We start from the raw sequence: 54484 nt of genomic DNA, 5'->3' as shown, positions 1-54484 counted from the left end.
AAAAATTTGGCGTTTATTTGAAAGTGTTGAATATTCTGGGACAAAACTATGAGGTTTGGCAAGGTTATGAAGAGCGACCTTTTCAAATTTTCGGAGGTATTAAAGTAACTTTATAAGCTATGACGAACGATTTTTTAAAAGTATTTGGGTTAACGATTCGTGATCAGATCATCATGAAGAATTCTGTCGAAATAAAAGGTCTAGGTACTTTTAAAGCAGAACACACAAGCCAGCAACAGGAAAGAAAGGGAGATGGAAAGCTCGTTATGCTTCCTCCAAAAGACAGTATTGAATTCAAAGCTGATATGGGGGAATAACAATGCTGATAGATAATGAAAAATTTATTGCCCTGCTTGCTGATAATTCGGGAATAGAAAAAGAGAAAGTTGAGAAGTACCTGGAAGAGCTTATAAATGAGATGAAAGCTTCTTTTGATGAAGGGGAAGGATATGAAGTGGAAGGGTTTGGGATTTTCAGCAAATTAGGATCAAATATACTGTTTATCCCTTCTGATGAGCTGGAAACGGAGGTCAATTATAAGTATGTAGGTATGGAGCCTATTGAACTTCCCGGAGGAGCACAACAGCAAGAAACTGAGGCGCCTGAAGAGGAAGAAGAAAATCCTATTCAGGGAATTCTTGACGGTGGAGAAACTGAAGAGTACGAAGATCCGTTTGCTGAGTTGTTCAATGAAGCAGAAGAGCATGAAAAAGCAGGTCAGGAGCAGACGGAAAAAGGAGACCTCAGTGAAGAGGAGATTGAAGCTGTTGTTGAAGAAGAGATAGAAAGTGAAGACACTGAAGAAATAACTTCGGAAGAAACAGATAAAGAAGAAGAACCGGAAGAGGCTTTAGAAGATACGCTTAAAGACATATTTGGTTCAGACGAAACTGAAGAAGAAACAGAAACAGAAGAAGAGCCTGAACCGGAAGAGGAGTCTGCACCGGGGCCTGAAAAATGGGGCATAGATGCACATAAAGAGGAAGAACAGGAGGGTGCTTTTTCAGGTTTGTTGGGTGATACTGCAGATGAACCCGAATTAATTGATGAAGACGACATTTTTGCAACAGAAGAAGAAATCACTGCTGAAGAGGAATTGTCTGAAACAGATGAAGGACTTCAGCAAGAAGAAGATGAGACTAAAGAAGAAAAAGATGAGGAAATAGATTTCTCTGCGTTGGAAGATGATAGTTCTGACGAAGACTTCGACGATCCATTTGATGAGCTTATAGAAGAAGATGATGATGAAGATTTTGTACCTGTAGTAACGAATGTGTCTTCAGGAAAAGCTTCTAAAATGGAAGTTGATGAGGATCAAAAGGAAGAACAAGAAGAGAAGACCGAGAAAAAAAGCAGGACACCGAAGAGTCCCAGAGACAGAAAAAAAAGTTCACCGGTGTTTTTATATATGATTCTTGCTCTGGTTTTGTTGGGAGGAACCGGATATCTATTAGCGTATTTTGGTGTTGTTAATATTGAAGGAATTACGCCATCGTCAGCTTCAACACAAGTAGCGCAGAACACTCTGCCGGTAACACAGCCGGAAAGCACGCCACCGCAAACTTCACAGTCAGAAGAGGAGGAGCCGATAAGAGATGTGCCTGAGATTGAAGCGAACAGCGAAAATACTCCTGATGAAGCCGAAGAAAATACCGGAAATATTTCTGAATCCGAATCTGAAGCTACTGACGATGTAACAACTCAAGACCAGGAAAATGATATAGCTCCACTGGTTGCTGATGAAAAAGCTCCTGGCGATGGAGGTATTATTTCTCCGGTAAATATTCAGGAACAAGCCGAAGTATATGGCTTAAAAGGAACTGCAACCGAAGCCGGGAACAATGGCTATACGATTGTACTATATACTTTAAGCCGGAAGTCCGGAGCAGACGCTCAGTTTGAAAAATTATCTAAAGATGGCTTTCGGGTTATTATTAAAGAAAATCCGTCACAGGAATTCGGTGTATTATACAGAGTAAGCATCGGACAATTTGAGTCACTGGCAGATGCAGCTATTGCTGCTGAAAAGGTTGATTCTGAAATACTTGGAAATTATATCATCACAAAAATTTAAACATTTCATTTACATGAACACCCTTCTTTTACTATTTCAAGATTCAACGGCAGTTGCTGATTCGTTAGCAATGGCACTCGAAGGCGAAACAATTACATTATTCGATCTTTTAATTGAGGGAGGGGTTTTAATGATCCCGATCTTCGTGCTTTTTATGCTTTCTATGTACGTAATTGTAGAACGTTGGCGAGCTTTAAACCGATCACATACGGATACAGAGAGATTTTTAAGTTCAGTTGAAGGTTTGTTGAAGTCCGGGAAACAATCGGATGCTATGGCTTACTGTGATGATCATGACAAACCGTTGGCAAGAATTATTAAAGCCGGAATCAAACGTTTAGGTCGCCCGATTCGAGATATCGAAGATGCCATTGACAATGCCGGAAAAAAAGAAATATTCTTTCTTGAAAAAAGAATGAATTGGTTAGCAACCATTGCGGGTGTTGCACCATTACTAGGTTTTACGGGAACGGTAACTGGTATGATCGAGGCTTTCATGGATATTCAATCCCTTCAGGGAAATGTTAACCCAAGCGAATTAGCCGGAGGTATCTGGGAAGCTCTTATTACCACCGCAGCAGGATTGATTGTTGGTCTGATAGCATTCGGGTTCTATAACTTTTTACTAGGTAAGATCAACAGGTCTATTTTTGAGCTTGAAAATGCATCTGCAGATTTTATGGACTTACTTCAATCACCGGCACCTAAAAAGCAGGCATAATTATGGCACGCGATTTTAGACGAGGAGATAAAAGGTTAACCCCGTTATCGCTATTCTCTCAATCTTCATTGACAGATATAGTATTGCTGTTGTTGATCTTCTTTTTGCTGACCTCTTCATTCGTTACAAATTTTGGGATTAAGGTAAACATTCCAAAAGCAGAGTCCGGATCAACTACTCAGAATGAGTTTATCTCAGTAGCAATTACTAAGGAAGGCGAGTTTTATGTGGATGGAGACTTAACGGCACGAGGTTCACTAGCTCTTCAGATCAGGGCAGCACGCAATAATAAGCAGAGTCAAACGATTATATTACGTGCCGATAAGGACGCAAAAGTAGATGATGCGGTGAGAGTTATGAATATTGGTAAGGCCTTGAATTTAAAATTGGTCATGGCTACGGAACAAAGTTCATTATAAATTAATCAGGATGAAGAAAACTAAATTCACACAAGATGATAGTGTTGCACTTACGGTAACGTTGAGTGTGAGCATTATTATGGTTTTGTTTTCTCTGTGGTATACACTGGATATGAACCAAAACTTCCGACCTTCTTTTATTGAAGTAGAGTTCGGTGAGTTTAGATCAGGAACATTAGCAGAGTTTTCTGAAGTTAAGGAAGATGAAGTAGCTACTCGACCAAATCCTTCCGAAGTTAAAACCGAGGAACCCGTTGAAGAAACCCCGATTCCGGAAGAACAGCCCACCAATCCGACAGAAGAAATTACCAAACCTGTAGATCTTCCAGATGAGGTTGAAGAAGTAAAAGACGAAAAGGTCGAAACACCTAAGACGGATGTTGTAGACCCCACCAAAGAGACGGCGGAAGAAGTAAAAGAAGAAATTGAGATTCCTCCGCAGGCAAAAGAAGATCTGGAAGTTAGTGACGGCGCAAAAGAAAGTGGAGATATTAAAGGTAATACCGGAGAAACAAATGCTGATGCCGGCACAGGAGTTGATGATGAGAAGTCTGCTCCTTACGAACTAAAATGGGATGGGAATATCGAAAGAGACCCGATGGTTCAACCTTTACCCGAAAATACTGCAAACACAGAAGGGGTTATTTCCGTAAAATTTCAGGTAAAACCTGATGGTTCGGTAGGGTTGATTATTCCATTGAAGAAAATGAATCCCGAGTTAGAAAAGGAAGTGCAGCGGACATTAAGAAGTTGGAAATTTTCAAAACTTCCAAGTGGAGTACCTCAACAAGCACAATGGGGAACAATAACTTTCCGATTTGTATTCGGATAGTCCGTCCAAAAAAGGAACCATCCTTGGTTGTCTCTTTTTTGTAACTTTCAACAGTTCGTAAAGCTATTAATAAATGTAATCTCATAAGAGTGAGATCAACTAAAAAATGAGTTAGCTTCACAACTTTTTACCCATTCCTTGCTTCTGTACCAATACATTCAGTTATTCAATTCTGTATAACTAACTAAACTAACTTCGGTACTACTATGAAGGCAAGAAAGCTATTCTATTCCGTATTCACTTGTTTAATTGTTTCGTTTTTTGTGGCTGATATCTCTTCAGCTCAGGTTTTCGGGCATGGTGAGGAAACGGAATCTCCTACTTATAAAAAAGAACTCTTTAAAGATTTAAATTATAGAAATATTGGACCATACAGGGGTGGGCGCTCAGTAGCCGTATCAGGTCATGCTTCACAACCATATACTTTTTACACCGGGTTTGCTGGCGGAGGTGTTTTCAAAACAACAGATGGGGGAAGCAGTTGGATAAATGTATCTGATGATTTTTTTAAAACAGGTTCTGTAGGTGCGATTTCTGTGGCACCTTCAGATCCGAATGTAATCTATGCCGGAATGGGCGAAACCGATATTCGCGGAAATATGAGCGCCGGTGACGGAATGTATAAATCTACCGATGCCGGAAAAACCTGGAAACATATCGGTTTAGGCGAAAGCCAATTTATTGGTGATATAGAAGTGCACCCTTCAAACGATGAAATCGTTTGGGTAGCAGCTATGGGACAGATTTTTGGTATGGATGGAAATGAAGAAAGAGGGGTTTTCAAATCTACAGACGGAGGAGCTACCTGGAAAAAAGTTTTATTTAGAAATAATAAAACCGGAGCTGTGGACATCGCTGTTGATCCGAATAACCCCAGAATAATATTCGCAGCACTTTGGGAAGCATACAGAAATCCTTGGGAAATGAGCAGTGGTGGAGAAGGAAGTGGATTATTCAGAAGTAAAGATGGCGGAGAAACCTGGGAAGAAATTTCAAAATTCCCGGGAATGCCAAAAGGGTTACTTGGAAAGATCGGTGTCGCTGTTTCGCCTGCAAATTCGAACAGAGTTTGGGCAATCATAGAGAATCAAAATGGTGGAGGTTTGTTTCGCTCCGAAAATGGTGGAGATACTTGGAGAAGAATAAGTGCTGATAGAAATCTTCGCCAAAGAGCCTGGTATTACTCTAAAGTTATTGCAGATCCGAAAAATGAAAACGGAGTATATGTTCTTAATGTAGGTTTCTGGAAATCAACAGATGGAGGAAGTAAGTTCAGCAGGATCGGAACTCCACATGGCGATCATCATGATCTGTGGATCGATCCAAATGATCCCCAACGAATGATAATAGGTGATGATGGTGGAGGTCAGGTAACGTACAATGGCGGAGAAGGTTGGTCTTCGTATTATACTTCAGCTACAGCACAAATTTATCAGGTTACTACGGATAACCAATTTCCATATATGGTGTACGGAGCTCAGCAGGATAACAGCACGTTCGGCATCAAGAACAGAACGAATGGCTTTGGAATTGATGAAAGCGATTGGTGGCCGGTAGCCGGTGGTGAAAGTGGATATATTGCTCCTGATCCGGAAGATCCGAATGTTACTTTCGGGGGTAGTTATGGTGGATATCTCAATAAATATGACAAAGAACTAGGATTAAGTGATCGCGTTGATGTTTGGCCTGATAATCCTATGGGAGCAGGCGCTGAAAAGCTTAAGTACAGATTTCAGTGGACTTTCCCGATCATAATCTCTCCTCATAATCCTGATGTTCTTTATACCACATCGCAACATGTGCATCGTTCTACAGATGAAGGAATGAGTTGGGAAACGATCAGTGACGATCTCACCAGAAATGACAAGGAAAAGCAGAAAGAATCAGGTGGGCCGATTACAAAAGATGATACCTCTGTAGAGTATTACAATACTATCTTTACTTTTGTTGAGTCGCCAATTCAGGAAGGTACTTTTTGGGCGGGATCAGATGACGGATTAATTCATATCAGCAGAGATAACGGAGAAACTTGGGAGAATGTAACACCGAAGGGATTACCGGAAACAATGATCAGTATCATTGACGCTTCTCATCACGATGCGGGAACAGCTTATTTTGCAGCTACACGATATAAGTTCAATGACTTTGCTCCGATGATCTACAAAACCACAAATTATGGTAAAAGCTGGACGAAGATCACAAAAGGAATTCCTGCAATGGATTTCACTCGTGTGGTTAGAGAAGACCCAAACAAAAAAGGCCTGCTGTATGCAGGAACAGAAACCGGAGTATATATTTCTTTTGATGCGGGCGAAAACTGGCAAGATCTGCAATTAAATCTTCCGGCTGTTCCGGTTACAGATATGGCTGTTCATAAACGTGATAAAGATCTCGTAGTGGCAACTCAGGGGCGTTCGTTCTGGATACTGGATGATCTGCCTGTGCTTCACCAAATGAGTGATCAGATCGCTAAAGCAGAAAACCATCTTTTCCAGCCGGAGAGAACATACTTGTTCGGAGGCCCCAGCTTCAGCAGACCGGGTTCTACAGTAGGGCAGAATCCTGAACGAGGAGCTGTTTTCTTTTACACGTTGAAAGACGAAATCGAAGAAGAGATCAAGCTGGAAATTATCGATCCTGCTGGTAATACCATAAGAACATATTCCAGCATCAAAGATGATAATGACCGTCCTGTAAGAGAATCTTCAACTTTTTATGAAGAAGAAGATCGAACCAGACCAAGTGTGGTAGCAAATCAACCCGGACTAAATAAGTTTGTTTGGGGATTGGATTATCCTGACGTAACCAGAATTGATGGCACACAAATTCTTTGGGCAGGAAATACTTCAGGTCCTTCCGCAATTCCGGGTACGTACACTGTGAAAATGCATATCGGCGATGAGGTTGTTGCAGAACGTAATTTTGAAGTGGTTAAAGATCCAAGATTGGAAAATGTATCTCAAGAAGATTTCGTGGCGCAGTTCGAGTTGGTTAAAACCATCAAAGCAAAACTGGACACAACGCATAAAACCATCAACAGAATTCGTGAGGTTCGCAAAGAGATTAACGAAATGATGGCTGAAGCAAAAGACAACAAAGAGCTTCAGGAAAAAGCGAAAACGATGCTGGAAGCAATGTCAGAAGTTGAAAATGAACTAATGCAAACCAAAGCCGAAGCAACTCAGGATGTATTGAACTTTGAGATCAAGCTGAATAACAAGCTTGCTGCACTGGCCAGCACTGTAGCAACCGGTTACGGCAGACCAACTAAACAGCAATATGCAGTGTATGAAGATCTGGCTGGAAAAGTGGATGCACAATTCAAGCGTTTGCAAGCAGTTTGGGATGGAGAATACGAAAACATCATTCAGGAATTTGAAAGCAAAGGCGGGAAGATTGAGAATTAACCAGAGCTCTAACAAATTCTAAATCATTATACAAAAGGCGCTTTCTGGGCGCCTTTTTTTATTTAACCAAAGAAACGGGAGCTGTAGTAGAGAATTCCTAAAATTAGGATTATCGCCATAGCTAACCCTCCTCTTGTTCTCCTCCCAAGAGGAGAAACTCGTTGGTTTGATTCAGTATCTGAGCAACGAGCTTCCCCTCCACCGGAGGGGGTTGAGAGAAGGGTAGATACTCTCAGCAATATTATATTCTTAACCCACTTTATTATTAGAAATTAAAGTCCCCTCTTGAGAGGGGATTTAGGGGTGTGTTTAATTCCTTTATCATCTGACAGATAACCAGCCTGATGGGGTTTTCTAGGGCAATGAATGATTATTTAAATGATTAAGGCGCTTAGAAGCGCCTTTTGCCTGGTTCCGACGCTCTGCGTCGGAACCAATCTCTAAGTTTTTTTCTTAAAGCAAACTCAGAATTAATTAAAATTCTCTTTCTTATACTCAGAATCATAATCTGACTTTTTACTGATAAGCTTGTTAAGGTAGCCGAAAAGATAATTTACGATGACAAGAATAAAGGTAGTTCCAACCCCTAGCCAATATTGCTTAAGCGCTATACTAATTCCGATTCCGGCAGCCATTAAAATAGTTGCTGCGGTGGTTAGATATCGCACAACCTGACTTGAGGAGCTCTTTAAAATAGTTCCTGCGCCAATAAAGCTGACACCTACTACAACGGCATGAACCATACGAATCGGATCAACACCAAGTCCTTCCGTTTGGATGAGCTGATTGAAATCTATGATCACTATTCGCCCCAAAGAAACCAATAATGCAGCCGAACCGGAAATGATCATATTGGTTCGGAATCCGGCCGGTTTCTGTTTCCATTCTCGTTCTAGCCCCAGAATCCCTCCCAGAATAAGAGCGATGGTTACATCTAATAAAATTTGCGCTTGTTCATACATGAAAACCCGAAATAAGTAAAAGAGTCTCTTATTCTAATGGGTTAGAGAAGATTTTGTTCCGTGTTGGATCTCCGGACATCGAAATATTAGAACTGTTTTTGCGGTCAGAAGGGCTACATCCGTCTGAACTTCAAGGTATATTTAATTCCATCTGAAGGAAAAATCTAAGGCGATAAAATTCAGGATTGATCAGAATATTCGGTTAGAATTATTTCTTTATCCGAGCTGTCTAATCCTATCCATTCTGTGTTGTCAGATAATGCCAACTGGATTCCTGTTTTATTTACTACTTCTACTATATGAGAAAACCATTTTGAATAAGAGCAGTCTTTTGGTTCGGTAGAAATAAAGCCGTTTAAAGATGGGTTCCAGTAAACCCCTGCAGCTTCACGATAAACAAACTGGTAATAACTTTGACCTTTGTTTTCTAATATCAAAATTAACTTACCAGATTCTAAAACCTCTATTTTTTTAAGAATCTCTTTCTTCATTATTTTAACCGATTATTCTCACTCATCACTCATCACTCATCACTCATTAAAAAGCTTCTCCGATGGTGAGGTAATAGCCACTGGTTCCCTTCCCAAACCCGGCGTCGATCCGGATGTTGATCTTCTTTTCCTGATCCAGCACAAAGCGTAGACCGGCCCCTCCGGCCAGCTTAAAATTATCCAGCGAAAAGGCCTGAATCTGCGGAGCCACTCCACCGTAACCCACAAAAGCGACGGCGCCAATGCGCCAGAATAAAGGAGCCCGGTAGGCCGCCTGCAACAACATCAGGTTCTTATCCCGGAAGCGTCCTTCAAAATAGCCGCGTAGCTTTTTGCTGCCTCCCAGCATGGCCAGCAAATGAAAAGGCGGCTCGCCCTGTTGCATCACGGCATAGCCATTGAGCGCGACCACGTGCTTCCAGGGAGTAGTGAAGTAGGTGCTGGCATCTACGGAAACAGTAGTGTAGCGAAAGTCGCTGCCGGTCCAGCGGTTATCATGTTGCACGAGTGTCTCTATGTACCAACCGCTACCGGGAAAGAATATGTTGTTGCGGGAATCATAAATGAGTACCAGACCAGGACTGGAGGTAAGGCCGCCCCGGTTGCCGGTAATAGCCTCATTGGCCAGCCGACCATCGGGGTCAGTTTTCACAATCTTGTAACTTTCAAACCAGTAACGAAGTCCGGCATACAGATTGGGGCGTACCCGCCGGAGCAGGTTTAGCCGGATGCGGGGGAAATTCACTTCATAAAACTCTAAAGCTTCCAAAGGGGCCGGATTGCCAATGCCGTAGAACTGGTACACGTAGCGGTAGTATCCCACTTCGCCGTAGCTATAATACTGATTCTGATGCCAGCGAAGCTGAAACGGAGCGTATAAGAGCAACTGCTTGTTAAGTGTATAAATGGCCAGTGCCTGCACTTGCGAATCAGCCGTATCGTTGGCAATGCGGAAGGCATACACCCCCGCAACCCCAAAGGCCAGTTTGGTTTCCGGGGTATAAAATGCCACGGGTAATCCGTAAATCCGGTTGCGGGTAGAATCCTGTATGGATGTGGTGTCAGCAGTTTGTGCATAGAGGGAATGCCAACCCATCAGCCACACTATCCAGAAACCTACGGTGCGTAATGGCATTACTTTCGCATCTTCGTGAAAAAAGACTGGATTAGCTGACGGCTCTCTAGTGCTAATATTCCCGACGTGACGAATGTTTTCTTATGCGGGATGCTTTCGTGGTACTGAGTATAGCCTTTATTTTCATCGGAAGCTCCGTAGACCAGACCGCCCAACTGTGCCCAGTGAATAGCCCCGGCACACATCACGCAGGGTTCCAGTGTAACGTAAAGCGTACAATCCGGCAAATACTTGGCGCCTAAGAAGTCAAAGGCCGCGGTGAGTGCCAGCATTTCGGCATGGGCCGTAGGGTCGTTCAGCCGCTCGGTTTGGTTATACGCTCTGGCAATGATGCGCTGATTGGCTACCACAATGGCTCCGACCGGTATTTCGCCTTCTTCAAAGGCCTGTTCCGCCAGCATGAGCGCCTGTTGCATATAATCCTCGTGGTTTCGTATTCCTATCAAGATTGTTCGTGGTTACGTTCAAGAAGTGCTTTTTCAAACGCCTTTATGTCATCCATCGGTAACGCAAGGCTAGTGGTTGTTTTTTCTATCCCGTACAATCCCTGAATCACGACGGGCTCTTTGAAGGTGATGAGTAAGTTTGGGGAGGCCAGCAGGGCCAGATTGAGCGTGGATTTACTTTTATAATTATCTGGAATGGGCTTGATGGCTTCAATAAGGGGCAAAGGAATGGTCGCGCGCCATCGCAGTCCTATCCGAATAAGCAGGCGATCTTTTTCCAGCACAATCGGGCGTTTCAATACCGCGACCAGATCAGCCCACAGGAAAAGAAAAGAATAGGCACTCAGTAGAGTAAACCCCAGGGCAACGCCTTCGCTCCAGCGGCTCAACAGCAGATGAATACCCACCGTTTCGGCCACCGTTACCAGCAACAAAGCGCCTGTCAGGGCAGGATAAGCAGACTCCCGGTGGTAGGTAAATGCCGTTTGATGATCCATGACCTCTTTCCGGGCACGCCAGAAGAACAGTCCGTAATAGAACATGGCGACCTCATTTACGATAAATACGATCCCTTTATGCTGGCCTAAAACCTGTTCTAAACCGTACTGCAAATTCTGAAGCACATCCGGGTTTTGACGGGCTGAAAATCGGTACGCAGCGATGATCTTACGAATGCGGCCTAGCCCGTACAGTAACACCACCGACTCGGTGACAATAACTGCTTTCTCGGCGAAGCCTAAAAAATACTGATGCGTATCGGGCAAGATCCAGTGAGCAACCCCAACCGCCAGTAGAAATACCAATAGCGTGGTAATCCAGTTGACCGATCGCTTGCGGACAATCAGGAAATAGTAGAGGAGAGGAATGCCCAGCACCAGGTCAGCCGTAATGCCCAAGGATAGCCAATGGGGCGAAGTTGTGAATGTGGAGCTTTGTACAATAAATGCCTCGCAAAGAAGGATACTCAGAGCAATTCCGAAAAACCAGACAAATGGGCGGGGTAACGTAAAGGTCATAAGCTACAAAGGTAAAACAGATTGGTGATTAAGGGAGTCATACAAACCGACCAATATCAGAATGGTTCAGCGAAAGCCTCCCTTCAGTATGTAACGATATTCCTAAGTCCAGGATATTGACCGTGAGAATTTGCCGAATTGGAATTAATCCATGCATTCAGGCGAGCCAGAAACAGACAGGTTCGTTCTATGCAAATGCTTCTAATAACATGCCTTCTTGCCCACATACCCAGCAAAGGCTCTTTACTATAAATCAAATAAATCATTGAATTTTTATATTATTCTCTTGTAAGGTTTATCGCTGAATGATTGGCAGAAGCACCACCTATCGCCTTTTCTGGGCCCCTTTTATTTTGCGAAGCTCATGATGACTGATTTTTTTTTCAGGTTTTATAACCTGCTGAAAAATAGTCATATATCTTGATTACAAGACAAGCGCACTGATCGAGTTATTGCATAATTTTTAATCTGGGCATGATTTTGGTCACTATATTAATAAAATGTAAGTTTTTACCCTTTTTGGTTAAACACTTCTCTATGTGTCATCTAAAATTCCCTCATTATGAAAACGCTTCATAAACATACTATAGCTGGGATTCTGTTAATAGCATTTACTTTATTCCTTCCCCTTTCAGATACTAAAGCGCAAGGCCCGATCTCTTTTGATGTTTTTTACCACGAACTGGCCCCTTACGGGAGTTGGGTTCAAAATCCAGGTTTCGGCCAGGTGTGGGTTCCCAATGCGCAGTCGGGCTTTCATCCATACGTTACTCGGGGCCACTGGATTATGACGGATTACGGTAATACCTGGGTATCCGATTATTCGTGGGGATGGGCCCCTTTTCACTACGGACGTTGGTATTTGGATGACTACTACGGATGGGCCTGGGTACCTGGCTACGAGTGGGGACCGGCCTGGGTCGCCTGGCGTTCGGGTGGTGGCCATTACGGATGGGCACCCCTGTCTCCCGGATTGAATGTCAATGTATCGATAAATATCGGACGCCGTATTCCTCGAGGTTACTGGACATTTGTTCCGCAACGCTACATTACGAGCCACCGAATTTACGACTATTGTTTGCCATCTCGCCGAGTAACCCGCGTGTATAATCATACTACGGTGATTAACAATACCTATGTATACAATAATCAGCATCACTACTACAGCGGACCCCAAGTTCGAGAAATTGAGCGCGTTACCCGCCAACGAGTAACCGTACGTCAGGTAAGACCTGCTCGACGACCCGGATCACCCGCCTTACGTAATGGTTCAGTCACCATGTACCAACCCACATCTCGGGGTACTCGAGGGGCATCAACCCGCGTTACTACGGCTCCAAGATCCTCAACGCCGGAAAGTTATCGTGGAAGTGCGGATCAACGATCCACCTACGGAAGAACATCGCGATCTTCATCAGCAGTACAATCAACGACTCCCCGCACGCGGTCGCCTCGCACCGATTACCAAGCAACACCTCCTACGAGTACTTCCCGCAGTCGTAGTGCTCAGGATGCAGGCATTGGTAACAAACAGAATACAAGCTCGAACCAGCGATCCGCAGCTTCGCGGGGTAATTACGGAACTACTACCCGCCCGGAGCGATCATCGGTAAATAAAAGCAGTAACAGCCGCACCTCACGTCAATATGATAGTGGAGCGAACCAACGATCGTCAGTTTCACGCTCTGGTAACAAACAGCCTTCAGCGGTACCATCAACGCGATCAAGCGGGTCACGATCAAGTAAATCACCGAGTAGCACTTCTCGCTCCAGTGTGAGTCGATCTGGTAATTCGCGAAGTCAGTCAGCCGTTTCTAGCAGTGGTAGTTCACAAACTAAAAGCTCACAATCATCCACAACCCGGTCAAGAAGAAATCCCCCGAACTAACTTTTGTAGGGTATCGAGAGGCTTTTTATTCAAACGTTCTTTCAATACTTTGATAAGCAGTTAGATTTAACCAATAGGTCAGGGTCAGGTAAGTAAGCACTGTGACAAAATGAGCTTATATTTTTAGCGTCATAGCCAGGAAGAATGACGAAGCTATCTCCCCGCGCCACGCCGGCTCATTAGCAGCAGATTGCTTCCTCGTGCCTCGTCGCAATGACGTTATCATTATTTTCGGCATAGTGCTTACCCGACCAGAAATAAGCATAATCAATACGTCATCGCGAACGAATGTGAGGCGATCTTACGCCACGGCAGACCGCTTCGCAGAGCCTCGCGGTGACGTCTGGAGAAATGATACTTTAATTTGGTCGGATACTTAAGAGCGCGATGGTAACATCATATTTCTTACCTGACTAATTCATTTTCTTTGGTTGTGCTTCGTCAGTATCCATCGTATAAGGCAGCCGCCAGTAGTTACCTTCGCTATCTCCGAAATACATATCGGATCGGCTGAGCGAATCCGGGTTGCCATCGGCCCAGAAGTAGAAAAACGGGTCTTTGCCGTTTACCACGCGTCGCATGTAATTATGGTTGCGCTCACTTTGCTGAGTCACCTGCGTGGCCTGGCTCCAGCTTTGTCCCTGATCCGAGCTTTTCCAGATGACGACCTCGCCTCCGCCGCCGTAGCGTTGCGGACTGTTCTCGGTCGGGCCAATAACCGTCCACCCATCCTCCTCAATGAAAAGACTGCCCATATCGTAGTTATGATCCGAGGTCGTCACGACATGATCTTCCCACTGGTCTCCGGTCCAATGGATCACTCGCCACTCCCGGGGATCGTTAGACGGGCCAGGTTCGTGTCCGCCACTGGTAATGTACAAGCCTATCGGATTTCCGTCAGCATCAAAATTAACATCCTTCAGGTACACATTCTTTCCCTGGCTGTAGTAATCCCGGATGCGGGCGGCATCGTCTACCTGAGTGAGAGGAAGAGATGTCTGGGTTCCATCAATGGTGGTCCAGGTTTCTCCCAGATCGGTGGTTTGCAGATAGTAAAGATTGGTGCGTTGGTCTACATCTCCGTTGGGGTGCCAGTTGAAAAAGGTGACCACCTTATCGCCCAGCCGGTTGCTCATCTGGTAATGACCTCCTTTTTCGTCATCCCCTTCACGGATACCGGAAAGCTTACGATCTTCTGTCCAGCTAAGGCCATCCGGACTACTTTCGTAATACAGCTCCCGTACGCCGCTGTATTTGGTGAACAAATGCAGAAATCCTTTACCAGGAATGTATGATGGCTGAGGGTAGGTCATCTCTTCCTCAGAAATCTGCTCAAATGCATCAATGCTGTATGGTTCGCGGCTCTTGTATTTAAATCCGGGTCTCTTGGTGCCCCGGCCACTCACAAATACCCAAAGGTATCCCTCTGTATCGATGGAAAGACTGGGGTTGTCGTGGGGATCGTCCACTCCTTCTTTGTCGTGTACCACGGTTGGTTTGGTTAGCGTGTTGGTTGCATGGTCATAACTTCCAATCATGCAGAGCAGGTATCGATCCTGTTCATCGGTGGTGCCACCGTACACGAAGAATGTTTTGTTCACCTCAGGGGCGTAGATGGAAAGCGGAATATGTTTGGCCGTATAGGTGCCTAGCCCGCCGGAATATTTATCTCCATATTCGTACATCTGACCGAGGGTAAACCAGATGCCTTTATACCCGTCGGCTTTGCGGCTCGTTTCTGCATCGGTTGTTTGTTCAGAGGCTGGTGCTTGTTCCTGCTGGTTGGGAGAGCATCCGGCTAGAAGATAAATCGTGAGCGAAAAGATGAGCAGTAAACGTTGGTTCAGATAAGTAGTGTCTCGGAGGTTTGGCATAAGTATTGGTTCAGTCAGCGTATATTTTGGAGGCCTGCATCATTCAAAGCAGGGTTTCCGATAAAGTCATTCCCGGTAAGCACGCTTATGTTAGTAGTACTTTTTCTTGTAGTGACCTATCGATTCGATTTTATGAAGCTCAATGTCCAGATATGGCATGTATCTCTGGACTTGTTAAATTTCTACTAAGGTATCGGTTTTACTTTTCGTCATCAAATAACGCAGAAGAGGCATGGTACTATATCGTTTGTTATTTGCTATCTATGACTCTTCCACTCTAGGCCACTTCCAGGCATAAAAGACAATTAGAATAGTAATTATGCTTTCAGTAATAGCTAGAAAAACATAAAAACTATACCAGGGAGTGATTGAATTTATTGCTATCAATAGCATCATTAGTGTGAATAAAGTGCCAAAAATGATGTTGAGTGCTCTGTTGAAAGGAGCTTTAAGTAAAATGGACATGCAAATCATTAATGCAGGAATGGCCAGCACAATAGATGCAACAAGTAATTTCATGGGGTTATCTAATATGTTTTCACCGTTAAGAAGCCCATCTACTTTGTCAGGTACATATAGTTCAAAATAATCACCATACACATAGCAGAACATTACGGATGTCCATAAAGCTGACAGTTTATATTTGATATTTATTATGGGTTCCTGAAGTGTTTTTTTAGTCATTTTCCTTGGTATGATTATTCGCAAGATGCTTCGAAGTATGAAGAGGTTGCATTTCTGCTGCATTGGCAGATTACAAGAAAGATATTATTTGTTGCACAACCTTCTTATTTGGATGAATACCCTGGAGAAAGAAATACTGAGCGTTAATTTTTGATGAGCGCCACCCAGTTCCCTTGTTGGGGCGGAGCGAGGGGGATGATGTCTTCAGTGCCAACTTGCTTACTTTCTGTCCATTCCGACGTGAGTACATTCAGCCAACGGACCGTTCGCTCGCTCGCTAATCCACTCAGATCAAGCGTGACTTCACCGCCATCAGGGAAGTACACAACATACGCTTCTCCGGCAATGGCGCGGGCATAGGCTTCGTTCTCTTCTCGTTCGCTCAGCAGGTGCATGCAGGGTTCAGCCGAAAAGTGATCGTAGGCATCGGTGAGCATCCGCATACTTTGGATGACGGTCTGGGCAGTATCGCTCAACCCCAAACCGGAGGGAGGACGGTGAAAGCGGGTAGAAGCTGCACCCAGCAACACATTGCGGACAAAGCGCTCCAAAGCGTCCTGATGGTCGTGACCGAATTTGTTTCCGTTGGCCCCGTACACTTTAATGTTATTGGCTGGGCGGGGGTGTTCCGACTGATGTATCCGTTGGATTTGCTTGATCCCGGTGTCCCAGTGTAGTTGACCTTTGTTGTGATTATTCTGAGAGATGTCTACAAAGTCGTAAATCTCGGGATGATCGATGGTGGAACGGTGGGCCACGTGATTCAAATCCCAGGGATCCCACATTTCGGTGGTATAAACCGTTTTATTTTCCTGTTCCTGGGCAGTACGCTTGATGTACTCCGACCAAAACGCTCCCCACTCTGAGGTGACGGAGGTTTCGTTATCCATGCAATATAGTACGTGATCGTACTTCAGCGTGTGTTCCAGTAATTTATCCACAAAAGCCTGCTGATATTCCAGCACTCTGAACAGGCTCATTTGCGAAGGCACCGATCGGAAGAAGTTATTTTCGGTATAAATCGGATGGGTAGCAACCACGGTGTCCAGCTTGGAACGGTGTGCGTCGTAGTTCTTATTATTCTTCGGATTAAATGGGTTGACATCCCAGATCTCCCGGTAAAAGTCGAAGGTGGCCCATACTTCCAGTTGCACCACAATATCGCGTTTGGCAGTTTCCTGCAAAAAAGTCTCAAAGCGCTGCCAGTATGCTTCGTTCCAGGTTTCCAGATCGTAAATACCTTCCGCCGTTTTACCAAACGCCCACACATTCCCCACATCCCGACTCGACATGGTGCAGCGGACATAGTTACCACCCGCCGATTGTAATTGGTCCAAATGCTCAGGCAGCCCATCAATCTGAAACAGGTTATCTTCTACCGAACCGCCGAGCAGTAAGGTTGGCTTGCTATCGTAGGCCCAAAATTGAGGGTGAGACTGGCTCATAGAGATGCCCGCAGTGTTTGATTGAGCCAGGGTAGAGGTCAGCAGCCCCAGGCAGGCCAGGAGCAATAGTACAGATTGTTGCATGTAGTGATAAGAGTTGTATTGCTGTAAAATAATAAAAATTTAGCAACAGGGTAAGCTTTCATCCGCTCAGGCACCTGGGTAAAGTTGTTTGATACGGCTGTGGTGTTTTTGCAAGGTGCTGGTAAAAAAGCCATGGAAATCCAACGACTTCGAGAATCCGGTAAGCTGCCCTTCCCTGGTTTTTCCCTTATTCCTGTACGTATGAAAAAAAAACAGCTATCCGATAGTAGGATAGCTGTTGATCATGAGATTGCTTAGTATACGCTGGGCTACCTCGATCAGGTAATCAGGTTGCCATCATCGTCCCACTCGGCCAGCACGTCTCGTTTGCTTTGGTCAACGCACTTGGCCAGCCATTCTTCTTCGTACTCCATGCCATATTGCTGTAAAACATCATCGGGTACTCCATCCCATACGTTGGGGCGGTTGCCCACATACCCCAGTTCCTCGATACCCATTTTAGAGGTATAATAGCCGGTAAGAGTAAGATCTCGCATCCTGGAGAAGAAGTCAACCCCTTGCGCTACTTCCGGCGAGGCTTTCTCCGGGTACGCTATTTCGTCCAGCAGTTCTTTTTGCTGGGTTTCGGAACAGTCATTAAATCCCTTGGCGAATTTCTTGTTGGCCCGGTGATTAAGCCACATAAGCCCACCCCGAAGTGGAGTTTGATAAGCGGTGATATCTTTTACAATAAAGGCAATAAACTCCGGTACTCCAGCTTCGGTAGCCGAGCCAAAGTCCTGAGTGGCTGGTAAGATCAGGTCGCATAAGGTGGCGATGGTGCCGATCTCCGGCTCCGTGAAAAACTCGCCCTCCATAAGCTTTTGGTCACGGGCTTTTTCTTCGTCGGTTCGTCCGTATACGCCAGCTTCTGCCGGAGCGACGGGTGCCTCAGGAGTTTTATCGGGAGCGCAGCCATTGATGACCAGGCCACCGGCTAAGGAGCCCAACAGCATTGATTTCATCGATTCTCTTCGATCCATAACTTGCGGGGATTAAATATTTTGCTTTTTGAATTGGTCTATAATGTAGTCTGAGGTTTTCCAGGATAGGGCCAGAATCGTCCAGGTAGGGTTTTTATCCGCCTGTGATACAAACGGTCCACCATCCACCACAAACACGTTCTTCGCCTCATGCAGTTGCTGGTGCTTGTTGACGACTGATCTTTTTGGATCGTCGCCCATCCGAGTCGTACCCACTTCGTGAATAATCCGGCCCGGTGCTTCCAGACCATAATCCTGATCCTTGCCAGGTGCTTCGCCCATCACCTGAGCTCCCATGGAGTGGAAGATTTCTTCGAAGGTTTCGTGCATGTGCTTAGCCTGTAGGCGCTCATGGTCCGACCAGGTGTAGTTAAACCGCAGTACCGGAATACCCCATTCGTCCACCACATTCGGATCAATCTCGCAGTAGTTGTCTTCCCGGGCAATACACTCGCCTCGTCCGGCCACGCCGATAAACGCTCCGTAAAACTTCTTCACATCTTCCCGCAGCTTATCGCCATAGCCACCGGCCTGCTGACCGATAAACTTGTTCATCTCCGTCACGCCGAAGCCAAAGCCGTAGTTAGGCATACTCATGCCGCCGCCCACTTCTATATGGTAGCCGCGGGGGAAATCCAACTTTTTGTTGTCCAGCCACCACGGACTGTACACGTGCATACCGGCTACACCGTCTTCGTTGTATCGCTTACGGTCCATCAGTTCGGGAATAAACGCACTACGGCTGCTGCCGGTAGAGTCGTGCAGGTATTTGCCTACCACATTAGAGCCATTACCCAGTCCGTTAGGGTGCTGCTGGCTTTTGGAGTTAAGCAGAATACGCGCAGAACTACAGGCGGAAGCTGCCAGCACTACGGTTTTCCCTTTGAGTTGGTATTCCTGTCGGTCTTCCTTGTTTACATAAGAAACACCAGTCGCCAGTCCTTCGCTGTTGGTGGTCACTTCCCGCACTACTGAGTTCACGAACAGATCAACCTTGCCGGTTTTCTGAGCTGGAAATACCAGTGCGGTGCCGGACGAAAAGTCAGCCTTGGCCGAGCAGGATCGTCCGCATTGTCGGCAGTAAAAACAGATACCCCGGTAGTCGTTAAGACGCTTGGTAAGCACCGACTTCCGGGCAGGAATTACAGTGACTCCTGCCTTGCGGGCACCTTTGATGTAGTACAACTCGTGCAGACGAGGTTTGGGAGCGGGTAGAAAGAAACCGTCCGGTTCATCGGGCAGGTTTTCCTTACTGCCGAACACGCCAATCAGCTTATCTACTTTGTCGTAGTAAGGGCTGATATCTTCGTAACTAATCGGCCAGTTGTCGCTTAGGCCGTCAAGGTCTTTTCGTTTAAAATCTTTAGGGCCGAAGCGCAGCGAGATACGTCCCCAGTGGTTGGTACGCCCGCCCAGCATGTGTGCCCGGAACCAGTCGAACTCGGTTCCCTCGGCGCGGGTATAGGGTTCACCATCGATCTCCCATCCGCCGTAAGCGGCATCAAAATCACCAAATGGGCGAGTGGTGCTCGCTCCCCGACGGGGCGATTCCCACGGCCACTTTAGTTGGGTCATCTGGGCAGGATCAGTAGGATCAAAGAAAGGTCCGGCTTCAACAATAGCGACGTTCAGTCCGGATTCGGCCATCACTTTGGCGGCCATACCACCACCGGCACCAGAGCCGACAATGATGGCATCATACACTTTAGAAGATTCAATAATATGCATAGAACAATAGTAGTGAGGCGATAAATATAGGTCAATTCGCTTAGGGGAGAAAATTTCGTTAAAAGTTAGATGTAGGTTTTTTCTTGTTTTAAGGCCTTAAGGGAGGTGAAATACTATATGGATTAGCGAAAAAATAACTTCTTTATTGTCTAACCAATAGCCTGATTTCCTTTTGCACCAAGCGGAAATACTCAATAGGTATTTGCCTCCTACCAACTTTGACGACTAACGAAGTACCATTATATTTATCTATATCAACTCAAAATAGAGTACTCTCAACTTATCACAACAACCTACTATTACTATGCCTTCTTTAGTAATCCGACTGCTTCCCAGTCTGCTCCTCACGATCAGCTTTTCTACTTGGGCGCAGGAAGTCCAGACTCCCCGGCAAGCATACGAATATCTGCAAAACGAACGGCACCGGGCCCAAGCATTGGGAATAGAAACCGAGCATCCTCCTGCCGATAGCCTGCAGAAAGCCATCCGCATCTTGCAGGAGGCATTGCAGTATTATCATCGTCCGGAAGTTGAAGCGCTGGCCCAGGCTTATGATCCTCTTTTTTATCGGGAAAGCGACATACTATTTGATCTTGCCAAAGTTCAGCTGAATGCCGGTCAGCCCACAAGTGCCGTGGAGTCGCTGGATAAAATTCTGACAAAACCCTATGGTCACATATATGCTGATCTCATTCAGAAGGATACAATTTTCTCGCCTATCCGCCATGATTCCGCCTTTGTATCTGCTTTAGCGAAGAGCCAGGCCGTGCGCCGAGTATTTCATTCTGATGCTCTCAAAACCCCTTATGCACCCAATATTAGCGAGGCAGAGAAGATCGCCGGACTATCAAAATTCTGGGCGGAGGCCAAGTACAATTTTGTTTACTTCGATCAAGTGCCTGAACTGGAATGGGATCAGTTATACCTAGAATACTTGCCAAAAGTGCAAGCCACAAGCAGCACTCTGGAGTATTTCCGAGTTATGCAGGAATTTTGTGCCCAACTGCAAGATGGCCATACGTCTGTTTGGCCTACTGCCGAGCCACTGGCCAATTTGGTGTATGGCCGTCCGGCTTTTCTCACCAGGCTGGTAGAAGATAAGGTGCTGGTGGATGAAGTATTTAGTGATAGTCTGGAGCAGTTGGGTATTCGGTTCGGTGTAGAAGTGGTTCACATCGATGGCGTTCCGGTTCAGGAATACGCCATTCAGCACATACAACCTTATCAAAACGGGTCAACGCCGCAGAATGTAGTAGTGGGCACCTACACCTATGAGTTGCTTCGTGGTCCAAAAGATCAACCCGTTGAAGTAACGTTTAAAGGAGCCAATGGCTTGTTCCGCCACTCGCTGCCTCGCTCGGGGTATTCAGATTACCACGCTACTCCTGCTTTTCGGCTTCGGGTGCTTCCGGGCAATATCGCCTATGTTGAACTAAATAATTTTGATAATGATGAAGCATGGAAGAGATTTGAAGTCGCTTTTGATTCAGTGGCAGCCACCGACGCGTTAATTCTGGATGTGCGCCGTAATGGCGGGGGTGATAGTAGTTATGGGTGGAATATATTAGGCTGCTTGACAGATTCTGCGTTTCGCATTGGGGCATATTCCTGGAGACTTTACAGCCCAATGCGTCGCAATAATATTTTAGGGCAACAGTACAAAATCAGCTCTCAAGGCACATGGTTGTCGCAAAAAGGGAAAAGCTACACCAAGCCGGTAGTGGTTTTAACGAGCGGACGAACTTTCTCCGCCGCTGAGGATTTTGTCGTTGCTTTTGATGCGATGAAACGGGGAAAATTAATTGGAGAAACTACGGGTGGCAGCACCGGCTATCCGCTGGAGTTTGATTTGCCAGGAGGACTAAAGGCCAGAGTATGCATGAAACGAGATACTTACCCGGATGGACAGGAATGGGTGGGAGTCGGTCTGAAACCTGATATCGTCGTACGCCCGAAAGCCGCTGACCTTCAGGCTGGACGTGATACCGTGTTAGAGGCAGCACTGGAATATCTTGAAAAGCTATAAGCGGACTGATTTCTATAATTTTCAGGTTGGAAAAATTTTGTTAAAAGCAAGGGCAGGATTTTCCTATTCTAGGCCACTACAGAGCGATGAATAATAAACATTTTGTGAGAAACCGAAGACGAGGGGTGATAAAGTACTATCACTTTTAAGTTATTAACCTTTTCGTGAAAGCTTAAAAATTATTCCAAAAGTTGATTACTGAGTTGTTGCAAACCCGCTTATGTTAAGTCATCTGCTTCCTTCTTTCCAACCGTCGAAAAGCTGAGTTCCATTAACTACTTATTTACCATCATTCTGAACAGCAGTGAGAATTTTTTACTTCTGCTTGCACGCTACGTAAATCGTCTATAATTTGACACAGAAACAACCTTTCTACTTATGCAGATCAAAGAAAACGGTACGGAATACGATGTGTGTGTGGTAGGTTCGGGAGCGGGTGGCGGAATGGCCGCCAAAGTGCTGACCGAGGCCGGAGCCAAAGTGGCCCTTTTAGAAGCGGGGCCGATGTTCGACTCAGCGAAGGCGGATATGTTCAAGTGGCCGTATGAATCGCCTCGGCGGGGGGCGCCCACCCACAAGCCTTTTGGTGAGTTTGATGCCGCCTACGGAGGCTGGGAAATTGACGGTGAACCGTATACAAAAGTAGGCAATACTGAATTTGAATGGTTCCGTTCGCGGATGCTAGGCGGGCGTACCAACCACTGGGGGCGTATCTCGCTGCGCTTTGGTCCTAAAGATTTTCAGCATTACAGCGTGGACGGAGTAGGGCACGACTGGCCGATTACCTACGACGATATTAAGCCTTACTACGACAAAGTGGATAAACTGGTCGGAGTATTCGGGGCCAACTTTCCCAAAGAACTGGGGCTGACCAACGAGCCGGACGGGCTCTTTATGCCGCCCCCCAAGCCACGAGCATATGAGCTGATGGTGAAGAAAGCTTGCGATCCGCTGGGCATCCCGGTATTACCTTCCCGGCTTTCTATTCTTACCCAGCCCCTTAATGGCCGAGCGGCCTGTCACTACTGCTCGCAGTGCGGGCGAAGCTGCTCTACGCACTCTAATTTCTCTTCTCCCTCGGTGCTTATTCCCCCGGCCATGAACACGGGCAACCTGACGCTCATTACCAATGCGATGGCGCGGGAAGTGCTCACCAATGACGAAGGATTAGCCACGGGCGTATCTTATGTCAATAAAGATGATGGGCTGGATTATGTGGTAAAAGCCAAGGTTGTGGTGCTGGCGGCCAGTGCCTGCGAAACCGCCCGCTTGATGCTCAACTCTAAATCATCCCGCCATCCGAACGGAGTGGGTAACTCCAGTGGCATGGTAGGTAAGTATCTGATGGACTCTACCGGAGCTTCCATGATGGGGATTTTTCCCCAACTGATGGATCGTGTTCGCTATAACGAAGATGGCACCGGTGGTATGCACATGTATGTGCCGTGGTGGCTGGACAACAAAAAACTGGATTTCCCCCGAGGGTATCATATAGAAATCTGGGGAGGCATGGGAATGCCGAGCTACGGCTTTGGCTTTGGCCTGCAGCGGTATAATGGCTGGTATGCCAATGCCGGTAAGGTTTATCCGAAAGGCGGTGGTGGCTACGGGGCAGGTCTGAAAGAGGATTATCGCCGCTATTATGGTTCTACGATTGGATTTTCTGGTCGAGGCGAGCCGGTAGCCCGGGAGGATAACTACTGTGAAATTGATCCTAATCGGGTAGATAAATGGGGTATCCCGGTGCTGCGTTTTCGTTATGTGTGGAGCGATTACGAAATTCAACAGGCGAAGCACATGCAGGATACTTTTGAGGAGATCATTACCACCATGGGCGGGCGCGTCGTAGGAGAGAAGGCCGGGGCTGATCGGAACTACGGAATTACTGCCCCGGGGCAGATTATTCACGAAGTAGGAGTTGCCCGGATGGGAAAAGACCCAAAGAAAGCCCCGGTAAACGAATACTGCCAGTCGTATGACTGTAAGAACCTGTTTGTGGCCGATGGAGCTTCCTTTGTATCCAATGCCGATAAAAATCCTACCTGGACGATTCTGGCGCTTTCCATGCGCACTTCTGAGTACATTGTTGAACAACGCAAAAAAATGAACATATAATGGAGTCTAACAATAAACTAAATATCAGCCGCCGCGATTCTTTGAAGATGCTCGGAGCTGGTTCCCTGGCCGGGCTGACCTGGGCCTGTGGCTCTGAAGAAACGGTTGAAGAGCATGCCCATGAGCATGTGGCACCTGACTCGTCTCAATTGAGTGAAGCCGACCAGCAGCTGATGGATCAGCAGTTTTTCAACGAGCACGAAATGAAAACGATCCACGTGCTTTCGGACCTGATCATCCCGGCCGATGACCGTTCAGGCAGTGCTACTGAGGCGGGAGTACCAGATTTTATTGAGTTTATGATGAAAGACCAGCCCTGGCACCAGACCGGCATGCGCGGTGGTTTGCGCTGGCTCGATTATACCTGTCAGCATCAGTTCGGCAAGCCGTTTGCAGAATGCAGCGAAGGAGAGCAAACCCAACTGCTGGATCAGATCGCCTATCCTGAAAGTGCCGCTCCGGAGATGAGCCAGGGAGTGAATTTCTTCAACAACTTCCGCGATTTTGTGGCAACAGGGTTCTTTACCAGTAAAATGGGCATCGAGGATCTGGGATATATGGGTAATAAGCCAAACGCCTGGCAGGGGAGCCCGCCCGAAGTGATGGAAGCCCTGGGAGTAAGTTACGATATGGTGAAGGAATATACTTTTGTGTCATAGCTCAGACATTTTTCTGCTATTGAGTTTGAACAGAAAAGAGAGCATAGGTATTCAGGAGCATAAGATGCATTAATGCTTGGAGAGTGTCTGCTGGCTTTCCCGTATTTTTTTCTAGTTTTGCGCACATTTTATTTACTTTAAGAACATTAACGCTATGAAAACCGCAGAGATCATCACCGAAAAGGGAACCATGAAAGTGGAATTTTTTGAAGACGATGCCCCTAATACCGTTGCCAACTTCTCCAAGCTATCCGAAGAAGGTTTTTACGACGGACTGACGTTCCACCGCGTCATTCCCAATTTCGTCATTCAGGGCGGTTGCCCCAAAGGCACCGGAGCGGGTGGCCCCGGCTATACCATTGACTGCGAACTGGATGGTGAAAACCAGTACCACGACCGAGGAGTACTTTCCATGGCGCATGCCGGGCGCAACACCGGGGGTAGCCAGTTTTTTATCTGCCACAGCCGTGATAATACCGCGCATCTGGATCGTAACCATACCGTATTCGGCAAGGTCACCGAAGGCTTAGAAGTGATTGATGGCATCCGGGAGGGCGATAAGATCGAGAAAATCACTATAAGCGAGGAGTAGAAGCGCTTTTTATTGTATCAATTGCTGCTGGGTTGCCTGGTATATAGGCTATCATCAAGGTGATAGCCTTTTTGATTTTTGTAGTAATCAGGAAAATCTTACCCCTCTAAGATTTCACGAGAATCCCTCGTTTTTTGAGGCAGTACTGCCGTCATATTTGCTCTGTACTTTATCATTATTTACCCCTACAGCGCATTGAATATGACCTGCTACAAAAATCAATATGTGACTATTGAGATTGACCCTGAACTGCAAGCTCTGGTACAAACCTGGCACGGCTTTGCCAAAGGCGAAGGATACCGACAGGCCTGGGATGAGTCTCTCAAGATTGCCAAAGAACATCAGCTGACCCGCTGGCTTATTAATCAGTCTGATTTAAAGGGCGTGAATTACGAGGACTGGCAGTGGGTAAACGAAGACTGGAAACCTCGCTTCGAGCAGGAAATCAGCGAAAATTTTACTGCCATTGTGCTGGCCAATAATATTTTTGATGAGATGGCCGGTCGCATTACTTCCCGGAAGGTAAACGGAAAAGCCCGTAAATCAACTACCGGATATTTTGCAGATAAAAAACGTGCCGAAGCCTGGTTAGAATCACTGGTACAGCCAGTAGCGAAGTAGTTAATAAACAGGCTGTAGCCAGGGCGTGTTGACATTCAGACTGAAAACGGTCCAAAATCGCCGTCCTAGTTATTTACTTCTTTTCTTCTCTGAGCAGGGCTCCGTTTTTATCATAATATTTCCAGGTGCCTGAAGGCTCACTACCCTTGTATTCCCCTTCTTCTTTTACCTGCCCGTTTTCGTAGTACAGTCGGTAATCTCCCTGACGGGTTCCGGCGTAGTAATTGGTCTCGCTTTCCAGATCACCCGAAGCATAAAATGTTTTGCTGGTTTGGGTCCGTCGGCCATTTTTGTACACTTCTATCTTCTGTATTTCTCCGTTTTCGTAATATTGCGTAGTGGTACCGTTAAGCTTGCCTTGCTGGTAATGCCTTATTTCCTGTAGTTGGGCGTTCGGGTAATAAGTTTTCCAGGTACCTGCTGGTTTACCGTCTACCCGCAACTGTCGGGCGTGCAGCGTGTTGTCCTGGTAATATTCTTCCAAAAAGGTAGTATCTGCCCCGTATTTGGTGAGCAATTGCAGCGGGCCATCGGCATAATACTCCCGGTGTTCTCCCACTGGTCTACCATGCTGGAACGACCGTTCGGCCTTCAGGGTACCATCGGGATAATAATAGCGGGCTTTACCTTCCAGAAAACCCTCTTTGTACCGTTCTTCACTGAGGGGTTGTCCGGTGGGAGTGTACGAGCGAGACTCTCCGTGGCGCTGACCTTTCTGAAAATACGTCTGGTCGGCTATTTCTCCGCCAGGGTAATATTCAGTATACAAGCCTTCCAGGCTGGCTTTTACGTAGTTGCCTTCGTTGCGAAGGGTGCCATCTTCGTAAAACTGGCGTACGGGGCCTTCCTGCTCACCTTTCTGGTAGGTCAGTTGCTCTCGAAGGTTTCCGTTGGGAAAGTATGACTCAATCAGACCATCGGGCTTATCATCTACAAATTGCGTCTTATTTTTGAGTGAGCCATCCTCGTGGTACACCCTCAATTCCCCCTGCATCTGATCGTTCTGGAAAAAGGCTGTCTGTAAAGTGTCACCGAAAGGGGTTAAAACCACCACAGCACCATCTTTTTTTCCTTTTTTGTAGGGAATGACCCGCTGCACGGCTCCATTGGGGTAAAACTCCCGAAAGGTGCCAATCATTTTCCCATCGTCAAAAACACCTTTGGCCGAGATGCTGCCGTCGGGAAAGTAGCGGACGTAGTCGCCGTGGGCCCGGGTGCTGTCGTTATCCAGGATATAATATTTGACTTTCGGCAGGGTCTGGGCCGAATCGTAGTAGGTAATCACCTGGGTGGTATCAAGGGACGATTGGGCAGCAACGTCCATTCCCCCTACGACCAGGCTAAGGATGAATACAATAGTTCGCATAAATACACCTGCTTTTTCAATGCTCTAACGACGAAGCATCCTATTTAATTCGAACCAGGGTAGCTCCATAACCAAAGGTATCACGCATGGTATCTTTGAAATATTGAATATTTTTTATTTTTGATAGCTTTTTGTGAATAGCGGCCCGCAGCACGCCGCTTCCTACTCCGTGGATAAAAGTAATCTCATCCATGCCGGTGGCGATGGCCTGGTCCAGTTTATCCTCGAAGGTGCGCAGTTGCAGTTCCAGCATTTCCGGATTGCTCATGGTATCGTATTGCTGGGTGAGCTTTTCAATGTGCAGGTCTACTTCGCGGGGAGGTCGCTCGAGGCGCAGGGTGGAAGTTTCCGGCCCGGTATTTTGTTTGGCGTACATACCCTCCTTTAGTTTGTCCGGGTCGAGGGGCTTGCCCATTTGTTCGTCTAGGCGAAAGACAAAGGCCGGTTTCTGTAGCACCGGAGCGGTGCCCTTGCTCTTAAAAAATGCATTGGCCTTAAAATTCATCCGGCGTTGCAGCGGTTCTCGTAAGGTAAAATAGCCGGTACGGTGAAAAAGCAACTGAATAACCAGTGTAGACCATTGGTCAAATTCAGCTACCCGTACATCTTTCAGTTTAGCGGTGGTCTGCGGAGCCAGTACTCCGGCACTGATGCCCTGATAATTTCCTTTACTATCTTCACCGGCTGAGTAGGGAAGTTCAAAGTCCGTGGCATTGACCAGGTGTAGCGAAAGCTGCTGGTCATTGATAGACACATAGGCCAGGTAAATGCCCTGCTGGGTGGGTTTTGCCGTGCTTTCGTCGGCCATAGAGCGGGGCTTCGAGGGGCGCTCGGGACGATCAAAGTAGTCCTCTTCTTCGCTGGCCACAACGACCAGCTCATTTTTGAGTACCGGAATGCCAAAGCCATCTTCTATTTCAATCTCGATCAGGTTTTTATCCAGGAAGCGAACAATGGTGCCTTCTTCGTTTCCGTGCAGTGTGCGAACTTTGTCTCCTACTTTCATGAGCTTATAACAGTTGGTGTGTACATAAAACGTCTGAAGGGCTGGTTTGTGAGATTTTAACGAGCCACTTCAGCAGTGTTGCTACCTATCCATTTTTTACTCATAACGAAGTTTAGCTCGAAAGGATGAAATTATCTAGCGGAAGAGGCCGGAGGAATGCACCCCATCACCCAGATTGGTAGCTTCAGCAGAAAATGAAAGAAGGATTATTTATCCGAGTCCAGGGTTACATCGTCCAGAAGTATGACAAAAAAATCTTCTCCGGCGATCAGTATATTCGGGTAATATTTTTCCTTGAGGGGCTGGCCTTCCCCCGAGAATACAATGCTTTTCTCCTCGCCTTCCAAGTCTTTCGTAACGTTGCAGATAACGTAAGTGCGAAAAGCATCAATTGTGCCTTCTACATGGTGCCGGACCACATAAGCATCAAAGCGATCGTCAAAAAATATCCAGCCCTCCTGGTTTTCCACGTAAAACCGCTGGCCCGTGCCTTCATCACAGCTCACTTCTCGCTCATGGCAGGAGTTAAAAAGCATGATCAGCAAGAGGGCATGCATTAGTTTGTTCATGGCTTCTCATAGTATTTATTTTAGGGACACGCCTCTTTGGTCAGGGGTTGTAAGGTAAAGGGGATAAATTGAAAAAAAACGGCTTACGGAAGTAGCACATTTGGCCCAGGCAATCTGGCTGAGAATTATACAGGCTTTTTCAGATTCTCCTCTCCGGGCCGGTGCCGATTTAGAGGCTCATCTATTGCATGCCGTCTGAAAAGGTTTCAGACTCACAATTTCGGTGAAATCAGCGTTGGCAGAGCAGTGTACTAAGCAATTATATGATGCGTTCGTATCAAAAACAGGTTCAGGCCGGGGTTGCGTGGTGAACAAAAAAACACGTATCATTGGCACATGATGAAAATAATTTCCATTCTCTTATACCTGCTCATGGCGGCATCTGTGGTCATGGCACAAAACCAACCCCGGCCCAATGTATTGCTGATCTTCACCGATGATCAGGGCTCGCTGGATATGAACTGTTATGGCTCGGAAGATTTGCAGACGCCCCATATGGATGCGCTGGCTGCTTCCGGCGTTCGCTTTACGCAATTTTATGCAGCGGCGCCGGTATGTTCTCCTTCCCGGGCCGGCTTACTGACCGGGCGTACTCCCCTGCGAGCCGGCTTACCCGGCAATGTGCCCCTTCCCATTCATCAGGAGGGAGCCGGGTTGCCTACTGAAGAAGTAACGATGGCTGAGATGCTGAAAGAAGGCGGTTATAAAACCGGGCACGTAGGCAAATGGCATCTGGGGCATAGCCCCGAAAAGCAGCCCAATGGGCAGGGATTTGATTACAGCTTCGGCCACCTGGTCGGTTGCATTGACAATTACAGCCACTATTTCTACTGGAGTGGGCCAAACCGACATGATCTCTGGCGTAATGGCGAGGAAGTTTTTTATCCCGGCCAGTTTTTCCCTGATCTGATGGTGAATGAAGTCAATCAGTTTCTGGAAGAAAGCCAGGATACCACGTTTTTCCTGTACTGGGCCGTTAATGTACCGCATTATCCTTATCAGGGAACTCCGGAGTGGTTAAAAACCTACGCTGATCTGCCCTCGCCCCGTAAGGAATACGCGGCTTTTGTGTCTACCATGGATGATAAGATCGGGGAAGTGATGGCCAAACTGGATGAACTGGGCCTGCGAGAGAATACGCTGGTCATTTTCCAGTCTGATCACGGGCATTCCTGTGAGGAACGGGCTTTTTTTGGCGGAGGTAATGCGGGTCCGTACCGGGGAGCTAAGTTTAGTTTGTTTGAAGGAGGGATTCGGGTACCAGCCATTGCCAGTTGGCCCGGCACATTGCCCGAAGGCGAAGTACGCGATCAGATGGCGATGGGAGTAGACTGGTTGCCCACCGTAGCCGAATTATGTAAGGTAAGTGAACCCCAAACCGTACTGGATGGAAAAAGCCTGGTGCCGATGATTAAAGATGCTTCTGTTGCCTCACCGCACGAAGTGGCTCACTGGCAGATTGGGCGGGGAGAAAACAGTCAATGGGCCGTTCGGCAGGGCGACTGGAAACTCATTGGCCACCCTCGTGATCCGGCGCAGCCCGAAAGCCTGCTCGCCTCGGATAGCCTGTTTCTTAGTAATCTGAAGCAGGATGTTTCCGAATCCACCAATCTGGCAAGTGAAAATCCGGAAAAATTACTGGAGCTACAGCAACTCTACGAAACCTGGCTGGATGAAATTCAGCAAGAGAACCAACTCAGGAATTACGGCCAATAATAGATTACTGATTCAACGCCTTTTTGTACGTATTGATCGCCCGTTCCCGGGCTTCTTTATGATCGACCATCGGTTCGGGATAATCGTCAGTGCCATATTCCGGGACCCATTTTTTGATATATTCTTCTTCTTTATCAAACTTATCCGCCTGACTGTAAGGATTAAAAACCCGGAAATAAGGCTGGGCATCTACGCCGCTACCTGCGGCCCACTGCCAGCCACCGTTATTGTTGGCCAGTTCGTAATCCAGCAGTTTTTTGGCAAAGTAGGCTTCGCCCCATCGCCAGTCAATCAGGAGGTGCTTGGTCAGGAAGCTGGCGGTGATCATGCGCACGCGGTTGTGCATATAGCCAATTTTATTCAGCTCCCGCATACCAGCATCCACGATGGGGTAACCCGTAGTGCCCGTACACCAGCGTTCAAATTCATCCTCATCATTGCGCCAGGGAATGCGGTCGTATTTTGGCTTAAACGAAGTGTCTACCACCTGAGGCGCATGAAACAGAATCTGCATGTAAAATTCACGCCAGATCAATTCGTTTAAATAAGTTTGGTTCATTTCTTTCGCTTTCCGGGTAAGCTTGCGAATGCTCAGGGTCCCGTGTCGTAAGTGGATGCCCAGGCGGCTGGTGCCATCCAGTGCCGGATAATCTCGCGTTTTGTCATAATGGTCAATGGTTTCTTCGTCAATCCGGTTCGGAGGAATCTCAATATCCGCCCGTTCAAATCCTAAATCCGGCAAAGAGGGCAAACCCAGAGCTTTGGTCTGATACCAGTTGTCAAAAGACAGGGCGGAAGTATAGGGCTCCAGCAGGCTATCGCTAAGTTGGCTAAGCCAGGCATTTTTATAAGGCGTAAACACTTTGTAATAACCACCCGAATTGGTCAGCACCTCATCTTTCTCAAAGATGACCTGATCTTTATAAGTACGAAATGGAATATCGTGTTTGGTGAGGAGCTGGTTGATTGTCTCATCGCGCTCCCTGGCGTAAGGCTCGTAATCGTGGTTGGTGTATACGGCTTTGACGGGATAGTCTTTTAAAATATCTTTCCATACCTGTTGGGGAGTGCCGTGCCTGATCAGTAAGGAGGAGCCTTTTTCGCCCAGGCGATCATGCATGGCGCTGAGCGTATCGTGCAGAAACATAACCCGAGCATCGTTTTTATCTTCCAGGTCATCTAAAATGTGCTTATCAAAAATAAAAAGTGGTAGCACGGGTAAATCAGCTTTCATGGCATGGTATAGTCCTGCATTATCCTCAAAGCGCAGGTCACGACGAAACCAGAAAATAGCGATAGCTTGGTCAGGCATAGGGTAATTTGTAGATTTTTTGTCAACAAAACCGCAAAAACCCCTTAGTGTTTACACTCTCGCCGGGAGTGGGTTCGATAAGAATGCAAAAATGTGTAATTTGCCATCCAAATTTCTTTGACAACCAATCTTTCATTAGAAATGAGCGAACAAAAAATTACAATTCAAGACGGCAACCTACAGGTTCCGGATCAGCCGGTTATCCCATTTATTGAAGGGGATGGAACCGGGGTGGATATCTGGCCTGCCTCAAAAAAGGTGTTGGATGCTGCGGTAGAGAAAGCCTACAGCGGAACCAAAAAAATTAACTGGAAAGAAGTTTACGCCGGCGAAAAAGCATACAATCAATCCGGCGAATGGCTTCCCAAAGCAACCCTGGATACTTTTCGGGAATATCTGGTGGGCATTAAAGGCCCTCTGACCACTCCGGTAGGAGGGGGAATCCGGTCGCTGAACGTCGCCTTACGGCAGGAGCTGGATCTTTATGCCTGTGTACGTCCGGTACGTTGGTATCAAGGAACTCCTTCTCCGGTAAAAGATCCGGGTACTACCGATATGGTGATCTTCCGGGAGAATACCGAAGATATTTACGCTGGTATAGAGTTTCAGCAGGGAACTGAGGATGAGAAAAAGTTTTCCTCTATGCTGAAAGAAAATTTTCCGGATCGTTTTAAAAAAGTGCGTTTTCCTGATACTGCCGGATATGGCATAAAGCCGGTTTCCAAGGAAGGTACCGAGCGCCTGGTTCGTTCGGCCATTGACTATGCTTTTCAGTACAAGCGTGGTTCTGTAACGCTGGTACACAAAGGCAATATCATGAAATTTACCGAAGGCGCATTCCGCGACTGGGGGTATGAACTGGTGAAGAAAGAGTTTGGAGCTATTGATTACGAAGGCGGCCCCTGGCAGGTTATTGAAAAAGACGGACATCAGATCATCATCAAAGATGTGATTGCCGATGCTTTTTTACAGCAGATTCTGCTACGCCCCGCAGAATACGAAGTGATTGCTACCCTGAACCTGAATGGTGATTATGTGTCGGATGCGCTGGCCGCAATCGTCGGTGGTATTGGTATTGCTCCCGGAGCAAACATCAACTACATCACTGGTCACGCTATTTTTGAAGCCACACATGGTACTGCTCCCAAGTATGCTGGTCAGGATAAAGTAAATCCTGGTTCAGTCATGCTGTCTGGTGCAATGATGTTCGATTACTTAGGCTGGACTGAGGCTGCAGCCTTGGTAAGAAAAGGTATTGAAGGATCTATTGCCGCCAAGCAGGTAACTTACGATTTTGAACGTCTGATGGACGGTGCTACATTATTGAAATGCTCGGAATTTGGCGATAGCGTCATTAAGTGCATGTAAAATAAGAAAGGTGGCTTTTAGGGCCACCTTTCTTATTTTTTCTAGTAAAGCTATAAAGCTACTATTAAAGTATCTTTTAGTTTTTTGCCCAAATGAGTTTAATCTCATTGATGGTTTCTTCTACTTCTGTCTTCTCGAAACCCAACCGACTTGCCATACTTACGCATAGTTGGTACTCTTGGTCAGCAATCTCTCCGTCAACAATAGACATAAAGATGGCATCCATAATCTGATCTTCCGGTTGAAACTGATTAAGCGGCACGACATTTTGCAGTTTGTCAGCATCTTTCATGATACTGTCGTACTCATCGGCCTTTACTCCTGTTTCTTCTGCTCTCTCTGCTAGAAACTCCCGCTCACGTGCATTGAGGTATCCATCTGCTGCGGCTATTGCCACCAAGTTCACAAAATGCTCTAACTTAATTTTTCGATTTGTCATAATTACTACGGTTCTTCTGTCAATCCGTAGGCAAGATAAGGGGGATTCTTATCCTAGCCAACTAACTGATTTTCAGCGCATGTAATGTGGAAGAAGCGGGAAAGTTTTTTTGTTTTTTTCTGAGGAAGCCATTCGCAACATTACTTTCTTTTTTTAAACGAAGTGATCGAAATTAGTACCTCATGAAGTAACAAAAGGCTTGCTACAGCGTATAATAGGCGTTTTAGCCGTTTCAGGACATTTCCGCAGCCTCAAAAAATGACATTCGCTGCGTTCGGCAAATAAAAGGTGCATTTCGCTTTATCATCAAAACGAATAAACCCCTTAGAATAGGATAAGCCGTGGTGAAGGAAAATTTGCAACGGCGTGCATAAGGAGCGTAAACAGCAGAATATTTTATATTTTTATGCCGGTCAGAAGTAAAGAATTAAACGCTATGGCGCAATATTGATGGCGATCCGGGGGCAAGACATTCGGCAGGCGAAAGCTTTGCTTAGGGAAGGGGAGTTGGTGGCTATTCCTACGGAGACAGTTTACGGGCTGGCTGGCAATGCATTTAATCCCCACGCCGTAGCCAGCATCTATGAAGTAAAAAATCGCCCCACATTCAACCCGCTTATTACCCATACCGACCGACTGGAGAAAGCTGCTGGTTATGTGCAGTCGGTGCCGCCACTGGCAAAGAAACTGGCGGAGACATTCTGGCCCGGCCCGTTGACCTTGCTATTGCCCAAAGCAACATCTCTGCCCGATCTGGTCACGGCTGGTTCTGATCTGGTGGCGGTGCGCATTCCCCAACATCCGCTTACGCTGTCGCTTTTACAACAACTGGATTTTCCGCTGGCTGCTCCCAGTGCCAACCCCTTTGGCTATATCAGTCCTACTACTGCTGAACATGTAAGCGAGCAGTTAGGCTCCAAAATAGCCTATATCCTGGATGGTGGGGCTTGTTCAGTAGGCATAGAATCTACCATTGTCGGAGTAGAAGATGATACCATCGTTGTATACCGCTTGGGGGGTATCAGTACTGAGGACTTACAACAGGTAAGCCAACGGGTACGCATGCATGAAGGTCAGCGCCATGAGATGCCAACAGCACCGGGTATGTTAAAAAGCCACTACGCTCCTGCCCGGAAAGTAATTATCGGGAATTTATCGGAACTGATCCTCCGTTACGATCCTGAGCGGACAGCGCTGATATCCTTTCGCAATCTCCATCCGCAAATTCCTGAAGCGCATCAGCGGGTTTTATCAGCATCGGGTGATCTCAACGAAGCAGCTCAGCAACTATTTTCGGCACTGCGCCAGTTGGATAAACTTCCAGTAGAAGTCATTCTGGCAGAATTTGTACCGAATTACGGGCTGGGGCGGGCTATCAATGATCGACTTACCCGCGCCTCAGCATAGCACCATTGAGATCAGGTACTTTATTCGCCCTGCTTCAAGCCATTACCGGCTCTTCGGGAGCCAGGTTGGCTGATTGGGTGTAAGTATCCTGGGCTGCGCGGCGAATGTGATCCCACGTCTCCTCATAAGAAGAAGCAAAACTTACGGTGTGATGCACTCCCAGGGGCGCTGCAGATTCACCCACTACCGGGGTGCTAGATTTCCAGAAAAACAATAACTTTTTCATAATGAATTAAATTATTACCTAAACATTACATTACAAACATACAAATAAAAATTGAAATAATACAAAAATAGTACAAGAAATTTTTAAACCTGTTGTCTTTGTGCCCCATTGCAGTACAGAGGCGTATTCAGAGGAGGAAGAAAAACCTCAAAAAAGTACGTGAGTACTGATTGCATCCCACTCCTTGTTTTTTATTTTTGCTTCAGGCCTGAAAAGCAGGAAAAGGGGCCAACTTTTTTAGAATGCGGTGCGTTACCTCCCTGAATCCCATCCAAAAAGAAAGAAAAGCTGGGTTTCTGCGCGATTTTGTACCGATTAATTAGATATATTTGCAGCGCATTCCATAGTGTAATTCAAACAAGATAGTCTAATGACGCAGGTTGTTATCACAGCGATTGTAGCTTTTACTTTAATCATTTTGCTTTTGGTGGCGCTATTATTATTTGCGCAGTCCAAACTAGTACAGCAGGGTGATGTGAAAATTATTATTAACGGGGACGATAAGAACCCCATCGTGACCAAAGCAGGAAGCACCTTACTTTCTACCTTGTCCAGCGAGAAAATATTTTTGCCTTCGGCTTGCGGTGGTGGGGGAACCTGCGCTATGTGCAAGTGCGCCATTGACGATGGCGGCGGAGATGTGCTGCCGACGGAGGTGGGCCATCTGAGCCGAAAAGAGCAGCAGGAGCATGTGCGACTGGCCTGCCAGGTAAAAGTAAAGCAGGATATGGAGATCCGCATACCGGAAGAGATATTCGGTATTAAGAAATGGGAGTGCGAAGTGGTATCGAACTACAACGTATCTACCTTTATCAAAGAATTTGTCGTAAGACTGCCCGAGGGCGAAACCTTAGAGTTTCAATCCGGGGGGTATATTCAGATTGATGTACCGGCTATAACGGTGGACTTTAAGGGCATGGACATTACTCCGCATCCGGAGCTGGGCCACAAGCCGGATGTGTACCAAAGCGATTGGGATAAATTTAATTTGTGGGACCTGACCATGAAGAATGATGAACCTATCTTCCGGGCTTATTCTATGGCCAACCACCCGGCAGAAGGTAACATCGTCATGCTCAATATCCGTATTGCTACTCCCCCCTGGGATAGAGCCGCTGGCAAGTGGATGGATGTAAATCCGGGAATATGTTCTTCGTACGTATTTTCCCGAAAACTTGGCGACAAAGTAACCATTTCCGGTCCTTATGGTGAATTCTTCATCAATCCGACCGGTCGTGAAATGATTTACATTGGTGGAGGAGCCGGTATGGCGCCGCTTCGTTCGCATATCTTCCACCTGTTCCATACCGAGAAAACTGACCGGAAAGTATCTTACTGGTACGGAGGACGATCCAAACGTGAGCTATTCTACCTGAATCATTTCAACAAGATTGAGGAAGAGTTTCCCAACTTCCGGTTTTACATTGGCCTGTCGGAACCTTTAGAAGAAGATAACTGGAAAGTAAAAGAAAGCCTGGAAGATTCTGGTGACGGCTACGTGGGATTTATTCACCAGGTATTATACGATAATTACCTGAAGGATCACCCTGATCCGGAAGAAGTAGAGTTTTACTTATGTGGCCCGCCCCTGATGAATGCCGCTGTGCTGAAAATGCTGGATGATATGGGAGTGCCGCCTGAAAATATTCGTTTTGACGATTTTGGTGGATAGTATCCGCACATAAAAAATAGGGGAAGGGAGCGAATTTTCGTTCCCTTTTTTTATTTTGGCAGGAAGTTAATTCGCATCAACCCAACCTGTTCCTATGAGCCTGAGTCTTTTCTTTCGTCCGGTGGACGCTTCTGTGTACGAGTGGGTCTCGAACCGCAATACCGCCTTCAAGGCAATGGAGGTTTATACTGATGAATTCCCGAACTACGCAGAAGCAGATATTGCTCTTATTGGCATCGGCGAACATCGGGGTAGTGAGTTTAACGAAGGCATTGCCCGGGCAGCGGATACCATACGACAGGCATTTTACCGGCTAAAAAAAGGAAGTGGCGCTTATCGTATTGTGGATTTGGGAAACCTGGTAGACGGGCATAGCCTGGAAGAAACCTACGGGCGGGTACGTGAAGTCTGCGAAACGTTGATCAGTTACCAAACCTTTCCCATACTCATTGGCGGTTCGCACGATGTGGATTATGGACAGTATCAGGCATACGAAACCCTGGAAAAGCTCATCACCATCCTCAGCGTAGATGCCTACATTGATATAGAGAAGCTGACCGATTCGCCGGATACACAGAAACCCTCCCAGCATCATCTCCATAAGATACTGATGCACGACCCTAATTATTTGCTGAACTACAGCCACTTGGGGTACCAGAGCTATCTGGTAGATGCTGAGGTCCCTGGCTTACTGGATAAATTTTACTTTGATGCTTACCGGCTAGGATTGGTCAACCAAAGCATTACCTCCATGGAGCCGGTGATCCGCAGTGCTGATATGCTGAGCTTTGATATTTCAGCCATCAAGTCGGCAGACGCCCCGGGACATGCGCGGGCACAACCGTTTGGGTTAACCGGACAGGAAGCCTGCCAGTTGTGCTGGTACGCGGGGCACAGTGAGCGGCTTACTTCCGCTGGTTTCTATGAATATAACCCGGATTTTGATGACGAGAAGCAAACTACTGCCTCGGTGCTGGCCATCATGATCTGGTATCTGATTGAAGGCTATTACCACCGCACCTACGAAGAAGATTTTGAAAGTAATGATTTTATTAAGTATTTAGTCCCACTGCCGGTGCGGCCTGAGCAAATTACGTTTTACAAAGCAAAGAAGAGTGAGAAATGGTGGATGGAAGTACCAACACCACAGGCAGATCGCTTAAAAGAGCGTAAAAGTATTGTCCCCTGCGATCCTTCCGATTATGAAATGGCCACCAAAGGAGAGTTGCCTGATCGATGGATTCAAACCCAAGCCAAGTATTTATAAATAAGTTAACATATCATGATCAAGAGATTACACTATCATTTCCTTCCCATTGTATCGCTACTGTTGCTTAATCTGGCCGTTTTTGCTCAGGACAAAGGATTTAAACCTATTTTTAACGGTGAAGATCTGGATGGCTGGAAAATCTACGGCACAGAGAAGTGGTACGTAGAAGATGGCTTGCTGATCTGCGAAAGCGGACCCGATGCAGCCTACGGGTACTTAGGTACTGAAAAATCTTATAAGAACTTCATACTGACCCTGGAATTCCAGCAGGAGGCCAACGGCAATAGCGGGGTGTTTTTCCGATCATCTATTGAGGGAACTAAAATTTCTGGCTGGCAGGTAGAAGTTGCGCCCCCCAACCACGATACCGGAGGTATTTACGAATCTTATGGAAGAGAATGGCTCGTGCAAATTCCCGATGAGAAAGAAGATATACTAAAAATGGGTGAATGGAACCAGATGCGCATTGAGGTAGACGGAGACGAAGTACGCACGTATCTTAACGGTGAACAGATGGTCGATTTAAAGGATGAAAAGATTGGTAAAGGCAATGGTTCTATTGCCCTACAAATTCATTCCGGAGGTGGTATTAAAGTTCGCTGGCGCAACCTGATGTTGAAAGAACTGTAAGAAGTTCTTAGATAGTAACAATATACAAGACAGGCGAGGAACCCCATGCTGAATGAGGTTCCTCTCTTTATTATTAAAAAAGCCTGAGCTGATTGCGGATTATCCTTCTGGCTCTTCCAACCACGCGGCTCTTTTCTGTAGCTGCTTCTCACTGGGGGTTTTGCCCTTATCCTCCATTAATACCAATTCATAAGTAGGGTCCTGTCGAATGGTGAAGCTGCCCTTCTGCTCCAATCCGTTTTGCCGATACGTAATATTGTGGGTGCTACCCATATCCCATGTTCTCTCAAAGTCTGCTGCGGAATTGACCGGCTCTCCGTCTATGGTCAACACCAGATTGCCTCTCTCCAATCCGCTTTCGTAGAGGGGGTTGCTTTTCAGCATGGGGCTTTTCACATATAGCCCTTCCTCTTTTTCTTCCCAGGCTAAACCGGGAAAACCAGCTTTACCTGGATTTTTTAGCTGCATGATAATTCCGAACTCCTGTAGGAGAGGTGGAAGATCGGGAATTTCATTGCCATATATACTTTCTTTGAAAAAGGTGTCGGCAAACTTTGTGTCGCCTGTAATGGCTCCCAAGGCGGCTTGAAGATTAGCTACAGTATAAGGAATTTCACGCTGGCCATAATTTTCCCACATGTATTTCATCAGGTCATCCAGCGTTTTTCCTTCAAAGCGGGTACGGATGCTGAGATCCAGGGCCAGGCCGAGCGCCGCTCCGTAGGAGTAGTAACTGACAAATGTATTTGCATAATTGGTTTCATCATTGGCGGTACCGGCATCCACAAAAGGAGCCTGCTTGCTCATAGCAACAGGGCCCTGTATCTGCTGCCCCGGTGAATTGAGTACATAGTTCAGTCCACCAGCAAGGCCACCTACATATTCAGCAGAATTTTTAATGCCAGCGCGTTTCAAGATTAAATCATCGTAGTAGGAAGTGAAACCTTCGGCAAACCACAAAGCATCGCTCATATTGGCCCGGTCAAAGTTAAAGGGCTCCAGGGTTTGAGGGCGAATGCGCTCCACATTCCAGGCATGGAAGAACTCATGGCTGATGGTGCCGATCAGGTCTTGGGCATTTTTTGCCAGGCTTCCCTGGCTGGAGCATACCGTTGAGTTGCGGTGTTCCATGCCATCGCCAAAAATCCACGGATTATAGCTCACCAGAAAAGTATAACGATTATAGTCAAAATCCGGGAATGATCCGAAAACAGAAGCCTCTTCATTGACTACCTGCTTCACCCAGTTGGTGTAGTTGTCCAGGGCTTCTTCACTGTCTTCTACCATGGCGGCAATTTCTACGGTGTACTCCTCTCCATTATCTTCTACCTTCCAGCGACGCCAGCGCATGGGACCAATCATGGTCGGGCTGTCGTAGAAATAATAGTAATTAGGAGCGGTGAAGGTATCATCATCCTCAGCAACCAGTTGCGTGGCTACATCCCAGTCGGGTTTATCGTCAAGCCCAAAAGTAATCTCGATGGGTCGTTGATCAAGGCCTACCCCATAAACGAAGGAGGCAGGCATGTTCAGATGGGCTTTGCGGTTATCGATGCCGGTATAGGTGCCATCTCCGTGGTTTCCGTACAGGGTATAGGTAAATCGTACTTCTCCATCATGTCCGCTCACTTTCCATTCGGAGATGTCAGTTTTGGTGAGCGTGATACTCTTGCCTGAACCATCCGTAGCTGCCGTTTCGTAAATGTTTTTGGCAAAATTGTGTACTGCGTAGCGCCCCGGAGATGATTGAGGCATTCGTAACACCAGAGTATCTTGATCAAGATCCTGAAAGCGGATAGAAATGCGAAGCTCATGGTGCTGTACATTGTCAAAATTTACCTGATAGCGAATAGGGATTGAACTCGCATCTGATGCGGCTGTCGTACGGGCTTGCTCCAGCTTACAGGCCAGCAATGGAAGCAATAACAGCAGGATATAATTTTTCATCAAGCTCATTGAGTCAGTAGGTTTGGTTTCATTTTTGAAAGAGGCCGTTATAATCGCTGCCCATATAGGCTCCCCAGGGAAGAGACTTCGGTAGTGGAGTTTCAGTGGCAATGCGGTGGATCTGAAGCCCGTCGAAAGTATAGGTATGCCGCAGGCTGTTGCCATGGCAGTAAATGATATCCAGGTTGTGGTCGCCATCCAGATCGCCTATCCAGGGGGAAGAGGAGATATTACTGCCTTCAAATAGTTCTCCCAATTGCTTCACATCGTTCCGGCTAAAATCAATGGCAACGAGTATGTTATAGAAAAATTTCTGAAATAGCTCATTGACTTGCTGATAATTGACACTCATAAGAATTTCATCTCGCTGGTCTCCTGTTAAATCAATAGCGACGGCAGTGCTGGTCTGGTAAAATCCCAGTGAATCGGTGAAGGCAATTGTGCCATTAATGCCGTTGATCATAAACTGTCGGTTCCATTCCAGTGCGGGCCATTCTCCCTGTGCAACGGAGGCAAAGAAATCGGGAATGGTATCTTCCGTAAAATAACCCACTGCTAACGAACTGTAAGCTTCCGTATCGGGCAGCGTGGTAGTCCAGAGGGGCTCAAAGCGTTCACCTTCAAACGCCAGCACATCACCGGCTACCGAAATGGCGACTATATCCAGTAAGGTATCGCCGGTAAGGTCCACGGCTACCGGAGGAGCGATAAATCCCTTGTCCGGGCTGCTGGCCAGCCGTCGGGCCGATGATAGATCTTCGCGCATGACATCGGAAAGTGTGGTAGCATACAGATTGCCACCGATGGTTTCGCCGCCAGTGCCAAAAATAATGGTCCTGTCCTCTCCTCCCTTATTCGGAATGGCGATGACTGACATATAAATCTCTTTACCGTCGGGCATGGGGGCTTTGGCTAACAGGGAGCCATCGCGGGCACTGAGCACCAGCAGATGACCGGTGGGGCGGTCAGGGTCGTAAGCTTCTACCAGTACATCTCCACCATTGGACACCAGAATATCTTCCAGGCCATCCGCATTCTGGTCAGGAATGAACTGAGGGTTGTAAAAATTATACCAATTTGCCTTACGGACCTTCTTCAGCCGGGAAGCTGAGAAAAACTCCCAGAGCAGATCCCCGCTGGCTCCATCAATGGCCTTTAATTCAGCGGATCTCCCTCCGATAATCACATCATCGATGCCATCGCCGGTGATATCTTTGAGGGCCGCAGAACCAAAAATCTGATCCCGGGCAGCTACCCTCCACAGCAAACGGCCAGTGGCTCCATCCAGCGCAATAATGGCAGAATCCGAAGCATGTAATTCTTTACGCCCGGCTCCCAGAATAATATCCCCAATACCATCTCCGGTCAGGTCAGTGACGCGGGGAGAGGAGAATGTGCCAATGCCCGGAAGCTGCGTTGTCCAGGAGGATTGCCCCCTAAGAGTAGCAGATGCCCCCGCCAAAAGCAGCGTGACAATAGAAAAAGTGTGCGCATAGAAAGCAAATTTGTCCATTATGCACTCAGATGAAGTATATAGGTCAGTCATCACCTCAGCCCCGCTTGCTTCTCAGATACAGATGATTAGCCAATAATCAGGACCTGAATTAACTATTTCCGATAGTCCAGCGGTGGTTCCCGATCGCCCAGTAAAGATTCGTAGGCAAAGTCCTCTCCGCGTTTCTGCATAAGTTCTTCGCGAGCTTCCTCGGCAATTTTAGGATTCTGATAGACGTCCAGCGCCGTTAAAGCCAGGGTTTTGGCGGCGACCATCATACCTTTGTGACCAATGCCGGTACCTCCGGCCGCTACGGCCTGCCAACTGTGGGCGAAGGTGCCCGGAACCCAGGTGGCCGCCGACATACCCGCCGTCGGGGCCAGCCAGCTAACATCTCCTACATCGGTGGAACCCCCTGTTCCTCGATTACTGACCGTGTACGGTTGAATTTCATTGGCCGAGGCCAGCGTAGCATCACCGGGGTCGTAAGTCTGCCGGATCTGCTCGGCAAAGGCTTTTTCTTCTTCGTCGTAACTCACTCCGCCCACGGTCTTTAGGTTCTCATACATTTTTTCAGAGAGAGTTTCGTTAGGTAGTACATTATAGATGCCGTGGATTACTTCGTATTCCATCTGGGTTTCGGTACCCAAAGCAGCTCCTTCCGCCGCTTTTACCACGCGCTCAAAGATATCGCGTACATCCTGCATCTCGGGGTGGCGTACGTAGTAAAAAACTTCAGCAAAGCCGGGGACAATGTTAGGAGCATCTCCGCCTTTGGTAATCACATAGTGAATTCGGGTCTCGGCGGGAACATGCTCGCGCATCATGTTGACCATGTTGTTCATCGCTTCTACTCCATCCAGTGCGGATCGGCCCATTTCGGGAGCTGCTGCGGCATGGGCCGGCTTTCCGGTAAAGCGAAACTTGGCTGATTTATTCGCCAGAGAAGAACGGGCACTGGCCGAATTCTGACTGCCCGGATGCCAGTGAAGCACCACGTCCACATCATCGAGCAAACCTTCTCGCACCATGTATACTTTTCCGGCACCGCCCTCCTCAGCCGGAGTGCCGTAGAGGCGAAGCGTGCCGCCCGTATTGGTTTCTTCTAACCAGCTTTTTACGGCAATGGCGGCCGCTACTGACCCGGTTCCAAACAGGTGGTGCCCGCAGGCGTGTCCGCCCTTTCCTTCTTCTTTAGCTTCTCGCTCCGGAGTGGCCGTTTGCGACATCCCCGGCAGGGCATCAAACTCAGCCAGCAGCCCAATAACCGGCTCACCTGATCCGTAAGAAGCCATAAACGCCGTGGGAATACCCGCTACACCCTTCTCGATAGAGAAGCCTGCATCAGCCAGAGTTTTTTGCAATAGCTGGGAGCTTTGTTCTTCCTGATAGCCCAGTTCGGCATAGTTCCAGATCTGGTGGGCAATTTCGGTATACTGCTCGTATTGAGCGTCCAGAGAGGTCAGCAGTGCTTTCTCACTTTTAGACAATTTAGACTGGGAAAATCCCAGGGTCGCCAGGCCTAAACCCAGCGATAGGATAAATAATATTCTCATAAATGACAGGATAGGGGTAGTACGAAAAGCCTAAAATAAGGATTGCCCTACCAATGAGTCAATGTCTGCCAGTAAATTTGTTGGAAGCCCCGAAGTTTTTTATCGAGTGGTCGGTGACCATAACGAATTAATGATCGTTATGGCAGTGGCAGTAATCCTCCCCGAAAGGGCAGGTTTCTAAGTCGTTCTGGCAAAAATAAATGGGTTGAGAATGGTCTTCATAAAAGGTTTCAGCCACATCGAGTCCTTTAACGAGCACCTCGTAGGCCATTTCGTGCGGGAGCGGATTGCTGGAGTAATCGTGAAAAAGCATGGGCTCAAAATTGAAATGCCAGTAGAGTTGGGTGAGTATCTGCACCATAAATTCTAACTGTTCGGCATTCCAGTAGTCAGCGGGAGGAAACATCTCCTTACTTAGCCCAAACCATTTACTGAGTGGACGGCTGATCATGTAATCAGCATGAGGGTATTGCTCTCGCCATTCATTCGGTACCAGTGCATCGGGGATATGCTGGTCGCCTTCGGGCTTGCGCTTGGCGGCTTCCCGGATTTCATCAACCAGTTGGTCAAAATAATTTGCCATAGCCTTATATTTGGATGATGCTTCAAATTGGGAATTTGGGCGTAGGTGTCCAAATCGAAAGATGCACGATAAAGTTCATGTAAGAAAAAAACCGTTATCTTACTGTATTGTAAGGATAAAAATAACGTATGAGGCTTTATAAAAAGCTTGTTGAGCCGTTGGGAATGTGGTAATGGAATGTAGAGGTGTTTTCAGTGCGCAAAACGACTGGAGCAAGAAATGATGACCATCTGCTAGTTTTCAGTCTGGAATCTTACTCATTTTCTGGTGGATACCGGAAGAGCATGTGCTGAGACGATGGGTATTGACCGGCAAAACGTCGAATTATTACTAAAAATAAAATAGTTGACCAGATTGGACTTATATATAGAACGCCTTCTCCGGCTGCTTTTAGCTACAGTGAATCAACGATCTTTCTTCAATTTTGAGAGACTCTATCCTTTTTTTGTAAGGCCAGCAGATAGGTGAATGGAGCAGTAAGGAGCAGTTTACACGAACGTTTTCGTTTGGCAACGCAGAAAAATCGTATCTTTCCGCCTAACCTAACTTAATCATTTCTATCATGATACAACGAGCCATTTTACTTTTCTTTCTAACCTTTTGCACAATGACTGTTTTTGCACAATCCGACATGTCGGGCGAGTTACGCCACGTAGTAGTATTCAAGTATAAGGCCGATGCCTCAAAAGCCGATATTCAAAAAGTGACCGATAGTTTCCGGGCTTTGCAGGACAAGATTCCGGGTATCGTTTCTTTTGAGCATGGGATTAATAACAGCCCTGAGGGAAAAAATATGGGGTTTACCCATGTGTATATGCTTACTTTTGAGAGTGCCGAGGACCGCGATAATTACCTGCCCCACCCCGAACACAAAAAATTTGGCAGCCTGTTGGGTGAACTGGGGGTCATGGAAGATGTTTTTGTCGTGGATTATGCCCCTGGAGAATAAATACAAGTCAGCTTACCAAAAGGAGCCCCGGTTTATCCTGAGCTCCTTTTCACAAATTAGGGATTGATTTCTAACACAGCTTCCTGGTTTCCTGTAGAGCCATTAATACTCGGATACGGTACAACTGCTTTCAGGATCACTTCGTACATCTGCCCGCCCACGGTTACTGAGGTAGTATCCTGTTCAATAAATCCTGGGTTCTCTCCTGAACGACAATCACCCAGGCAAAGCGTCAGCGGCTGAGTATCGGCCCCGTCAGACAAAGAAAGCGATACCTCAGCATTTCCGGCCCAAATGCATTGAGCGCCCTCCGGGCAGCGGCTATCCGTGATACTTTCTACCACCACATTCAGACTCTCGGCGGGTGGCTGCCCTGCAATAAGTGCTTCTTGCTGAATCCCCAACTGAAAGGGCTTACCAAATTTTTCGGCCGTCGTCGCGTCGTTATCAGATTGGCATCCGGTAAGCCAAAACAGGCTTAGAATGCCTAAAATTAGCGTTTTCATTTTTTTGCTTCTAACTACTTATCAGACACTAAAAACTCGCAAATAGTTGGGTGTAGCGGCTAAATTCTTTAGCGCCAAGAGACTGCCATTTTGCCATTGTCGGAGTGATGATTGTGAATGTTAAGTCGCAATATAGCCCTCCTGACAGGGTAGCATCGGGTACCACCTGCCTGTGCTAATGTTTTTTAATGGCTTCTTCTTAATGAGATATAAGAGAGCGTGTAAATAATACATCGTTGACTTTATCTTTTCGATACATATCCAACCTGATTTTCTTTATTTCCATATCGTTTGGCGGCCTTTTTCTCCCATTGCAGCCATCAGAAACTTAAATACACTCACTTTATCTCAGGTGAGGTTGGTTAAAAACTCAAAAAACTTACATCAGATAAAATACTTACAACTGTTTTGCACTTTTCTAAGTCTGTATGTAAAATAGATCTATTATTAATTTAATAAATTTAATGAAAGGCTTATTTATTGTAATTCGGAAACCAGACAGGATATGAAAAAAATTTACGAATCAATTCCTCTTCCAGTACTGATTTTATTGAGCTTGCTGATAAGCTATCAAAGCCAGGCGCAAACAAAAGCCAATACTCAGGATTCGCTGGTGCTGTTAGCATTTCATCAGGATGTTCAGCAGCACGACTGGCCGCAGTTATGGGATACCCAGCAGTCGGTATCTGCTTGGGATGGGGTAATCCTGAATGAGCAGGGAAAAGTAACCTCATTAACGTTCGATTCTGACTTGCTAGGAATGGAAGTGGATAGCTTACCAAGTTCGGTGGGCATTCTGAAAGACCTGAACATGCTGAATAGACTAAGTGTAATAATGTTGGAAGTCAAATATATTTCGCCAAAGCTGGGTGATCTTAGTCAACTGGGATTCCTTAGCATGGATTATAATGACATTGAGAGCCTGCCGGAGGAGATTGGCAATCTCAAAAACGTAAGTTGGTTTACACTTACTTATAACGAACTTACGAGTTTGCCCGAAGGTATCGGTGGGATGGAAAAACTCAGTACGCTGTATGTGTCTCACAATCATTTAACCTCCCTGCCCAACGGCTTAAGCCAGTTAACCCATCTGAACTACATTAACTTCTCATACAACGAGATGGAGGCATTTCCGGAGGCGCTTGTAAATATTGAGTCACTGTCAGAGATCACCGGTACGAATAATAAGATGCAGGGAGGAATTCCGGCTGCATTGTGGGAGAGAGGCGAAAACCAGCTAGTGCCGGTTCCACTATCGCTGAATGTAAGCTATAATGAGCTATCCGGTAGAGTATTGGATGAAACTACGGATGAGTATTTGGTCGGATTGTTAAATATTAGTTATAACCATTACCTGTTGCAGGATATTTACCCTGACTACGAGCAGTTAAAAATATACTGGTGTAACCTTACCTTTATGCCGCAGAGAAAAATTGGCTCTCATTTACAAACAGTAACTCCCGATAAAGATGGATTGTTGAATATTCAGATAGAAGATTACACTCCGCTGGAGGGAAGCAAGGTTCAGTGGTACTCCTACGGCAGCATGTCGGAGCGAGGACAATTTGAATACCGGGCCGGGTCTGCGTATCCGCTTATCAAGAATAGCGGGCAAGGGTTTTATTATTGCAAGATAACCCATCCGGACTTACCGGATTATGAGATTGTCAGTAATCCTGTGCGCGTTATTTTAAACAATAAGCCTCCGGTTTTAACATCTTCGGATATCCGGTTCCGCCAGGGAGAAACACCCCCGCTGTGGCTAAGTGCTTCCGATGACTTTTCTTACAGTGAACTACTAACGTGGACAATTCCAGACGAGACCCCCCACCTACAAATTTCATCCGACAATATGATTATACCCAAAGACCCGGCCTGGACGGGTACTGATACATTATACATTAGTATTGAAGATGAGCACGGGAGTGTTACGAATGATTATATTCTTATTACGCATTTGCCTTCGCAGAACACAAAGCCCGTGGTGAATCTTTCTACCGTATATATGAATTTTTATGATGAGTCTCCTTGCGAGGCCGAAGATGCCAGCTGTGAGAAATATTACGTTTGGACTACCGCTCTTCAGTTTGCTCCCTTTGTGCACGATGATTTTGATGATCTGGACGACATGCAGTTCTCCATCGTGGAGTTTGAAGGGGCTGAAACCCCACCTAAGTATTTTTATGCAGGGGTTGACCTAAACTACGGAATCTTTCTGAACTCTTACATAATAGCGTACCAGGATACCAGCGCTACGATCACCTTGCGCGTAACCGATAGCGAAGGCGGCGTGACTGAGCAGGAAATTGAATTGATTGCCAAAATAGACAACCAGCCTTTTCAGCTAGCCGATATTCCGGAGCAGAAGGTTGGTGTAGGAGAAACCTTCCCGCCCTTAGATCTGAAACAATATGCCTCAGACGACTACACCCCAGTAGAGCGTCTGGTATGGAAAGCATATCCACGGGGAGATGTCCGAGTCGAGCTAAAAGGGGGAGTAGCTACGGTAACTCCTTTTATTCCAGGTCAGGCGCAGAGCTTTACCGTTGTTTACGAGGCTTACGAAACAGATTTGAGTTCCTACAAGCAGGTAGAGGTTACTTATACGATTACCGAAAATGAAACCGATGAAGGAAGTGTATCTATCTCAGGCACCATTACTTCAGAGGCTCAGCAATCTCTGGCGGGAGTGCAACTTACCGGTTTGCCGGAAACCATCGTTACGGATGAGCAAGGGGCATTCACTGCCGAGGTTGCGGCTGACTGGTCCGGTACTATTACTCCCGTGAAAGAAGATTATACTTTTTTTCCTACTTCAATTGAAATTACCAGTCTGGACGGTGATCTGGAAAATCAGGATTTTACCGCTACTTATACCAGACATTATGCCATCTCGGGAGACATACTGGATAATCAGGGTAACCCTTTGGCTGGGGTAAATCTTCAAGGTGCTCCCACGGCAGTAGTCACCGATGCTGATGGTCATTATGCCATTCAGGTGCCAGCAGGCTGGACTGGTTCTATCACGGCCATAAAAGAGCAGTATACATTCTCACCGGCTTCGCTTGATTTCACGGATGTGCAGGAAAATCATTCTTCTCAACAATTCGTAGCAAGTTTCATTACTCAACCTGAAGAGTCCGAAGAGTCCGAAGAGTCCGAAGAGTCTGAAGAGCCTGAGGAAACTGAGGAGCCTGAAGCCTCTTATACCATTTCGGGCATCATCACTGACCAGCACAATAACCCGCTGCCTCATGTAACCCTGGCGGGACATACTACTACTATCATAACCAATGCCCAGGGGCAATATACGATTACGGTGCCGGCTCTCTGGAGTGGCACGCTTACTCCCACCATGCAGGATTATGCTTTCTCTCCGGCAAACGTGGCGTTTGAAGATGTACAGGAAGATGCCGACACCCAAAATTTCACCGCTACCTACACCGGCACCTATCTCATTTCGGGTATAGTACTTGACAGCTCTAACGAATCACTGGCATCGATAACGATCAATATTGATGGGTTGGATCAATCAGCAAGTGTTCAAACCGATGAAGCGGGGGGATTCTCTTTAAAAGTACCGGCTGACTGGTCTGGTTCGCTAACTCCCTCTGACGAACAATATAGTTTTGAACCAAAAAAATTAGTATTCAGTAACCTTCAGTCTGATCAGGATGAACAAGAGTTCATGGCTCAGGCTATTACAATCGTAGAGGAAACAGAAACGAACAATCCATTGGATATTATTATATACCCTAATCCAACCCCGGGAGAAGCTGTTATAGTATTGGGCAAAACTTTAAAACAAGAAGGAAGCATGCTAATTACGGATATAGAGGGAAGAGTGGTATGGCAAGCTACTTTGCCTACCGGAAGTGTGCGGGCGCAGTGGCCAGGTACGAATCAGGCCGGTGGAGCTGTCGCCGCGGGTATCTATCAGCTTCGGCTTATGGAAGGAGGTACCCCTCTAAAGTCATTGAAAATAAATGTGATTAGATAACGTAAGCCGAAGTGATTGTAAGTACCAGCATCAATTATAATGCATATAACAGCCTTGGGTTTAAACCCAAGGCTGTTATAAAACGCACAAATCTCAGGGAGTTTTTGGCTCACTCTTGATGCGTATTTTAAAATACCTTTTTCTCAAAAAACCGAGCCAGCGCAAATAAAACAAGGCCATAGGCAAGCAGTCCCAATGTGTAAAATAGCCAGAAATTACCCCCGGTTGCCACAGCTTCCAGGCTGCGAAACGACCAGTAGGTAGGAATAATGGCAAAGCCTTCCAGAGCCTTAACATCCAGAAAGTAGCGCAAGATGGGTAGGTTGAGCAACAGGTTGAATATTTTAAACTGGGCCAGTCCTTCCATTTTATTGCGGGCAAAAGTAGCCGTCATCAGTGCCAGTAGGGGGGCAATGAGGCTATACTGAATGGCCAGCAGCAGGGCCGTACCAAAAGCCATCTCTACCAGGCCACCTACCTGCAATAGTAGTAAATTGACCACAATCGAAATCATCACCCCGGCTGCCAGCCGGAGCAGCACAAACGTACCCGCTTTGATGGGGGCCACCCGCAAGGCACTAAACACGTTCTCATCTTTTTCTTCCAGAAACAGAAAACCATTGATAAAGCCAAACATGGTAGCCGCCTGCATACAAGACCACATGAGAATCACCGAGTGGTAGGGTTCAAAAACCGGATACTGCTCGCTTAGGTAAGGAACCAAAAACTTGACAATAGCCAGCGCCACCAGCGGAAAGAAAAGCAGCCCTTTCAGCATAGGGTCGCGGAAGGTGATGCGAAAATCGTTTTGACTAATGAGCAGCAGTTTATTCATGACCAGATGTGTTTACGAAAGGAGTTTCGGGCCAGATAATAACTTCCTATGATAGTCAAACCTGCATAGCAATAGGCATATACCAATAGAGAAAAAGAGAGTTCTTCAAAAGTAGCCTGTAGCAACAAAATCCCAGGATACGAAGGAATTGGGTAGAACCACATCGGAGAAGCCGCCTCGAAAAAAGGGATAAACGGCAAGGCCATCAGAATCAGCAGCGGGATGCATCGCACCAGAAACTGATTGAATGAAATAGTCGGTGGTACTAACCAACAGCCTACGAAAATGAAGGTCAGGCTGGCGCTGATTACTCCCACCACAAAGTGCACATAGTTAAATTGCCATCCGTAACCGGCCCAGGCCATCGCCAAAGAAGTGCCCAGCGCCACGATAGTAAGCGAAACGGCTTTAGACCACAGATAAGCCTCGGGCGATAAGGGCGAAACGGCGAGCGCTTCCAGTGTATGCTGATCTTTTTCAAAGAGCACCAGTACTCCGGCAAACAATAATCCGGTCACTACGGGGTCATTGAAAATCAAGAGTACCAGTATCTTTTCCAGGCTTCCCAGTTCCTTCAGCAGATAGAACAGGCCCAGATACACTCCGGCCAGCACCGCCGAAACAATGATCAGTTGGTTACGATGCAGTAGTATTAAATCCCAGCGTAGAAGGGTAGAGAACGTTTTCATACTAGGCGTTGTCCGGTGAGTTTGATAAACACATCTTCCAGCGTAGCTTCTTCCGAATGAATCGTCTTGATATTGTTCTGCTGAAGGATATTCAGAAACTCCTCGTTCTGCCCGAGCGTGTCCAGCGCGTATTCGTAAGGCGAAGGAGCATCATGTACTTCTACTTTCACTTTGCGCTGCCCGTGCTGCAATTTCAAGGTAGCCGGGCGGTCCAGGGCTTTAATCTCTCCATCAATGATCAGGGCAATTCGATCGCAGAGCGCATCGGCATCGTACATGCTGTGGGTGGTGATGAAGATGGTTTTTCCCCGAGCCTTCAGGTCCAGAATCATATCCTTGATCACCTTTCCATTCACCGGATCCAGGCCCGAGGTGGGTTCATCTAGAAACAGAATGTCCGGATCGTGCATGAAGGAACGGATGAAATTCAGCCGCATCTTCATGCCTTTAGAAAAATCAGAAACCGGCTTGTTAGCATCTTCTTTAAGCCCTACTCGATCAAGTAATTCGTGAAAGTCAGCCGGACGCTTAAGGTAAAAGTTGGCGAAGAATTGCAGGTTCTCCAGCGCCGTGAGTTTCAGGTAATGATTCGGGAGCTCAAAGCTTACTCCGATCTTCTCATAAAAATCTTTACCCCAGGCGGTCAGGTCGCGTCCTTGTACCTGCACATTTCCTTCATAGCCATCCAGTAGCTTGTACAGAATCTTTTGCGTGGTACTCTTGCCGCTACCGCTAGGGCCCAGAAATCCAAAGATTTCTCCGGGTTGAATGGTGCAGGAAATGCTCTTCAGGGTAGGAGCAGGATTCTTTGGATAGGTATAACGCAGATTGTCTACGATAATCATAGGTAGCCAGTTAGTGAGCAGTAAGTTAAGCAATATGCTATTAATGGACTACTTATCTCGAAAGCTGAACTGCCAATAACGCAAACGCTGTTCTTACATGCGAAAGACTGTCCAATAGGCTAAAAAAAACATCCGAAGTTTTAGAAACTTCGGATGTCTGAGCACTTGATCTATTGTTTTGCCACTCGCTGTACGGTACGGAACTGACCTTGCGTAATCTCAACGAAGTACATACCAGACTTCCAATGACTAATATCCATCGCGTCTTCTATCACCGGCTGATTCTTTATAAAACTTTGATCGAGTTGCACCTGCCCTAATGTGTTGAAAACTCGAAGTTGCACTTCACTGTATTCATCGTTCTTGAGGGTAAACTGCAATTGACCTTGGGCCGGATTGGGATATAGACGTAGTAATTCGGATACTTCGGCTAAATCATCGCCGATGGCGAGTATTTTATCAATGGTTGTGGCAGAAGCGGTATCACTTGGATCGCTTTCACGGCCGTTGTATGCGCGAACATGATATATATATATTGTCCCGAACGCCAAGCCACGGTCAGTATAACTGGTTTCAGTAGTAGAGCCAACTTGTTCAAAGTTACCACCAACCTGGCGGTATACATTGTATGAGGTAGCTCCTTCAACGACATTCCAGTTTAGATCAAGCTGTGTTTCTTCTCTATCCGGAGTCGATGCAACAAGTCCTGTGGGCGCTGGTGGTGGGGCGGTCGGTGGTTCACCTCCACAGTTATCACTGACAATAGCTGTGGCAGAAGCTTCATTAGAATAAGCGGAGTTACCCAATGGACTGAAAGCGCGTACCCGATAAAAATATTCGGTGCCATTTTGAAGTACCCTTGCTTCATCAGCATAAGAAGTACTGTTAGCACCCAATGTAGCTATCTGAGTAAAATCAGTAGAATCTACCATGCGACGTTCCACAATAAAGCCGGTTTCATTGCCAGTTGTGTCTTGCCAGTTGAGAGTGATAAAGCAACTTACCGCTTCAGCAGAGAGTTCATACGGAGCCGCTACTTCTTCGGTAGAAACCACAAAATCATTTTCACTAGAGGTAGTCCCTTCTTCATTGGTGACACTAATTTTTCCGGTTTCCGCCCCTGCCGGTACTTTGACAATCAAAGTAGCTGAGTCTACCACTATAAAAGTATCTGCTTTTATTTCGTTGAATAGTACTTCCTGGGTATTGGCAAAATTACCTCCACTGATGGTTACTTCTCTGTCTACTGGACCGATTCCAGGTGTAAAAGCAGTAATGTATGGAAGTTTGGAGTTACGGACAAATACATTATCAATACGAATACCATCTTCATCATTGGTGCCATTGAAGTCCGCATTATCATGCTGTTGAAAACGAATGACAAATCTATCAGTCAGTTGTAGTCCATTTTGGATGGCGAGTAGCCCTACGTTTACGGAAGGATGAGTAAACCAAGTGTTGTCAGTCCAACTTTCCGGGTCCCAATCAATGACTTTAATAAAATTATTACCTCCATCTTCACTAAAATAGATACCATCTTCAGCATGTGTTTCGTCAAAAAAGCTATTAATGTCAAAAACCAATTCTACCTCACTTTGTCCTGAAAGGTTTAGGTGTAAGTCTAAGGCATTGGTGGCAAAAGCATTGTTATCACATAATTTTCCCATGAATACCCAAAAGCTATTGCTATTAGCGCCAGAGGTTAATCCATAATCGGCGGATGGAATAATGGTATTTAAATCGGTGACTGTACTATCCGGCTGTACCCATGCCCAGGGGGATTTCATGGTTCCATCATCAAAGTTGTCTTCAAAAGGAAGTGTGGCATAAGTGACCGGGGGTTCCCGGACAATGACATTATCAATATAAAAACCATCTTCATCATTGATGCCATTA

The 54484-nt window shown here is 46.5% G+C and carries 44 protein-coding genes; 20 read left to right on the top strand and 24 right to left on the bottom strand.

Going from position 1 to position 54484, the window contains the following annotated elements; genetic code table 11:
* Window positions 1-119 precede the first annotated feature (119 nt).
* From RIF36_RS01645 to RIF36_RS01620, 6 genes are all read left to right on the top strand, one after another.
* Window positions 120-317, top strand: a complete 198-nt coding sequence (locus tag RIF36_RS01645) for an HU family DNA-binding protein (RefSeq protein ID WP_350149297.1) — start codon at window positions 120-122, stop codon at window positions 315-317.
* A gap of 2 nt (window positions 318-319) precedes the next feature.
* A complete protein-coding gene (locus RIF36_RS01640) occupies window positions 320-2074 on the top strand; it encodes an SPOR domain-containing protein (RefSeq protein WP_350149296.1) in 1755 nt (584 codons plus the stop codon).
* 13 nt (window positions 2075-2087) lie between these two features.
* Window positions 2088-2795 carry a MotA/TolQ/ExbB proton channel family protein gene (locus RIF36_RS01635; RefSeq protein ID WP_350149295.1) on the top strand — a complete coding sequence of 236 codons (708 nt, stop codon included), beginning with the start codon at window positions 2088-2090 and terminating at the stop codon, window positions 2793-2795.
* Window positions 2796-2797: 2 nt separating this feature from the next.
* Window positions 2798-3214: an ExbD/TolR family protein gene (locus RIF36_RS01630; protein WP_350149294.1), complete on the top strand. Its 417-nt coding sequence runs from the start codon at window positions 2798-2800 to the stop codon at window positions 3212-3214.
* 10 nt (window positions 3215-3224) lie between these two features.
* A complete protein-coding gene (locus RIF36_RS01625) occupies window positions 3225-4046 on the top strand; it encodes an energy transducer TonB (protein ID WP_350149293.1) in 822 nt (273 codons plus the stop codon).
* Between the two features lie 206 nt (window positions 4047-4252).
* A complete protein-coding gene (locus RIF36_RS01620) occupies window positions 4253-7453 on the top strand; it encodes a VPS10 domain-containing protein (RefSeq protein WP_350149292.1) in 3201 nt (1066 codons plus the stop codon).
* Between the two features lie 470 nt (window positions 7454-7923).
* On the opposite strand, the gene RIF36_RS01615 is transcribed toward RIF36_RS01620, so the two are convergent.
* The 5 genes from RIF36_RS01615 to RIF36_RS01595 form a co-directional block, all read right to left on the bottom strand.
* The gene (locus tag RIF36_RS01615; RefSeq protein WP_350149291.1) at window positions 7924-8415 is read right to left on the bottom strand and encodes an MgtC/SapB family protein; all 492 of its coding nucleotides are present in this window, start codon (window positions 8413-8415) and stop codon (window positions 7924-7926) included.
* Between the two features lie 179 nt (window positions 8416-8594).
* Window positions 8595-8906, bottom strand: coding sequence for a hypothetical protein (locus RIF36_RS01610; RefSeq protein ID WP_350149290.1), 312 nt, complete (start codon window positions 8904-8906; stop codon window positions 8595-8597).
* A gap of 46 nt (window positions 8907-8952) precedes the next feature.
* A complete protein-coding gene (locus tag RIF36_RS01605) occupies window positions 8953-10041 on the bottom strand; it encodes a BamA/TamA family outer membrane protein (protein ID WP_350149289.1) in 1089 nt (362 codons plus the stop codon).
* The gene (locus tag RIF36_RS01600; RefSeq protein ID WP_502880833.1) at window positions 10041-10487 is read right to left on the bottom strand and encodes a nucleoside deaminase; all 447 of its coding nucleotides are present in this window, start codon (window positions 10485-10487) and stop codon (window positions 10041-10043) included. The genes RIF36_RS01605 and RIF36_RS01600 overlap by 1 nt, the downstream gene beginning before the upstream one ends.
* The gene (locus RIF36_RS01595) at window positions 10484-11503 is read right to left on the bottom strand and encodes a hypothetical protein (protein ID WP_350149288.1); all 1020 of its coding nucleotides are present in this window, start codon (window positions 11501-11503) and stop codon (window positions 10484-10486) included. Before RIF36_RS01595 ends, RIF36_RS01600 begins: the two co-directional genes overlap by 4 nt.
* Window positions 11504-12065: 562 nt before the next feature.
* Between RIF36_RS01595 and RIF36_RS01590 the strand changes: the two genes are divergently transcribed.
* Window positions 12066-13391 (top strand): DUF6600 domain-containing protein, encoded by a 1326-nt coding sequence (locus RIF36_RS01590; RefSeq protein WP_350149287.1) that lies wholly within the window; start codon window positions 12066-12068, stop codon window positions 13389-13391.
* Between the two features lie 413 nt (window positions 13392-13804).
* Here RIF36_RS01590 and RIF36_RS01585 read toward each other — a convergent pair whose 3' ends face one another.
* The 5 genes from RIF36_RS01585 to RIF36_RS01565 form a co-directional block, all read right to left on the bottom strand.
* Complete coding sequence (locus RIF36_RS01585; protein ID WP_350149286.1) at window positions 13805-15265, bottom strand: BNR-4 repeat-containing protein; 1461 nt, start codon at window positions 15263-15265, stop codon at window positions 13805-13807.
* 261 nt (window positions 15266-15526) lie between these two features.
* Window positions 15527-15949, bottom strand: a complete 423-nt coding sequence (locus RIF36_RS01580) for a DUF6326 family protein (RefSeq protein WP_350149285.1) — start codon at window positions 15947-15949, stop codon at window positions 15527-15529.
* A 143-nt stretch (window positions 15950-16092) separates the two neighbouring features.
* The gene (locus RIF36_RS01575; protein WP_350149284.1) at window positions 16093-17478 is read right to left on the bottom strand and encodes a putative collagen-binding domain-containing protein; all 1386 of its coding nucleotides are present in this window, start codon (window positions 17476-17478) and stop codon (window positions 16093-16095) included.
* A gap of 278 nt (window positions 17479-17756) precedes the next feature.
* Window positions 17757-18461: a gluconate 2-dehydrogenase subunit 3 family protein gene (locus tag RIF36_RS01570; protein WP_350149283.1), complete on the bottom strand. Its 705-nt coding sequence runs from the start codon at window positions 18459-18461 to the stop codon at window positions 17757-17759.
* A gap of 12 nt (window positions 18462-18473) precedes the next feature.
* Window positions 18474-20189 carry a GMC oxidoreductase gene (locus RIF36_RS01565; protein WP_350149282.1) on the bottom strand — a complete coding sequence of 572 codons (1716 nt, stop codon included), beginning with the start codon at window positions 20187-20189 and terminating at the stop codon, window positions 18474-18476.
* A gap of 304 nt (window positions 20190-20493) precedes the next feature.
* Between RIF36_RS01565 and RIF36_RS01560 the strand changes: the two genes are divergently transcribed.
* The 5 genes from RIF36_RS01560 (at window position 20494) to RIF36_RS01540 (ending at window position 26202) form a co-directional block, all read left to right on the top strand.
* Window positions 20494-22215: a S41 family peptidase gene (locus tag RIF36_RS01560; protein WP_350149281.1), complete on the top strand. Its 1722-nt coding sequence runs from the start codon at window positions 20494-20496 to the stop codon at window positions 22213-22215.
* Between the two features lie 378 nt (window positions 22216-22593).
* Window positions 22594-24330, top strand: a complete 1737-nt coding sequence (locus RIF36_RS01555; RefSeq protein WP_350149280.1) for a GMC oxidoreductase — start codon at window positions 22594-22596, stop codon at window positions 24328-24330.
* Window positions 24330-24989 carry a gluconate 2-dehydrogenase subunit 3 family protein gene (locus RIF36_RS01550; RefSeq protein ID WP_350149279.1) on the top strand — a complete coding sequence of 220 codons (660 nt, stop codon included), beginning with the start codon at window positions 24330-24332 and terminating at the stop codon, window positions 24987-24989. Before RIF36_RS01555 ends, RIF36_RS01550 begins: the two co-directional genes overlap by 1 nt.
* Before the next feature lie 154 nt (window positions 24990-25143).
* Window positions 25144-25581 carry a peptidylprolyl isomerase gene (locus RIF36_RS01545; protein ID WP_350149278.1) on the top strand — a complete coding sequence of 146 codons (438 nt, stop codon included), beginning with the start codon at window positions 25144-25146 and terminating at the stop codon, window positions 25579-25581.
* A 201-nt stretch (window positions 25582-25782) separates the two neighbouring features.
* Window positions 25783-26202 carry a hypothetical protein gene (locus RIF36_RS01540; protein WP_350149277.1) on the top strand — a complete coding sequence of 140 codons (420 nt, stop codon included), beginning with the start codon at window positions 25783-25785 and terminating at the stop codon, window positions 26200-26202.
* A gap of 73 nt (window positions 26203-26275) precedes the next feature.
* On the opposite strand, the gene RIF36_RS01535 is transcribed toward RIF36_RS01540, so the two are convergent.
* The 3 genes from RIF36_RS01535 to RIF36_RS01525 all read right to left on the bottom strand — a co-directional run bounded on the left by RIF36_RS01535 (window position 26276) and on the right by RIF36_RS01525 (window position 29143).
* A complete protein-coding gene (locus RIF36_RS01535; protein ID WP_350149276.1) occupies window positions 26276-27568 on the bottom strand; it encodes a toxin-antitoxin system YwqK family antitoxin in 1293 nt (430 codons plus the stop codon).
* Window positions 27569-27608: 40 nt separating this feature from the next.
* Entirely contained in the window at window positions 27609-28574 is a 966-nt protein-coding gene (locus tag RIF36_RS01530) for a DUF2027 domain-containing protein (protein WP_350149275.1), read from the bottom strand.
* 206 nt (window positions 28575-28780) lie between these two features.
* A complete protein-coding gene (locus RIF36_RS01525; protein WP_350149274.1) occupies window positions 28781-29143 on the bottom strand; it encodes a hypothetical protein in 363 nt (120 codons plus the stop codon).
* 336 nt (window positions 29144-29479) lie between these two features.
* On the opposite strand from RIF36_RS01525, the gene RIF36_RS01520 reads away from it, so the two are divergent.
* Window positions 29480-30859, top strand: coding sequence for a sulfatase family protein (locus RIF36_RS01520; RefSeq protein WP_350149273.1), 1380 nt, complete (start codon window positions 29480-29482; stop codon window positions 30857-30859).
* Between the two features lie 4 nt (window positions 30860-30863).
* Here RIF36_RS01520 and RIF36_RS01515 read toward each other — a convergent pair whose 3' ends face one another.
* Window positions 30864-32171, bottom strand: coding sequence for a cryptochrome/photolyase family protein (locus tag RIF36_RS01515; protein ID WP_350149272.1), 1308 nt, complete (start codon window positions 32169-32171; stop codon window positions 30864-30866).
* Window positions 32172-32312: 141 nt separating this feature from the next.
* Between RIF36_RS01515 and icd the strand changes: the two genes are divergently transcribed.
* Complete coding sequence (gene icd, locus RIF36_RS01510; protein ID WP_350149271.1) at window positions 32313-33539, top strand: NADP-dependent isocitrate dehydrogenase; 1227 nt, start codon at window positions 32313-32315, stop codon at window positions 33537-33539.
* Window positions 33540-33615: 76 nt separating this feature from the next.
* Here icd and RIF36_RS01505 read toward each other — a convergent pair whose 3' ends face one another.
* On the bottom strand, window positions 33616-33978 hold the full coding sequence (locus tag RIF36_RS01505; protein WP_350149270.1) for a hypothetical protein: 363 nt from the start codon (window positions 33976-33978) through the stop codon (window positions 33616-33618).
* A gap of 450 nt (window positions 33979-34428) precedes the next feature.
* On the opposite strand from RIF36_RS01505, the gene RIF36_RS01500 reads away from it, so the two are divergent.
* From RIF36_RS01500 to RIF36_RS01485, 4 genes are all read left to right on the top strand, one after another.
* A complete protein-coding gene (locus RIF36_RS01500) occupies window positions 34429-35385 on the top strand; it encodes an L-threonylcarbamoyladenylate synthase (RefSeq protein ID WP_350149298.1) in 957 nt (318 codons plus the stop codon).
* Window positions 35386-35981: 596 nt separating this feature from the next.
* Window positions 35982-37283, top strand: a complete 1302-nt coding sequence (nqrF, locus tag RIF36_RS01495) for an NADH:ubiquinone reductase (Na(+)-transporting) subunit F (protein ID WP_350149269.1) — start codon at window positions 35982-35984, stop codon at window positions 37281-37283.
* Between the two features lie 94 nt (window positions 37284-37377).
* Window positions 37378-38550 carry a formimidoylglutamase gene (locus RIF36_RS01490; RefSeq protein ID WP_350149268.1) on the top strand — a complete coding sequence of 391 codons (1173 nt, stop codon included), beginning with the start codon at window positions 37378-37380 and terminating at the stop codon, window positions 38548-38550.
* A gap of 15 nt (window positions 38551-38565) precedes the next feature.
* Window positions 38566-39183, top strand: coding sequence for a 3-keto-disaccharide hydrolase (locus tag RIF36_RS01485; protein WP_350149267.1), 618 nt, complete (start codon window positions 38566-38568; stop codon window positions 39181-39183).
* A 99-nt stretch (window positions 39184-39282) separates the two neighbouring features.
* Here the strand turns inward: RIF36_RS01485 and RIF36_RS01480 are convergent, their stop codons facing one another.
* From RIF36_RS01480 to RIF36_RS01465, 4 genes are all read right to left on the bottom strand, one after another.
* A complete protein-coding gene (locus RIF36_RS01480) occupies window positions 39283-41139 on the bottom strand; it encodes a M61 family metallopeptidase (protein ID WP_350149266.1) in 1857 nt (618 codons plus the stop codon).
* Window positions 41140-41158: 19 nt separating this feature from the next.
* Complete coding sequence (locus RIF36_RS01475) at window positions 41159-42643, bottom strand: outer membrane protein assembly factor BamB family protein (protein ID WP_350149265.1); 1485 nt, start codon at window positions 42641-42643, stop codon at window positions 41159-41161.
* A 95-nt stretch (window positions 42644-42738) separates the two neighbouring features.
* Complete coding sequence (locus tag RIF36_RS01470; protein ID WP_350149264.1) at window positions 42739-44181, bottom strand: M20 family metallopeptidase; 1443 nt, start codon at window positions 44179-44181, stop codon at window positions 42739-42741.
* 127 nt (window positions 44182-44308) lie between these two features.
* A complete protein-coding gene (locus RIF36_RS01465; protein ID WP_350149263.1) occupies window positions 44309-44764 on the bottom strand; it encodes a hypothetical protein in 456 nt (151 codons plus the stop codon).
* A gap of 607 nt (window positions 44765-45371) precedes the next feature.
* Here RIF36_RS01465 and RIF36_RS01460 point away from each other — a divergent pair.
* Window positions 45372-45713: a Dabb family protein gene (locus RIF36_RS01460; protein ID WP_350149262.1), complete on the top strand. Its 342-nt coding sequence runs from the start codon at window positions 45372-45374 to the stop codon at window positions 45711-45713.
* 56 nt (window positions 45714-45769) lie between these two features.
* On the opposite strand, the gene RIF36_RS01455 is transcribed toward RIF36_RS01460, so the two are convergent.
* Window positions 45770-46219 (bottom strand): hypothetical protein, encoded by a 450-nt coding sequence (locus tag RIF36_RS01455; protein ID WP_350149261.1) that lies wholly within the window; start codon window positions 46217-46219, stop codon window positions 45770-45772.
* 505 nt (window positions 46220-46724) lie between these two features.
* Between RIF36_RS01455 and RIF36_RS01450 the strand changes: the two genes are divergently transcribed.
* On the top strand, window positions 46725-50219 hold the full coding sequence (locus RIF36_RS01450; RefSeq protein ID WP_350149260.1) for a leucine-rich repeat domain-containing protein: 3495 nt from the start codon (window positions 46725-46727) through the stop codon (window positions 50217-50219).
* Window positions 50220-50346: 127 nt separating this feature from the next.
* Here RIF36_RS01450 and RIF36_RS01445 read toward each other — a convergent pair whose 3' ends face one another.
* From RIF36_RS01445 to RIF36_RS01430, 4 genes are all read right to left on the bottom strand, one after another.
* The gene (locus tag RIF36_RS01445; RefSeq protein ID WP_350149259.1) at window positions 50347-51054 is read right to left on the bottom strand and encodes an Rv2686c family ABC transporter permease subunit; all 708 of its coding nucleotides are present in this window, start codon (window positions 51052-51054) and stop codon (window positions 50347-50349) included.
* Complete coding sequence (locus RIF36_RS01440) at window positions 51051-51743, bottom strand: fluoroquinolone export ABC transporter permease subunit (protein WP_350149258.1); 693 nt, start codon at window positions 51741-51743, stop codon at window positions 51051-51053. Before RIF36_RS01440 ends, RIF36_RS01445 begins: the two co-directional genes overlap by 4 nt.
* Window positions 51740-52588: an ABC transporter ATP-binding protein gene (locus tag RIF36_RS01435; RefSeq protein WP_350149257.1), complete on the bottom strand. Its 849-nt coding sequence runs from the start codon at window positions 52586-52588 to the stop codon at window positions 51740-51742. The genes RIF36_RS01440 and RIF36_RS01435 overlap by 4 nt, the downstream gene beginning before the upstream one ends.
* Before the next feature lie 170 nt (window positions 52589-52758).
* On the bottom strand, window positions 52759-54484 hold a 1726-nt coding region (locus tag RIF36_RS01430), incomplete at its 5' end, for a T9SS type A sorting domain-containing protein (RefSeq protein ID WP_350149256.1).

It is taken from the genome of Imperialibacter sp. (assembly GCF_040222815.1).
Taxonomy (GTDB): Bacteria; Bacteroidota; Bacteroidia; order Cytophagales; family Cyclobacteriaceae; genus Imperialibacter.
Note: the sequence above shows the minus strand (reverse complement) of the source record. Positions and strands in the feature narration are given on the sequence as shown.

Coding starts and splice junctions, on each gene's coding strand:
- RIF36_RS01450 (WP_350149260.1), top strand. CDS start 46,725: ATGAAAAAAATTTACGAATCAATTCCTCTTCCAGTACTGATTTTATTG.
- nqrF (WP_350149269.1), top strand. CDS start 35,982: ATGACGCAGGTTGTTATCACAGCGATTGTAGCTTTTACTTTAATCATT.
- RIF36_RS01475 (WP_350149265.1), bottom strand. CDS start 42,643: ATGGACAAATTTGCTTTCTATGCGCACACTTTTTCTATTGTCACGCTG.
- RIF36_RS01575 (WP_350149284.1), bottom strand. CDS start 17,478: ATGCAACAATCTGTACTATTGCTCCTGGCCTGCCTGGGGCTGCTGACC.
- RIF36_RS01540 (WP_350149277.1), top strand. CDS start 25,783: ATGACCTGCTACAAAAATCAATATGTGACTATTGAGATTGACCCTGAA.
- RIF36_RS01435 (WP_350149257.1), bottom strand. CDS start 52,588: ATGATTATCGTAGACAATCTGCGTTATACCTATCCAAAGAATCCTGCT.
- RIF36_RS01585 (WP_350149286.1), bottom strand. CDS start 15,265: ATGCCAAACCTCCGAGACACTACTTATCTGAACCAACGTTTACTGCTC.
- RIF36_RS01620 (WP_350149292.1), top strand. CDS start 4,253: ATGAAGGCAAGAAAGCTATTCTATTCCGTATTCACTTGTTTAATTGTT.
- RIF36_RS01480 (WP_350149266.1), bottom strand. CDS start 41,139: ATGAGCTTGATGAAAAATTATATCCTGCTGTTATTGCTTCCATTGCTG.
- RIF36_RS01605 (WP_350149289.1), bottom strand. CDS start 10,041: ATGCCATTACGCACCGTAGGTTTCTGGATAGTGTGGCTGATGGGTTGG.
- RIF36_RS01625 (WP_350149293.1), top strand. CDS start 3,225: ATGAAGAAAACTAAATTCACACAAGATGATAGTGTTGCACTTACGGTA.
- RIF36_RS01630 (WP_350149294.1), top strand. CDS start 2,798: ATGGCACGCGATTTTAGACGAGGAGATAAAAGGTTAACCCCGTTATCG.
- RIF36_RS01440 (WP_350149258.1), bottom strand. CDS start 51,743: ATGAAAACGTTCTCTACCCTTCTACGCTGGGATTTAATACTACTGCAT.
- RIF36_RS01590 (WP_350149287.1), top strand. CDS start 12,066: ATGAAAACGCTTCATAAACATACTATAGCTGGGATTCTGTTAATAGCA.
- icd (WP_350149271.1), top strand. CDS start 32,313: ATGAGCGAACAAAAAATTACAATTCAAGACGGCAACCTACAGGTTCCG.
- RIF36_RS01485 (WP_350149267.1), top strand. CDS start 38,566: ATGATCAAGAGATTACACTATCATTTCCTTCCCATTGTATCGCTACTG.
- RIF36_RS01610 (WP_350149290.1), bottom strand. CDS start 8,906: ATGAAGAAAGAGATTCTTAAAAAAATAGAGGTTTTAGAATCTGGTAAG.
- RIF36_RS01490 (WP_350149268.1), top strand. CDS start 37,378: ATGAGCCTGAGTCTTTTCTTTCGTCCGGTGGACGCTTCTGTGTACGAG.
- RIF36_RS01595 (WP_350149288.1), bottom strand. CDS start 11,503: ATGACCTTTACGTTACCCCGCCCATTTGTCTGGTTTTTCGGAATTGCT.
- RIF36_RS01545 (WP_350149278.1), top strand. CDS start 25,144: ATGAAAACCGCAGAGATCATCACCGAAAAGGGAACCATGAAAGTGGAA.
- RIF36_RS01525 (WP_350149274.1), bottom strand. CDS start 29,143: ATGAACAAACTAATGCATGCCCTCTTGCTGATCATGCTTTTTAACTCC.
- RIF36_RS01645 (WP_350149297.1), top strand. CDS start 120: ATGACGAACGATTTTTTAAAAGTATTTGGGTTAACGATTCGTGATCAG.
- RIF36_RS01640 (WP_350149296.1), top strand. CDS start 320: ATGCTGATAGATAATGAAAAATTTATTGCCCTGCTTGCTGATAATTCG.
- RIF36_RS01455 (WP_350149261.1), bottom strand. CDS start 46,219: ATGAAAACGCTAATTTTAGGCATTCTAAGCCTGTTTTGGCTTACCGGA.
- RIF36_RS01460 (WP_350149262.1), top strand. CDS start 45,372: ATGACTGTTTTTGCACAATCCGACATGTCGGGCGAGTTACGCCACGTA.
- RIF36_RS01530 (WP_350149275.1), bottom strand. CDS start 28,574: ATGAAAGTAGGAGACAAAGTTCGCACACTGCACGGAAACGAAGAAGGC.
- RIF36_RS01570 (WP_350149283.1), bottom strand. CDS start 18,461: ATGGATCGAAGAGAATCGATGAAATCAATGCTGTTGGGCTCCTTAGCC.
- RIF36_RS01535 (WP_350149276.1), bottom strand. CDS start 27,568: ATGCGAACTATTGTATTCATCCTTAGCCTGGTCGTAGGGGGAATGGAC.
- RIF36_RS01565 (WP_350149282.1), bottom strand. CDS start 20,189: ATGCATATTATTGAATCTTCTAAAGTGTATGATGCCATCATTGTCGGC.
- RIF36_RS01635 (WP_350149295.1), top strand. CDS start 2,088: ATGAACACCCTTCTTTTACTATTTCAAGATTCAACGGCAGTTGCTGAT.
- RIF36_RS01555 (WP_350149280.1), top strand. CDS start 22,594: ATGCAGATCAAAGAAAACGGTACGGAATACGATGTGTGTGTGGTAGGT.
- RIF36_RS01615 (WP_350149291.1), bottom strand. CDS start 8,415: ATGTATGAACAAGCGCAAATTTTATTAGATGTAACCATCGCTCTTATT.
- RIF36_RS01515 (WP_350149272.1), bottom strand. CDS start 32,171: ATGCCTGACCAAGCTATCGCTATTTTCTGGTTTCGTCGTGACCTGCGC.
- RIF36_RS01560 (WP_350149281.1), top strand. CDS start 20,494: ATGCCTTCTTTAGTAATCCGACTGCTTCCCAGTCTGCTCCTCACGATC.
- RIF36_RS01520 (WP_350149273.1), top strand. CDS start 29,480: ATGATGAAAATAATTTCCATTCTCTTATACCTGCTCATGGCGGCATCT.
- RIF36_RS01470 (WP_350149264.1), bottom strand. CDS start 44,181: ATGAGAATATTATTTATCCTATCGCTGGGTTTAGGCCTGGCGACCCTG.
- RIF36_RS01500 (WP_350149298.1), top strand. CDS start 34,429: ATGGCGATCCGGGGGCAAGACATTCGGCAGGCGAAAGCTTTGCTTAGG.
- RIF36_RS01580 (WP_350149285.1), bottom strand. CDS start 15,949: ATGACTAAAAAAACACTTCAGGAACCCATAATAAATATCAAATATAAA.
- RIF36_RS01465 (WP_350149263.1), bottom strand. CDS start 44,764: ATGGCAAATTATTTTGACCAACTGGTTGATGAAATCCGGGAAGCCGCC.
- RIF36_RS01445 (WP_350149259.1), bottom strand. CDS start 51,054: ATGAATAAACTGCTGCTCATTAGTCAAAACGATTTTCGCATCACCTTC.
- RIF36_RS01505 (WP_350149270.1), bottom strand. CDS start 33,978: ATGACAAATCGAAAAATTAAGTTAGAGCATTTTGTGAACTTGGTGGCA.
- RIF36_RS01550 (WP_350149279.1), top strand. CDS start 24,330: ATGGAGTCTAACAATAAACTAAATATCAGCCGCCGCGATTCTTTGAAG.